This window comes from Paraburkholderia sp. BL21I4N1 (assembly GCF_002973525.1).
GTDB lineage: Bacteria > Pseudomonadota > Gammaproteobacteria > Burkholderiales > Burkholderiaceae > Paraburkholderia.
Map to the genome: position 1 here is coordinate 1 of NZ_PVEN01000022.1, position 56709 is coordinate 56709.

The 56709-nt window shown below is 62.9% G+C and carries 54 protein-coding genes and 2 tRNA genes (1 of these 56 only partly in view); 24 read left to right on the forward strand and 32 right to left on the reverse strand.

All coding sequences use genetic code 11. The annotated features are described in order from the left end of the window. The 3 genes from B0G83_RS33710 to hslU form a co-directional block, all read left to right on the forward strand. Positions 1–264 (forward strand): integrase core domain-containing protein (locus tag B0G83_RS33710; protein WP_146120134.1); only part of this gene is annotated, 264 nt, incomplete at its 5' end. A gap of 249 nt (positions 265–513) precedes the next feature. Next, positions 514–1050 carry an ATP-dependent protease subunit HslV gene (gene hslV, locus B0G83_RS33715; protein ID WP_105511655.1) on the forward strand — a complete coding sequence of 179 codons (537 nt, stop codon included), beginning with the start codon at positions 514–516 and terminating at the stop codon, positions 1048–1050. Between the two features lie 9 nt (positions 1051–1059). Further along, positions 1060–2406, forward strand: a complete 1347-nt coding sequence (gene hslU, locus B0G83_RS33720; RefSeq protein ID WP_105511656.1) for an ATP-dependent protease ATPase subunit HslU — start codon at positions 1060–1062, stop codon at positions 2404–2406. Between the two features lie 168 nt (positions 2407–2574). Here hslU and B0G83_RS33725 read toward each other — a convergent pair whose 3' ends face one another. Further along, the gene (locus B0G83_RS33725) at positions 2575–3117 is read right to left on the reverse strand and encodes a response regulator transcription factor (protein WP_007179684.1); all 543 of its coding nucleotides are present in this window, start codon (positions 3115–3117) and stop codon (positions 2575–2577) included. After that, positions 3114–4424, reverse strand: coding sequence for an ATP-binding protein (locus B0G83_RS33730; protein WP_105511657.1), 1311 nt, complete (start codon positions 4422–4424; stop codon positions 3114–3116). Before B0G83_RS33730 ends, B0G83_RS33725 begins: the two co-directional genes overlap by 4 nt. 128 nt (positions 4425–4552) lie before the next feature. Here B0G83_RS33730 and B0G83_RS33735 point away from each other — a divergent pair, with 128 nt between their 5' ends. Continuing rightward, positions 4553–6190 (forward strand): tetratricopeptide repeat protein, encoded by a 1638-nt coding sequence (locus B0G83_RS33735; protein WP_105511658.1) that lies wholly within the window; start codon positions 4553–4555, stop codon positions 6188–6190. Between the two features lie 17 nt (positions 6191–6207). On the opposite strand, the gene B0G83_RS33740 is transcribed toward B0G83_RS33735, so the two are convergent. After that, positions 6208–6435 carry a cysteine-rich CWC family protein gene (locus B0G83_RS33740; RefSeq protein WP_105511659.1) on the reverse strand — a complete coding sequence of 76 codons (228 nt, stop codon included), beginning with the start codon at positions 6433–6435 and terminating at the stop codon, positions 6208–6210. A 271-nt stretch (positions 6436–6706) separates the two neighbouring features. Here B0G83_RS33740 and argB point away from each other — a divergent pair, with 271 nt between their 5' ends. From argB to B0G83_RS38800, 7 genes are all read left to right on the forward strand, one after another. Beyond that, entirely contained in the window at positions 6707–7606 is a 900-nt protein-coding gene (argB, locus tag B0G83_RS33745) for an acetylglutamate kinase (protein WP_035554096.1), read from the forward strand. Between the two features lie 277 nt (positions 7607–7883). Further along, the gene (locus B0G83_RS33750) at positions 7884–8687 is read left to right on the forward strand and encodes an HAD-IA family hydrolase (protein WP_105511660.1); all 804 of its coding nucleotides are present in this window, start codon (positions 7884–7886) and stop codon (positions 8685–8687) included. Then, on the forward strand, positions 8654–9388 hold the full coding sequence (gene slmA, locus B0G83_RS33755) for a nucleoid occlusion factor SlmA (protein WP_105511661.1): 735 nt from the start codon (positions 8654–8656) through the stop codon (positions 9386–9388). Before B0G83_RS33750 ends, slmA begins: the two co-directional genes overlap by 34 nt. 331 nt (positions 9389–9719) lie before the next feature. Continuing rightward, positions 9720–10865 (forward strand): homoserine O-acetyltransferase, encoded by a 1146-nt coding sequence (locus B0G83_RS33765; protein WP_105511662.1) that lies wholly within the window; start codon positions 9720–9722, stop codon positions 10863–10865. Then, positions 10862–11470, forward strand: a complete 609-nt coding sequence (gene metW / locus B0G83_RS33770) for a methionine biosynthesis protein MetW (RefSeq protein ID WP_105511663.1) — start codon at positions 10862–10864, stop codon at positions 11468–11470. The genes B0G83_RS33765 and metW overlap by 4 nt, the downstream gene beginning before the upstream one ends. 15 nt (positions 11471–11485) lie before the next feature. Further along, entirely contained in the window at positions 11486–12880 is a 1395-nt protein-coding gene (locus B0G83_RS33775) for an AmpG family muropeptide MFS transporter (RefSeq protein WP_105511664.1), read from the forward strand. Further along, positions 12877–14205: a M48 family metallopeptidase gene (locus B0G83_RS38800; protein ID WP_181157155.1), complete on the forward strand. Its 1329-nt coding sequence runs from the start codon at positions 12877–12879 to the stop codon at positions 14203–14205. Before B0G83_RS33775 ends, B0G83_RS38800 begins: the two co-directional genes overlap by 4 nt. 14 nt (positions 14206–14219) lie before the next feature. Here B0G83_RS38800 and B0G83_RS33790 read toward each other — a convergent pair whose 3' ends face one another. The 5 genes from B0G83_RS33790 to gatC all read right to left on the reverse strand — a co-directional run bounded on the left by B0G83_RS33790 (position 14220) and on the right by gatC (position 19387). After that, positions 14220–14999, reverse strand: coding sequence for an exodeoxyribonuclease III (locus B0G83_RS33790; protein ID WP_105511666.1), 780 nt, complete (start codon positions 14997–14999; stop codon positions 14220–14222). A 57-nt stretch (positions 15000–15056) separates the two neighbouring features. Then, the gene (locus B0G83_RS33795) at positions 15057–15896 is read right to left on the reverse strand and encodes a PPK2 family polyphosphate kinase (protein ID WP_105511667.1); all 840 of its coding nucleotides are present in this window, start codon (positions 15894–15896) and stop codon (positions 15057–15059) included. Positions 15897–16044: 148 nt separating this feature from the next. Next, positions 16045–17520, reverse strand: a complete 1476-nt coding sequence (gene gatB / locus B0G83_RS33800) for an Asp-tRNA(Asn)/Glu-tRNA(Gln) amidotransferase subunit GatB (RefSeq protein ID WP_105511668.1) — start codon at positions 17518–17520, stop codon at positions 16045–16047. A 5-nt stretch (positions 17521–17525) separates the two neighbouring features. Continuing rightward, positions 17526–19013: an Asp-tRNA(Asn)/Glu-tRNA(Gln) amidotransferase subunit GatA gene (gene gatA / locus B0G83_RS33805; RefSeq protein WP_105511669.1), complete on the reverse strand. Its 1488-nt coding sequence runs from the start codon at positions 19011–19013 to the stop codon at positions 17526–17528. Between the two features lie 74 nt (positions 19014–19087). Then, positions 19088–19387, reverse strand: coding sequence for an Asp-tRNA(Asn)/Glu-tRNA(Gln) amidotransferase subunit GatC (gene gatC / locus B0G83_RS33810; RefSeq protein ID WP_105511670.1), 300 nt, complete (start codon positions 19385–19387; stop codon positions 19088–19090). Here gatC and B0G83_RS38805 point away from each other — a divergent pair. The 6 genes from B0G83_RS38805 to rodA all read left to right on the forward strand — a co-directional run bounded on the left by B0G83_RS38805 (position 19386) and on the right by rodA (position 26222). Then, positions 19386–19535, forward strand: coding sequence for a hypothetical protein (locus B0G83_RS38805; RefSeq protein WP_167444582.1), 150 nt, complete (start codon positions 19386–19388; stop codon positions 19533–19535). The two genes, gatC and B0G83_RS38805, sit on opposite strands and share 2 nt — an antisense overlap. 242 nt (positions 19536–19777) lie before the next feature. After that, positions 19778–20821, forward strand: coding sequence for a rod shape-determining protein (locus B0G83_RS33815; RefSeq protein WP_004189550.1), 1044 nt, complete (start codon positions 19778–19780; stop codon positions 20819–20821). A 153-nt stretch (positions 20822–20974) separates the two neighbouring features. Next, a complete protein-coding gene (gene mreC, locus B0G83_RS33820; RefSeq protein WP_105511671.1) occupies positions 20975–22087 on the forward strand; it encodes a rod shape-determining protein MreC in 1113 nt (370 codons plus the stop codon). Then, positions 22084–22596, forward strand: coding sequence for a rod shape-determining protein MreD (gene mreD / locus B0G83_RS33825; protein ID WP_035554115.1), 513 nt, complete (start codon positions 22084–22086; stop codon positions 22594–22596). Before mreC ends, mreD begins: the two co-directional genes overlap by 4 nt. 145 nt (positions 22597–22741) lie before the next feature. Beyond that, positions 22742–25063: a penicillin-binding protein 2 gene (gene mrdA / locus B0G83_RS33830; protein WP_105511672.1), complete on the forward strand. Its 2322-nt coding sequence runs from the start codon at positions 22742–22744 to the stop codon at positions 25061–25063. Between the two features lie 10 nt (positions 25064–25073). Further along, positions 25074–26222: a rod shape-determining protein RodA gene (gene rodA, locus B0G83_RS33835; RefSeq protein ID WP_105511673.1), complete on the forward strand. Its 1149-nt coding sequence runs from the start codon at positions 25074–25076 to the stop codon at positions 26220–26222. 69 nt (positions 26223–26291) lie between these two features. Here rodA and B0G83_RS33840 read toward each other — a convergent pair whose 3' ends face one another. From B0G83_RS33840 to def, 14 genes are all read right to left on the reverse strand, one after another. Further along, the gene (locus B0G83_RS33840) at positions 26292–27005 is read right to left on the reverse strand and encodes a tetratricopeptide repeat protein (protein ID WP_105511674.1); all 714 of its coding nucleotides are present in this window, start codon (positions 27003–27005) and stop codon (positions 26292–26294) included. Next, positions 27002–27784: an HpcH/HpaI aldolase/citrate lyase family protein gene (locus B0G83_RS33845; RefSeq protein WP_105511675.1), complete on the reverse strand. Its 783-nt coding sequence runs from the start codon at positions 27782–27784 to the stop codon at positions 27002–27004. The genes B0G83_RS33840 and B0G83_RS33845 overlap by 4 nt, the downstream gene beginning before the upstream one ends. 255 nt (positions 27785–28039) lie before the next feature. Beyond that, on the reverse strand, positions 28040–28483 hold the full coding sequence (gene queD, locus B0G83_RS33850) for a 6-carboxytetrahydropterin synthase QueD (protein WP_105511731.1): 444 nt from the start codon (positions 28481–28483) through the stop codon (positions 28040–28042). 9 nt (positions 28484–28492) lie between these two features. Further along, positions 28493–29125 (reverse strand): 7-carboxy-7-deazaguanine synthase, encoded by a 633-nt coding sequence (gene queE / locus B0G83_RS33855; protein WP_105511676.1) that lies wholly within the window; start codon positions 29123–29125, stop codon positions 28493–28495. 106 nt (positions 29126–29231) lie between these two features. Continuing rightward, on the reverse strand, positions 29232–29966 hold the full coding sequence (queC, locus tag B0G83_RS33860; protein WP_035554124.1) for a 7-cyano-7-deazaguanine synthase QueC: 735 nt from the start codon (positions 29964–29966) through the stop codon (positions 29232–29234). 393 nt (positions 29967–30359) lie between these two features. Further along, positions 30360–30435, reverse strand: a tRNA-Phe gene (locus tag B0G83_RS33865). A gap of 96 nt (positions 30436–30531) precedes the next feature. After that, the gene (gene esaR / locus B0G83_RS33870) at positions 30532–31221 is read right to left on the reverse strand and encodes a response regulator transcription factor EsaR (RefSeq protein WP_105511677.1); all 690 of its coding nucleotides are present in this window, start codon (positions 31219–31221) and stop codon (positions 30532–30534) included. Continuing rightward, on the reverse strand, positions 31222–33636 hold the full coding sequence (locus B0G83_RS33875) for a PAS domain-containing sensor histidine kinase (RefSeq protein WP_105511678.1): 2415 nt from the start codon (positions 33634–33636) through the stop codon (positions 31222–31224). Further along, positions 33626–34225: a DUF4390 domain-containing protein gene (locus B0G83_RS33880; protein ID WP_105511679.1), complete on the reverse strand. Its 600-nt coding sequence runs from the start codon at positions 34223–34225 to the stop codon at positions 33626–33628. The genes B0G83_RS33875 and B0G83_RS33880 overlap by 11 nt, the downstream gene beginning before the upstream one ends. After that, positions 34222–35661 carry a 16S rRNA (cytosine(967)-C(5))-methyltransferase RsmB gene (rsmB, locus tag B0G83_RS33885; protein ID WP_105511680.1) on the reverse strand — a complete coding sequence of 480 codons (1440 nt, stop codon included), beginning with the start codon at positions 35659–35661 and terminating at the stop codon, positions 34222–34224. The genes B0G83_RS33880 and rsmB overlap by 4 nt, the downstream gene beginning before the upstream one ends. Before the next feature lie 176 nt (positions 35662–35837). Beyond that, positions 35838–36695, reverse strand: coding sequence for a zinc metalloprotease HtpX (gene htpX / locus B0G83_RS33890; RefSeq protein WP_105511681.1), 858 nt, complete (start codon positions 36693–36695; stop codon positions 35838–35840). A gap of 103 nt (positions 36696–36798) precedes the next feature. Then, complete coding sequence (locus B0G83_RS33895) at positions 36799–37440, reverse strand: LysE family translocator (RefSeq protein WP_105511682.1); 642 nt, start codon at positions 37438–37440, stop codon at positions 36799–36801. A 113-nt stretch (positions 37441–37553) separates the two neighbouring features. After that, positions 37554–38540: a methionyl-tRNA formyltransferase gene (gene fmt, locus B0G83_RS33900; RefSeq protein ID WP_105511683.1), complete on the reverse strand. Its 987-nt coding sequence runs from the start codon at positions 38538–38540 to the stop codon at positions 37554–37556. A gap of 31 nt (positions 38541–38571) precedes the next feature. Further along, on the reverse strand, positions 38572–39075 hold the full coding sequence (def, locus tag B0G83_RS33905; protein WP_105511684.1) for a peptide deformylase: 504 nt from the start codon (positions 39073–39075) through the stop codon (positions 38572–38574). Positions 39076–39318: 243 nt separating this feature from the next. Here def and dprA point away from each other — a divergent pair, with 243 nt between their 5' ends. The 3 genes from dprA to B0G83_RS33920 all read left to right on the forward strand — a co-directional run bounded on the left by dprA (position 39319) and on the right by B0G83_RS33920 (position 43982). Further along, the gene (gene dprA / locus B0G83_RS33910; RefSeq protein ID WP_105511732.1) at positions 39319–40593 is read left to right on the forward strand and encodes a DNA-processing protein DprA; all 1275 of its coding nucleotides are present in this window, start codon (positions 39319–39321) and stop codon (positions 40591–40593) included. A 67-nt stretch (positions 40594–40660) separates the two neighbouring features. After that, complete coding sequence (locus B0G83_RS33915; RefSeq protein WP_105511685.1) at positions 40661–41038, forward strand: thioredoxin family protein; 378 nt, start codon at positions 40661–40663, stop codon at positions 41036–41038. 256 nt (positions 41039–41294) lie between these two features. Continuing rightward, positions 41295–43982 carry a DNA topoisomerase III gene (locus tag B0G83_RS33920; protein ID WP_105511686.1) on the forward strand — a complete coding sequence of 896 codons (2688 nt, stop codon included), beginning with the start codon at positions 41295–41297 and terminating at the stop codon, positions 43980–43982. 191 nt (positions 43983–44173) lie between these two features. Here B0G83_RS33920 and B0G83_RS33925 read toward each other — a convergent pair whose 3' ends face one another. After that, a complete protein-coding gene (locus B0G83_RS33925) occupies positions 44174–45277 on the reverse strand; it encodes a LysR family transcriptional regulator (RefSeq protein ID WP_105511687.1) in 1104 nt (367 codons plus the stop codon). A gap of 38 nt (positions 45278–45315) precedes the next feature. Between B0G83_RS33925 and B0G83_RS38940 the strand changes: the two genes are divergently transcribed. Continuing rightward, a complete protein-coding gene (locus tag B0G83_RS38940; RefSeq protein WP_219849053.1) occupies positions 45316–45513 on the forward strand; it encodes a hypothetical protein in 198 nt (65 codons plus the stop codon). Positions 45514–45621: 108 nt separating this feature from the next. Here B0G83_RS38940 and B0G83_RS33930 read toward each other — a convergent pair whose 3' ends face one another. Beyond that, a complete protein-coding gene (locus B0G83_RS33930; protein WP_105511688.1) occupies positions 45622–47481 on the reverse strand; it encodes a phosphoenolpyruvate carboxykinase (GTP) in 1860 nt (619 codons plus the stop codon). A gap of 381 nt (positions 47482–47862) precedes the next feature. Here B0G83_RS33930 and B0G83_RS33935 point away from each other — a divergent pair, with 381 nt between their 5' ends. Next, on the forward strand, positions 47863–48876 hold the full coding sequence (locus B0G83_RS33935) for a D-2-hydroxyacid dehydrogenase family protein (RefSeq protein WP_105511733.1): 1014 nt from the start codon (positions 47863–47865) through the stop codon (positions 48874–48876). 52 nt (positions 48877–48928) lie between these two features. Here the strand turns inward: B0G83_RS33935 and B0G83_RS33940 are convergent, their stop codons facing one another. Together B0G83_RS33940 and B0G83_RS33945 are read right to left on the reverse strand one after the other, a co-directional pair. Next, entirely contained in the window at positions 48929–49804 is an 876-nt protein-coding gene (locus tag B0G83_RS33940) for a patatin-like phospholipase family protein (RefSeq protein ID WP_105511689.1), read from the reverse strand. Positions 49805–49853: 49 nt separating this feature from the next. Next, the gene (locus tag B0G83_RS33945; protein ID WP_105511690.1) at positions 49854–50258 is read right to left on the reverse strand and encodes a PaaI family thioesterase; all 405 of its coding nucleotides are present in this window, start codon (positions 50256–50258) and stop codon (positions 49854–49856) included. A gap of 202 nt (positions 50259–50460) precedes the next feature. On the opposite strand from B0G83_RS33945, the gene B0G83_RS33950 reads away from it, so the two are divergent. Beyond that, positions 50461–50536: transfer RNA gene (locus B0G83_RS33950), tRNA-Lys, on the forward strand. Between the two features lie 201 nt (positions 50537–50737). Continuing rightward, entirely contained in the window at positions 50738–51325 is a 588-nt protein-coding gene (locus B0G83_RS33955; RefSeq protein WP_105511691.1) for a LysE family translocator, read from the forward strand. Between the two features lie 9 nt (positions 51326–51334). Here the strand turns inward: B0G83_RS33955 and B0G83_RS33960 are convergent, their stop codons facing one another. The 6 genes from B0G83_RS33960 to cadR all read right to left on the reverse strand — a co-directional run. After that, complete coding sequence (locus tag B0G83_RS33960) at positions 51335–52180, reverse strand: AraC family transcriptional regulator (protein ID WP_105511692.1); 846 nt, start codon at positions 52178–52180, stop codon at positions 51335–51337. 137 nt (positions 52181–52317) lie between these two features. Beyond that, on the reverse strand, positions 52318–53109 hold the full coding sequence (locus B0G83_RS33965; protein ID WP_105511693.1) for an ABC transporter substrate-binding protein: 792 nt from the start codon (positions 53107–53109) through the stop codon (positions 52318–52320). 120 nt (positions 53110–53229) lie between these two features. Beyond that, positions 53230–54384, reverse strand: coding sequence for a pyridoxal phosphate-dependent aminotransferase (locus B0G83_RS33970; protein WP_105511694.1), 1155 nt, complete (start codon positions 54382–54384; stop codon positions 53230–53232). Positions 54385–54747: 363 nt separating this feature from the next. Further along, a complete protein-coding gene (gene dbpA, locus B0G83_RS33975) occupies positions 54748–56151 on the reverse strand; it encodes an ATP-dependent RNA helicase DbpA (protein ID WP_105511695.1) in 1404 nt (467 codons plus the stop codon). A 35-nt stretch (positions 56152–56186) separates the two neighbouring features. Further along, entirely contained in the window at positions 56187–56387 is a 201-nt protein-coding gene (locus B0G83_RS33980; RefSeq protein ID WP_105511696.1) for a hypothetical protein, read from the reverse strand. Between the two features lie 114 nt (positions 56388–56501). Beyond that, positions 56502–56709, reverse strand: partial view of a Cd(II)/Pb(II)-responsive transcriptional regulator gene (gene cadR, locus B0G83_RS33985; RefSeq protein WP_105511697.1) — the 3' portion only. 224 nt of this gene lie beyond the right edge of the window; the window shows 208 of its 432 coding nt (coding positions 225–432); the start codon falls outside the window, past its right edge; the stop codon is at positions 56502–56504.

Sequence of the window (56709 nt, forward strand, 5' to 3'; positions counted from 1 at the left end):
ACCTGCTCAATGACCGACGGCTATGACTGCTACCAGAACGCACTGGCCGAGCGCATCAACGGCATTCTGAAAACGGAACTGTTGCTGCATCGTCCCGCCAATCTGGCCCAGGCTGTGCGCATGGTCAGACAGTCGGTGCAGATCTACAACAGCGAACGACCACATCACTCGCTCAAATACAAAACGCCCGATGAAGTTCATCGGGCGTCGTTAAGGGGGTATCTTTACCAGCCGGATACCCTGGCAAAACCTGTCAACCTATAGCAGGACGGGTCAGTGCGGCGCTGAATGCGCTCGCTGTCAGTCCGGCCTCGCGCCGAAACACCGTTTTTTGTCCTATGCCTTTTGCCGGCTCTTGATATGACTGCGTACGCCCTAAAATAAACTGGACATGCGCTGCACGAGCGCGCGCCAGGCGGGTTGATCCCCGTGCCGCGCGCCGTCCGCTTTCAGGATTCATGCGGTGGTGCATCGTGCTGCCGCGTCCTACCCGTTTTGCAAAGAGGAACGCATATGGAGCAATTTCACGGCACGACGATCGTCTCCGTGCGGCGCGGCGACAAGGTCGCGCTCGGCGGCGACGGCCAGGTGACGCTGGGCAACATCGTCATGAAAGGCGGTGCGAAGAAGGTCCGGCGCATCTACAACGGCAAGGTGCTGGTCGGCTTCGCCGGCGGTACGGCAGACGCCTTCTCGTTACTCGACCGCTTCGAAGCGAAGCTGGAAAAACATCAGGGCAACCTCACGCGCGCGGCCGTCGAACTCGCTAAAGACTGGCGCACCGACCGCATGCTGCGCCGGCTCGAAGCCATGTTGATTACCGCCGACGCCACTACCACGCTCGTCATCACCGGTAACGGCGACGTGCTCGATCCGGAAGGTGGTATCTGCGCCATCGGTTCGGGCGGATCGTACGCTCAGGCCGCCGCGATCGCGCTGGCCCAGAACACCGAGATGTCGCCCCGCGAAATCGTGGAGAAGTCGCTGGAAATTGCCGGCGACATGTGCATCTACACGAACCATAACCGCGTCATCGAGACGATCGAGTAAGGACCCACGATGAGCACCATGACCCCTGCCGAGATCGTCTCGGAACTCGACAAACACATCATCGGCCAAGGCCGCGCGAAAAAAGCCGTGGCCGTGGCGCTGCGCAATCGCTGGCGGCGTCAGCAGGTTGAAGATCCGCTGCGCCAAGAAATTACGCCCAAGAACATTCTGATGATAGGACCGACCGGCGTCGGCAAAACCGAGATCGCGCGGCGTCTGGCGAAACTGGCCGACGCGCCGTTCATCAAGATCGAAGCGACCAAGTTCACCGAAGTCGGCTACGTGGGTCGCGACGTCGACAGCATCGTGCGCGATCTGATCGAAATCTCCGTCAAGCAAACGCGCGAAACGGAAATGCGCAAAGTGCGCACCAAGGCCGAAGATCAGGCCGAAGACCGTATCCTCGACATTCTGTTGCCGAGCGCGCGGCCGGTGGGCTTCGGCGCGAGCTCGAGCGCCACCGACACCGCCGACGAAGGCAGCACCACGCGCCACACCTTCCGCAAGCGTCTGCGCGAAGGCCTGCTCGACGACAAGGAAATCGAGCTCGACGTCGAACAGCCGCAAGGCGCCATGGACATCATGGGGCCGCCTGGCATGGAAGACATGACCGAGCAGATCCGCTCCATGTTCGCGAACATCGGCGGCGGCAAGAAAACGCGTCGCAAGCTGAAGGTAAAGGAAGCGCTGAAGCTGCTCACCGACGAAGAAGCCGGCAAGATGCTGAACGACGAAGAGGTGAAAACCAAAGCGGTGCAGAACGTCGAACAGAACGGCATTGTGTTCCTCGACGAGATCGACAAGATCGCGTCGCGCGCCGAAGCCGGCGGTGGTGAAGTATCCCGGCAGGGCGTGCAGCGCGATCTGCTACCGCTGGTGGAAGGCACCACGATCAACACAAAGTACGGCATGGTGAAGACCGACCACATTCTGTTCATCGCGAGCGGTGCGTTTCATCTGGCCAAGCCGAGCGATCTGATTCCGGAACTGCAAGGGCGTTTCCCAATCCGCGTCGAACTGGACTCGCTGTCGGTGAACGACTTCGAATCGATCCTGGTGTCCACGGACGCGAGCCTCGTCAAGCAATACCAGGCGCTACTCGCCACGGAAGACGTGCACCTCGAATTCGCCGACGACGGCATTCGCCGTCTCGCCGAGATCGCGTACTCGGTGAACGAGAAGACCGAGAACATCGGCGCGCGCCGCTTGTACACGGTGATCGAAAAACTGCTCGAAGAAGTGTCGTTCGCGGCCGGCAACCACTCCGGCAAGACGGTGCAGATCGACGCGGCGTATGTGGATCGCGCGCTGAACGAAGTGGCGGAAGACGAAGATCTGTCGCGTTACGTGCTGTGATACGGATGCCGATATCGCATCGCTGATTCACGTGCTGATTGTTTGATGTGGATCAGGCGTGAATCGCAAAAGAAAACGGGCTGCCTTTAATCAGGCAGCCCGTTTTTTCGCCCCGTCGAAACGCGAGTGAAGCGGTTCCCGCTTACTGCTTACTGCTACTGCTACTGCTTACTGTTTAACCGGCCGCTTGGCCAGCTTGCGCTGCAACGTCCGGCGATGCATGTTCAACGCGCGCGCCGTCGCCGAAATATTGCCGCCGTGCTCGGCCAGCACGCGTTGAATATGCTCCCACTCCAGACGCGCAACCGACAGCGGCGTGGGATGTTCGATCGCCTCTTCCGCCTGCAGCGCGCTCGCCTCGCTTTGCAGCGCCGACAAGATCGTCTCGACGTTGGCGGGCTTCGCCAGGTAATTGTCCGCACCGTCTTTCACCGCCTGCACCGCCGTGGCGATACTGGCGTAGCCGGTCAGCACCAGCATGCGCGCGTCGGGCTGCAGATCGCGCAAAGGCGCGACGAGCGTCAGACCAGAGTCGTTGCCGAGATGCAGGTCGACCGTGATCTGGCTGAACTTCTGCTGATTCGCCAGCTTGATCGCTTCGTCCGCGTTGTGCGCCTCGCTCACCGTGTAACCGCGCCGCGTCAGACCGCGAGCGAGGATGCCGGAGAACACCTCGTCGTCGTCGATCACCAGAAAATTCATTTCGCTCATGCCTGTTTCTCCGTGTTGGATGGCGCGCTGCCCTGACGGCCCACGCCTGATAATTTGCGCCCGGCAAGCGGCAGCTTGAGAAGCGCTCGCGTGCCACGCGGCTTGATCGCGCTAACGTCGGTCAGTTCGATCGACCCTCTCAAACGCGCCGCCGCCGAAAAGGCCAGATAAAGGCCCACGCCGTGTCCGCCTTGCGTGCTCTCCACCGGCATCGCGCCGAGCGAGCCACGCAGTGCGGCGGGAATGCCGGGGCCCGCGTCGCAGACTTCGAAGACGATCTGGTCGCCGCGCGCCGCCAGCGTGCAGGCCAGCGTCACGTGATCGCGGCTCGCACGCGCGGCGTTGTCGAGCAGAATCGTGAGAATCTGACTCACGGCTACCGTATCGTCAAGGCTGACCTCGGGCGGCGCCACACCAATCCGCTCGAATTTCACATGCGGATGACGCAAGCGCCACTGCTCGCCGAACGATTCGAGCCATTCGCCGACCGGCTGCCGACTCGTGGTTGTCGACGCGCGGCTGCGCAATCTGGCGAGCGCCGACGTGCACAGCGACATCTGCTGCTCCAGCAGTTCAATATCGGCACTGTAGGGTGCGAGCCCTTGGTCGGTGCGTGCCGCGTCGCGCAATTCTTCGGACAACATTGCAATTGTAGACAGCGGCGTGCCGATTTCGTGCGCGACGGTGGCCGCCTGCACACCCAACGCGACCGCGCGCTCGTCATGAAGCAAGCGCTGTTGCGCATCTCCGAGCGCTGCGTCACGTAGTCGCAGCGCGCGCGACATACGTGCAACGAACCACGCGATCAGCCCCACGCTGACCATGAAGTTCACCCACATGCCGGCGCGGTAGTAGTCGAACAGGTTGGCGGGATTGTCGAGGTTGAGCGGCACGGAATCGAAACCGAGCACCGCGTAGCAGGCCACGGCGAATGCCGCAAGCCATGCCATCAGATGCCATGGCAGCACCGCCGCGGCAATGGCCAGCGAAGGCAGATAGAGCGAGACAAATGGATTGGTGGTGCCGCCCGAGAGGAACAGCAGCGCGGACAACGCGCCCAGATCGACCCAGATCTGGCCGAACAACTCCATGTTGGATTCGGGCCGCTGTTGTGAGACGCGCCACCACGTGAGTCCATTGAAGATCACTTCGAGCGCGATCACGAGCAGCATGGCGGGCAACGGCAGGTGCACGCCGATAAATATCTGCACGACCGCGATGGTCACCAGCTGTCCGATGATGGCCAGACTACGCAGCCAGAACAGATGACCCAGATTGACGCGACCGGTGTTCGTTATTCGATGCATGACTTGAGTGTACCTGTTCAGACTAGTCCGACTTACTACGCAGCCCCGCGTCGGTACCATGGTTTTTTTGCGATAGCGACGCTCGGACCGAACTTTCGACCTCGGTTCTTCCGGCGCACCACCCTTCCATGCTACCTACCTCTGACTACGAGGCTGATGTCTCATCAGCTTTCCTGACTTTTCTGCGACATGCTGCCGCAGCCCGCCAAAATGCCACGGCCAAAGCGGAATCCCGATGGCTCGACGCCGCGAGCCAGTTGCATCCACTCGACGACGACTCACTTGAAACGCTCAGCGCCGCGTTGCTTGAGCAGGCCCGTCACGGCGAGGCGATCGAACTCGCCGCCATTATTGCCCAACTCGATTCGCATCGCGCGTTGACCCACTTCCGTCTCGGCTACGTTTTGCAAATGGCGAACCGGCATGGCGAGGCCATTGCCGCTTACCGCCGCGCGCTTGCCATCGAGCCGACTTTGCCCCGGCTGCGCAGCAATCTCGCCGGTGCATTGATGATGACCGGCGGCGACCTGAGCGAGCAACTCACGCTGCTGGAAAGCGCGGTGCGCGACGAACCTTGCGAGGGCGACGCGTGGACGAATCTCACGCACGCGTATCGCACCGGCATGAACCTGCCGCGCGCGCTCGAAGCCGGCGCGAGAGCCATGCAATGTTCGCCGCTCAGCCCGCTGGCGCACAACAACTATGCGCTGGCGCTCCGCGAAGCGCAACGCTGGGCGGAGGCCGAACAGGCCACGAAAACCGCCTGCGCGATCGCTCCTTCGAATACGACGATGCGCTCGAATCTCGGCATGCTGCAGTTGATGCGCGGCGACTACACAAACGGCTGGTCATCGCACGAGGCACGCTGGGACGGCTCAGCGGAACTCGGCGGCAACCGGCCCGCGATACCGGCGCCGACGTGGCACGGCGAACCGCTCGCCGGTAAAACGCTGCTGGTCTGGGGCGAACAGGGCATGGGCGACGTGCTGCAGTTCAGCCGCTATGTCCCAATGCTGGCCGACCGCGTGCATCGCGAGGGCGGGCGCGTGATCTGGAATTCGTTTCCGCAGATGGGTGCGCTGCTTACGCGCAGCCTCGGTCAATACGTGGACGGTTACTCGACCGGCGTCGATCTGGAATCGCTGCGGCCGTTCGACTATGAGATTCCACTGCTCAGCCTGCCGTTGATCTTCGGCACACGCGCCAGCACGATTCCGGCTGCCGTCCCTTATCTGCACGCGGACGACACGGCTAGTCAATCATGGCGTCGGCGGCTGGCGGGCGAAACGCGGCTGAAAGTCGGACTGACATGGACCGGCAGCCTCGGCCATCAACGCAATCCGTATCGGCGGGTCGGCTGGGAGCGCTACGCAACTCACCTTGGCAGACTGCAAAACGTGGCGTTCTACTCATTGCAACCGGGCGCTGACGCCGACGTGGCAGCAGCCCGCGCCGCTGGTCTGCCCATGACCGATCACACCGCCGAATTCGCCACTTTCGACAACACCGCCGCTTTCGTGAGCTCGCTCGACCTCGTCATCACGGTATGCACGTCGGCGGCGCATTTGAGTGGCGCGCTCGGCCAGCGCACCTGGGTGCTGCTCGACGTCAATCCGCACTGGGTCTGGCTGCTCGATCGCCGCGACAGCCCCTGGTATCCAAGCGCCACGCTGTATCGGCAGCCGCAGTTCGGTCAGTGGGAAGCGCCGTTGGAGGCTGTTGCCCGTGATCTGAACGCGCTCGCGGCTGAGCACCGCGCGCCATAGGCGCGTTAACAAGCGCGTTACGGCAAACCACCACCAGACGGCCGCCCCTGAGTCGCTCGCGCAATCTCTGCCGCGAGGCACTCCGGACAAAGACACCCACCAGCGGGATCCAGCCGCTCCACCGGCAAGGACGGCATCTCGCGGCACCAGCAGTCGAACGGCTGCGCGTGTCTCGAGCAATCGAACGCATTACCGCAGCGCGGACAGCGCGCGCGGCTTTCGTGGCGGGAGGCGAACGGTTTCATGGCAAGGCCGGATAAACGCACCGAATCAGGCATCGATCCGCAGATGATGCCACTACCAGCGAAGCGCCGTTAGTCGTCCGTTCGGCTAATACACAAACGCCTTCGAACCGCGTTAGGCTTGCTGGTCGGCCGGCATTCGCGGGCCGTCATGGCGCGGTGCGCAAAAAGCCGCGCCGCCCGCCACCGGCGCCGCTGTCGAAAACCCTGTTGCAGCGCGCCAGTCCTGTACAATTCGCCGTGTTTTAACTGTTCCGTGCCTGAGCCTGCCGCCATGTCCGAGCTTCCCGACCTTTCGCAGATCGCGCCCACCCTGAAGGCTGAAATCCTGGCCGAGGCGCTGCCTTACATTCGTCAATATCACGGTAAGACCGTGGTGATCAAATACGGCGGCAACGCCATGACCGAGGAGCGCCTCAAGCAGGGCTTCGCGCGCGACGTGATTCTGCTGAAGCTGGTCGGTATCAATCCGGTTATCGTCCACGGCGGCGGTCCGCAGATCGACACGGCGCTGAAGAAGATCGGCAAACAGGGCACGTTCATCCAGGGCATGCGCGTCACCGACGAAGAGACGATGGAAGTCGTCGAATGGGTGCTCGGCGGCGAAGTGCAGCAGGATATCGTCACGCTGATCAACCATTTCGGCGGCCACGCGGTCGGCCTCACCGGCAAAGACGGCGGCCTGATCCACGCGCGCAAGATGCTGATGCCGGATCGTGACAACCCGGGCCAGTACGTCGACATCGGCCAGGTCGGCGAGGTCGAGGCGATCAACCCGGCGGTGGTGAAAGCGCTGCAAGACGACGCGTTCATTCCTGTCATCTCGCCGATCGGTTTCGGCGAAGACGGCCTGTCGTACAACATCAACGCGGATCTGGTCGCGGGCAAACTGGCGGTCGTGCTGAACGCCGAAAAGCTCGTGATGATGACCAACATTCCGGGCGTGATGGATAAAGAAGGCAACCTGCTGACCGATCTGTCCGCGCGCGAAATCGACGGTCTCTTCGCCGACGGCACGATCTCCGGCGGCATGCTGCCGAAAATCTCTTCGGCGTTGGACGCGGCCAAGAGCGGCGTGCGTTCGGTACACATCATCGACGGTCGTATCGAGCACTCGGTACTGCTGGAAATTCTCACCGAACAGCCGTTCGGCACGATGATCCGCTCGCATTGATTCCTGCCTCAGTCCCGGCACATAGCGCACGTCGTAACGGCGTGCACTATGTGCCGTGCAGTCGTTCCGCGGCCACGCGCTTTGCAGCTGCTACGTCCAGAGCCACCCTCAGCGCCGCACTCAAAACCAAGCTTCACCGCCGCACTTCACGGCGGCCCGCCACGCGCCAGCAAGGCGCACCGGCACACACTCCCCCTCTTATCTCTCCGCCAGCGCCACGAATCGCAAACACTCGTTGCCTGACGCGACACTTCGCGCCTGAACGGCGCCGCACCTCATGCGCACTCCCACTTCGCGGCGCCGTCGTCCGCATATCGCCGGTGGCAAACCGGTCTGGCTGTTCGATCTCGACAACACGCTGCATCACGCCTCGCACGCCATCTTTCCGGCGATCAATCAGGGCATGAATCGCTACATCATCGACACGCTAAACGTGGATGCCGATGAAGCGAACCGCATGCGCCGCGTCTACACGCAACGCTACGGCGCGGCGCTGCTCGGCCTCGCGCGGCACCATCCGCTGGATCCGCACGATTTCCTGAAATTCGTGCACACGTTCCCGGATCTCGGTTCGATGATCCGCTACGAACGCGGCGTGGCGCGCCTCGTCGCGGCGCTGCCGGGCCGCAAGATCGTGCTGACCAACGCGCCCGAAGCCTATGCGCGCGCGGTGCTGGCCGAATTGCGCATCGAGCGTCTGTTCGAGCAGGTGATCGCGATCGAGCATATGGCCGATCGCCGCCGCTGGCGCGCGAAGCCCGACCACGCCATGCTGCGCAAGACCATGCGCGACGCCCACGTTTCCCTGAAAGACGTGATACTCGTCGAAGACACGCGTTCGCATCTGAAGCACTACCGGCGTTTGGGCATCCGCACCGTGTGGATCACCGGTCATCTGCCGCGCAAACCGCATGTGGACGGCGTGCCGACGCGCCTGCCGGGCACCGGTCGGCCGCACTATGTCGATCAGAGCATTCGTTCGTTAAAATCGCTACGACTGGGCACCCGCTCGGTTCGATTGAAGGGACAGCAGACGGGACGACAGCCATGCAGCCGATCGACAAGCCTGACGAAGCCTTAACCGAACACGAACCTGAACACGAGCCCGTGGCGGCGGCCGCGCCGCGCGCGCAGCGCCTGAAGCCGGGCGAGCGTCGCGTGCATATCCTGCAGACGCTCGCCGCAATGCTCGAAGCGCCGAAAAGCGAAAAGATCACCACGGCGGCGCTCGCCGCCCGGCTGGGCGTCTCGGAAGCCGCGCTGTACCGTCATTTCGCCAGCAAGGCGCAAATGTTTGAAGGGCTCATCGAGTTCATCGAGCAGACTATTTTTGGGCTGATCAACCAGATCGTCGGCAAGGAAAGCAACGGCGTGCTGCAAGCCCGAGCGATCGCGTTGATGCTGCTCAATTTTCCCGCGAAGAATCCCGGCATGACGCGCGTCCTCACCTGTGAGGCGCTGGTCGGCGAGCATGAGCGGCTGACCGAGCGCGTCAACCAGATGCTGGAGCGGGTGGAGGCGTCGCTGAAACAATGTCTGCGGCTCGCGCAGAGGGAGGCCACCAGCGACGAGAGCGCAAACGCAGACGAAAACGCAGGCGAAAGCCGCCCGCAAGCGCCGACCCCCACCTCAGCCGCGCTGCCGGCCGGCTACGATCCCGCGATACGCGCGAGCCTGCTGCTGAGCTACATCATCGGACGCTGGCATCGCTACGTGCGTAGCGGTTTTACGCGCCTACCCGCCGAACACGCCGACGCGCAAATCCTGCTGATTCTTCAGTAGTCCACGCGGCCCGCAGCGCGTGGCGGCCCGCGCCGGCGACGCTGCCGCTCCGGATTTTCCGCTATACTTTGCGCCTGACTGCGGCCGCCGGATGCCTACCAGGCGCCTCCCCAGCCGCTTTCCGCAGCACCCTGAACACCCTGAATATCGCTTGAACATCTAATACGCGCCGATTTGCTGACTCGATTGCGGGCGCGCGAACTGCCGGGAATCTCTCCCGGCGTTCACTATAAATGCGGCTAAAGAGGTCGTCAGCCGCGCACACAGCCGTTCTCCTCCGTGCCTCGCCGACGCCATCTAGCCGCCCTGTATTTGTTAAACGGCGGAATGAATGGAATCGATCGGTATCGTCGCTCCCCAAAAAATGCATTTCAGCGAGCCTCTGCAGTTGCAGAACGGCACGTCGCTGGCCGGTTACGACCTGATGGTCGAAACCTACGGCACGCTCAACGCCGCGCGTAGCAATGCGGTGCTGGTGTGTCACGCGCTCAACGCGTCGCACCACGTGGCAGGCGTGTACGAAGGCAATCCGAAAGACGTCGGCTGGTGGGACAACATGGTCGGCCCGGGCAAACCGCTCGACACCGACACGTTCTTCGTGATCGGCGTGAATAACCTCGGGTCGTGCTTCGGCTCGACCGGACCGATGAGTCTCGATCCCGCGACCGGTCATCCCTACGGCGCGGCGTTCCCAGTCGTGACGGTGGAAGACTGGGTCAACGCCCAGGCGCGCGTCGCCGACGAGTTCGGCATTACGCGTTTCGCCGCCGTCATGGGCGGCAGCCTCGGCGGCATGCAGGCGCTGGCGTGGAGCGTGATGTATCCGGAGCGCGTGGCGCACTGCATCGTGGTCGCATCGACGCCGAAGCTGTCGGCACAGAACATCGCGTTCAACGAGGTGGCGCGTTCGGCGATCCTGTCGGACCCCGACTTTCACGGCGGCAACTACTACGCGCACAACGTCAAGCCGAAGCGCGGCTTGCGCGTCGCGCGCATGATCGGCCACATCACCTATCTGTCCGACGACGACATGGCCGAGAAATTCGGCCGCTCGCTGCGCCGCGCGGAAGGCGCGGTGGACGCGTACAACTTCAACTTCGACGTGGAGTTCGAAGTGGAGTCGTACCTGCGCTATCAGGGCGACAAATTCGCCGACTACTTCGACGCGAACACGTATCTGCTGATCACGCGCGCGCTCGATTATTTCGATCCGGCCAAGGCCTTCGACGGCGACCTAACCAAGGCGGTCGCGCACACCACGGCGAAATACCTGATCGCCAGCTTCAAGACCGACTGGCGTTTCGCGCCGGCCCGCTCGCGCGAACTGGTGAAGGCGCTGCTCGACCACAAGCGCACCGTCACCTACGCGGAAATCGACGCGCCGCACGGCCACGACGCCTTCCTGCTCGACGACGCGCGCTATCACAACGTGATGCGCGCCTACTACGAACGTATCGCGAAAGAGGTGAACGCATGAACCAGCGAGCACTAGATTATCTGGCGTTGCGCCCGGACTTCCGCGCGATCGCCCGCTGGGTCGAGCCGCGCGCCACGGTGCTGGATCTCGGCTGCGGCGACGGTTCGCTGCTGTCGCTACTGACCGAGGAACTGGACGTGCAGGGCTACGGCATCGAGATCAACGACGCCGGCGTGCTGGCGTCGACGCAAAACGGCGTCAACGTGATCCAGCAGAATCTGGAAGACGGCCTGCGCCTGTTCGAAGACCGCAGCTTCGATTTCGCGATCCTGTCGCAGACGCTGCAAACCATCCATCAGACCGCGGCGATCCTGCGCGAGACCGTGCGGGTCGGCAAGGAATGCATCGTGTCGTTTCCGAATTTCGGTTATTGGGCGCACCGGTTGTCGGTGTTGAAGGGGCGTATGCCGGTGTCGAAGTCGCTGCCTTATCAGTGGCACAACACGCCGAACGTGCGGGTGCTGACCATCGAGGATTTCGAGGCGCTGGCGCCGGAAGTCGGCATTGAAATTCTGGATCGGGTCGTGCTGCACGACGGCCAGGTGGTGCGGTGGGGGGTGAACTGGCGTGGTAGTCTTGCGGTCTATCGCGTCAAGAAAAGCTAACGCCAAGTTATCCACATGTCGAACCCGCCGCACGAGGCGCCTGCACTTACCGCTCACGAAGAACATCCCGGCTGGCGCGCGTTCCTGAATACGCGCATGCTGATCTGCGTCTTTCTCGGCTTCACGTCGGGATTGCCGCTGTTCACGCTCGTCTATCTGGTGCAAGCGTGGCTACGCTCCGAAGGCGTCAATCTGAAGGAAATCGGCCTGTTCGCGCTGATCCAGTTCCCCTACACCTGGAAATTCGTCTGGGCGCCACTGATGGACCGTTACGTGCCGCGCTTTCCCGGCTGGAGGCCAGGCAGACGGCGCGGCTGGATGCTCGTCACGCAGATTCTGGTCGCCGGCGCGATCGCGTGTTTAGGGTTCGTGTCGCCGCGCGATTCGATCTGGACAGTGGCCGCGCTGACCGCACTGGTCGCGTTTTTCGGCGCGAGCCAGGACATCGTGATCGACGCCTACCGGCGTGAATTGCTGAGCGACACGCAACAAGGTCTCGGCAACGCGGTGCACGTGAACGCGTACAAGATCGCGGCGCTGGTGCCGGGTTCGCTGGCGCTGATCCTGTCAGACCATCTGCCGTGGACGACCGTGTTCATGGTGACTGCGGCGTTCATGCTGCCCGGCATGGTCATGACGCTGGTGGTGCGCGAGCCCGAAGTGCACGGCACGCCGCCCAAAAATTTGCGCGAAGCGATCGTGCAGCCGTTCCGCGAATTTATCCAGCGCGACGGTTGGCGCGGCGCGCTGTTCGTGCTCGGCTTCATTTTTCTGTACAAGCTCGGCGACACGATGGCAACTACGCTGTCCACGTCGTTCTTCCTCGATATCGGTTTTTCGCGCACGCAGATCGGCGTGATCGCGAAGACCACCGCGTTCGGCGCGAGTCTCGCGGGCGGGATTGTGGGCGGCATCTGGCTGATGAAGATCGGCATTGGCCGCGGCTTGTGGATCTTCGGCGTTCTGCAGATGGTGTCGACGCTCGGCTTTGCATGGCTTGCGCATCTCGGGCCGGCTTCGCCGGGGCTTAGCGCGATTTACGATATAGCCGTGTGGGTGAGCCAAGGGACGACGAAACTGCTGGCACTGGCGGGCATCGACTGGGCCGTGCAGCTCGAGCCGCGCTCGGTGGCGCTGGCGCTCGTCTACGGCCTGGAAACCTTCGCGACCGGACTGACAATGGCGGCATTCACCGCCTATATCGCCAGCACCACCGATCCGCGCTACACCGCCACGCAGTTCGCGCTGTTCACGAGTCTCGCTTCGGTGCCGCGCACGCTGGCGTCGGCGGCGAGCGGGTATGTGGTCGCGAAGATCGGCTGGTTCGATTATTTCCTCGTCTGTACCGCACTCGCACTGCCCGGCATGGTGCTGCTGTTGCGTATCGCGCCGTGGAGAACCCGCTCATGACAGCGCGTTTTTCAAGGCGCGGGGGCGGCATCGGTTCGGCTAGCGGCCGCACACCTCGCGCATCTTCGCGAGTGGCCTCCAGCGCAGTGTTGCGCGCGTCGTTGACGCTCATCTGTGCAAGCCTGGCGACAACGGCCATGCCGCTGACTGCCTACGCGACAGCCATGCCGCCGGTCGCCAATAGTGCGCCCAGCGCAACGGCAACGCAGTCGACGCCGACACCGGCCGCCGCGCCGACGGCCAGGTCCGCCGCGGGTGCGACCAGTCCTGAAAACGCGACGTCCGCAGCGGCGGGCGGCAATAGCACCAATAGCGCGACCAGTCCGACCAACCCCAGCAGCGCAGCCGCTGCCGCCACGCCGAACTCGTCGACGCAGTCATCGCCCCAGTCCCCGCCGCCAGTCACGGCGCGTACGCCCGCAGGTACGTCGGCGCCAACACCAGCCGCGGCCGCCGCGAAAGCGCCCGCCGCCAACACCATGTCCGTCCCCAACGCCGCCGGCTCGTACAGTTCGAGCCCGCAGTTGCGTTACGGCGGCTACATGGTGTTCCGCAACCTGATCCCGTCACCGGTACTCGAGGCGCAGGCGGCCGAAGAATTCAGCCAGATCGCCTACGGCGCGGAGCACGCGAACCGTCTGTACGGCGACACCGACGCGCACGTCACGCGCGTACGCGCGATCGTCGACAAGCTGATTCCCTACTCGCTCAAATGGAACGAACGGGCGAAGAACTGGAAGTGGGACGTGGCGGTGGTGCGTTCGCCCGATATCCGCATGTACTGTCTGCCGGGCGGCAAGATTGTGGTGTACGGTGGCTTGCTTGACCGCGCTCGCCTGAACGACAACGAACTCGGCATGCTGATCGGCCACGAGATCGCGCATGCGTTGCGCGAACATGCCCGCGAACGTCTCGGCCAATTGCAGGCCAGCCAGCTCGATTCGTCGGGCACGATTCCGCAGCTATTCGGCCTCGCCGATCTCGGCGCCGCGCCGCTCGGCATCGGCTCGCGCCTGCTGGAAATGAAGTACGCCAACACCGACGAAACCGAAGCCGATGTGATCGGCAGCGATATCGCCTCGCGCGCCGGTTACGATCCGCGCGCGGCGGTCACGCTGTGGGACAAGCTGGCAGCGGCGACGCAAAGCAATCGCAATCAGGGCTTCATCTACGTGCATCCGTACACGCCGGCGCGCCGCCAGGACATCGTCAAGCGCTTGCCGGACATGCTGCCGCTGTATGCGAAAGCAATCGGCAAGTCCGTCGATGCGCTGCCGGACTACGCCGGCATGGGCCGTCCGCGGCGAAAAGTGCCGCGCGACTGAGTTGGCCCGTTGCGTTACTTCTTGACCTTGTGGTCGTAGTCGACGGTCAGCGGCGCGTGGTCGCTGAATTTGATATCGCGGAACACGTCGGTGCGCTTCGCCTTGCTCGCAATGCCCGGCGTCGCGATCTGATAATCGATCCGCCACCCGACGTTCTTCGCGTACGCCTGACCGCGATTGCTCCACCACGTGTACTGCTCGGGCCGCTGATCGAGCGTGCGGAACACGTCGACGTAACCCACTTCGTCGAATAGCGTGTCGAGCCAGGCGCGCTCTTCCGGCAGGCAACCGGAGTTCTTCTGGTTGCTCTTCCAGTTCTTGATGTCGATTTCCTTGTGGACGATGTTCACGTCGCCGCACACGATCACCTCGCGCTCCTTCGCCAGTTCCGCGAGATGCGGCATGAACTCGGCCATGAAGCGGAACTTGGCCTGCTGGCGGTCTTCACCGCTCGAACCCGACGGCACATACACCGAAATCACCGAGAGCTTGCCGAAACGCAATTCGACATAACGCCCTTCCGGATCGAATTCCTCGCTGCCGAAACCGATAATCACTTCGTCCGGTTCCTGCCGCGTGTACACGCCCGCGCCGCTGTAGCCCTTCTTCACCGCATGCTGAAAATAGCCGGTGAAATTGTGCGGCGCCATGAATTCCGGCGTCATGTCGTCTTGCGAGCATTTGATTTCCTGCACGCACAGCACGTCGGCTTTCTGTTCGCCGAACCAGTCGAAAAAGCCCTTCTTCGCCGCTGAGCGGATGCCGTTCAGGTTGGCGGTAATCACACGCAACATGTCGTTCCTTTTTGTGTTCGATTCGTTTGAGATGCCGTCAGGCGCCAACGCGCAAGGTCACTCGACCTTGACGCCCTTCAGCGATTCCTTGGCCGGCGGATAGTCGAGCTGCAACGTTTCGAAGGTACGCAACAGCAGCTCCGCGACCATCACATTGCGATGCGTCTTCGAGTCGGCCGGAATCACGTACCAAGGCGCGTACTCCGTCGAGGTCGCCGCCAAGGCGTCGCGATACGCGGACTGATACGCGTCCCACTGCTTGCGTGCTTCGAGATCGGAGACGTCGAATTTCCAGTGCTTGCTCGGATCGTCGATACGCGCCTGCAGACGCGTGCGCTGCTCGTCTTTCGAAATGTGCAGCATGCACTTGATGATCGTCGTGCCGCTATCCGCCAGCAACGCCTCGAACTGGCGAATGTGGCAGCAGCGCGCGTCGAACGCTTTCGCGTCGAGCGTGCCGAGCACGGTCGGCACCAGCAGATCTTCGTAGTGACTGCGGTTGAAAATGGTCAACTCGCCGGCGGCTGGCGCTTGCGAATGCACGCGCCAGAGAAAGTCGTGCGCGAGTTCGACGGGCGTCGGCGCCTTGAACGGCACGATGCGCAACCCGAGCGGATCGACTTCGTGAAACACCGCGCGGATCGTGCCGTCCTTGCCGCTCGTGTCCATGCCTTGCAGCACCAGCAATACGCGACGCTTCTGCTGCGAGTGCAGGCGCTCCTGCTGCTGGTCGAGCTTCTCGCCAATCTCCGACAAACGGGCCTTGTCGGAATCTTTCGATCCGGTCGAAAACGGCTTGGATGCCGGGTCGAAAGCGTCGAGCGAGAACTTGCTGTTTTTCTTGCCGTCGTCGAAAAACGGCACGCGGAAATCGTCGAACTCGGGTTGCTTCGCCATCCACACACTCCGTGATTTGCGTTCAACGGGCCTGCAAAAACGGAGCCCGCAAAATGAAACGGGCCGTTGCCCCACTTTCGTTTCCGGCAACAGCCCGCGGCGGCTCAAGTGCGAAACCTGAGCCGGTTCCAGTCAACTGACATTTAACTCAGGACAGCTTCTTCTTCAGCAGTTCATTCACCTGCGCCGGATTGGCCTTGCCCTTGGTCGCTTTCATTGCCTGGCCGATCAGTGCGTTGAAGGCCTTTTCCTTGCCGGCGCGGAATTCTTCGACCGACTTCGGATTCGCGGCGAGCACCTCGTCGAGAATCGCTTCCAGCGCGCCGGTGTCCGAAATCTGCTTCAGACCTTTCGACTCGATGAGGCGGTCGGCGGCGGCTTCGTCGGTTGCCTTCTCTTCCCAGATCGCGACGAAAATTTCCTTGGCGATCTTGTTCGAGATCGTGCCGTCGGCAATGCGTTGCAGCAGCAGCGCGAGTTGCGCGGCCGACACCGGGCTCGACGCGATCTCCAGCCCTTCGCGATTCAGTTGCGACGACACCTCGCCCATCAGCCAGTTCGCCGCGACCTTCGCGTGCGCCGGGCCGACCTTGACGACCACCGCCTCGTAATACGCGGCCATCGCCTTGCTCGACGTCAGCACGTTCGCGTCGTACGGCGTCAACCCGTATTGCGACACGAAGCGCTGTTGAATCGCTTCCGGCAACTCGGTCATCTCGCTCTTCACGCGCTCGATCCATGCGGCGTCGATCACGAGCGGCATCAGATCCGGATCGGGAAAATAGCGGTAATCGTGCGCGTCTTCCTTGCTGCGCATGGAGCGCGTTTCGCGCTTGTCCGGATCGTACAGACGCGTTTCCTGCACCACCGTGCCGCCGTCTTCGATCAGTTCGATCTGACGGCGCACTTCGTACTGAATGGCTTCTTCGAGGAAGCGGAACGAGTTCAGGTTCTTGATCTCGGCACGCGTGCCGAATTCCGCCTGACCGACCGGGCGCACGGACACGTTCGCGTCGCAACGGAACGAGCCTTCCTGCATGTTGCCGTCGCAGATACCGAGCCACGTGACGAGCGTGTGCAGCGTCTTGGCGTACGCAACCGCTTCGGCCGCGCTGCGCATTTCCGGTTCGGTGACGATTTCGAGCAGCGGCGTGCCGGCGCGATTCAGGTCAATGCCGGTCATGCCCGCGAAGTCTTCGTGCAGCGACTTGCCCGCGTCTTCCTCGAGGTGAGCGCGCGTCAGGTTGACGACCTTCTCGTAGGCTTCCTTGCCGGTCTTTTCATTGGCCGGGACCTGAATCGTCACCTGGCCGCCCTGCACGACGGGGATTTCGTACTGGCTGATCTGATAGCCCTTCGGCAGATCGGGGTAGAAATAATTCTTACGCGCGAAGATGCTGCGCGGCGCGACCGTCGCGCCGATCGCGAGGCCGAATTGAATCGCGCGCTCTACCGCGCCGCGGTTCATTACCGGCAACGTGCCCGGCAACGCCAGATCGACGGGGCTGGCTTGCGTGTTCGGCTCGGCGCCGAACTGCGTGGGTGAGCCCGAAAAAATCTTCGATTGCGTCGACAGTTGCGTGTGGGTCTCCAGACCGATCACGACTTCCCATTGCTTGGTCATGGTGCTCACACTCCTGCCGGTGCTTGACGATGCCAGTCGGTCGCGCGTTGGAACGCGTCGGCCACCTGCAGCATCCGGGCTTCATTGAAATAGTTGCCGATGATCTGCAAACCCACCGGACGCTGGGCGTTCGCGCCCGCGCCGAAACCGCACGGCACGCTCATGCCCGGCAAACCGGCGAGGCTCACCGACAGCGTGTAGATGTCGGCCAGATACATCTGCACCGGATCGTCGCCCTTCGCGCCGAGGTCCCATGCCACCGACGGCGCGACCGGTCCCATGATCACGTCGCACTGCTTGAAGGCTTCCTGGAAGTCTTGCGCGATGATGCGGCGAATCTTTTGCGCCTGCAGGTAGTACGCGTCGTAGTAACCGTGCGACAGCACGTACGCGCCGACCAGAATGCGGCGCTTCACTTCCGGGCCGAAACCTTCGGCACGCGACTTCTTGTACATGTCGAGCAGATCGCGATACTCCGCGGCGCGATGGCCGAAGCGCACGCCGTCGAAACGCGACAGGTTCGACGAGGCTTCCGCCGGCGCGATCACGTAATAGACCGGGATCGACAGCTCGGTTTTCGGCAGCGAGACTTCCACCAGCGTGGCGCCGAGCGCTTCGTATTGCTTCAACGCGGCGTCGATCGAGGCGCGCACGTCGTCGGCCAGACCGGCGCCGAAATATTCCTTCGGCAGGCCGATGCGCAAACCGGCGAGCGGCCTGGCGGCGCTATCCTGTTGCCACGGCTGGCCGAGGTAGCGCGTGTAGTCTTCGTCGTCGCGCACGAGGCTGGTCGAATCGCACTCGTCGAAGCCCGCCATGGCGTTGAGCAGCGTCGCGCAATCTGCGGCGCTACGCGCCATCGGGCCGCCCTGATCCAGCGACGACGCGAACGCGATCATGCCGTAACGCGACACGCGGCCGTACGTCGGCTTGATGCCGGTAATGCCGGAGAACGACGCCGGCTGACGAATCGAGCCGCCCGTGTCCGTGCCGGTTGCGGCGGGCGCGAGACGCGCAGCGACAGCCGCCGCCGACCCGCCCGACGAACCGCCGGGCACGGCCTTAACATCCCACGGATTCTGCACGGGACCAAAGTACGAATTCTCGTTGGACGAGCCCATCGCGAACTCGTCCATATTGGTCTTGCCCACGCACACCATGCCGGCGTTCTGCAAACGCGCGACCACGGTCGCGTCGAACGGGCTTTCGTAGTTCGACAACATCTTCGAGCCGGCCGTGGAGCGCCAGCCCCGGGTCACGAACACGTCTTTATGGGCGATCGGCACACCGACCAACGGGCCGGCGTGGCCGGTGTGCAGCAACGCGTCGGCGGCTTTTGCCTGCGCGAGCGTCAGATCGGGATCGACCTGGATGAACGCGTTCAGGCTATTGGCCGCGTCGATCCGCTTCAGATACAACTGCGCCAGTTCGACTGCGGAGCATTCCTTGGCCGCCAGGGCGGCACGCAGTTCGGTCAGACTTTTTTCATGCATTGCGTTTTATCCTGAAGAGCGCGGCAGCGCAGGTCACGCTGCCGTGGAGGCATTCGAGCCCGCTTGAGCGAGTCTTACTCGATTACCTTCGGCACGAGGTACAAGCCGTCTTGCACCGCCGGCGCGGGGCGCTGGAAAGCTTCGCGTTCGACCGTTTCGGTCACCGCGTCGTTACGCAGACGCAGCGCGACGTCTTCGATCTGTTCGATCGGATGGGCAAGCGGCGCGATGCCGGTGGTATCGACCGCCTGCATCTGCTCGACGAGGCCGAAAAAATCATTGAGCTGGACGAGCGTGTGCTCAGCGTCGGCATCAGCCAGTTCGAGCCGCGCGAGGTGCGCGATGCGTTTAACATCGGTCAGGGTCAGAGCCATGCAGTCACCGGAAAATGTGGTGGAACGCCGCCGCAAGGAAAAAACAATGCTGCGACAGCGGGTTACGACGCTGGAGGAAGACCTCGAAAAAGGGGTCAGCGGCGGCAAAAAGTGCCGTCCGTTTCCTTCAAAACATCCAAAATTATAAGGTATCATTACGCGTTCGACCCAAACCCGGACCGACTTACCAAGGCCTTTCGAACAATTCCCACAAGATCGTTCGGATTTCCAACCTGGCTTTGCAACGGCCTCCGGTAGACTCCCTCGCAGCTTCAAGTTCCTGTGGCGCCGCTTGTTGCACCGCTTCCGCCCGGTTGAAGCTGTTATTTTTTCCGCTGCCGCCCTACGCATACGTTGCGAGGCCCGGCCCCAAGCGAGACAGGATTTTGAATGTTCGGTTTTCTGCGCAGCTACTTCTCCAACGATCTGGCGATTGACCTTGGCACTGCCAACACGCTCATCTACATGCGTGGCAAGGGTATCGTTCTCGACGAACCGTCGGTGGTTTCAATCCGCCAGGAAGGCGGTCCTAACGGTAAGAAAACTATTCAGGCAGTCGGCAAGGAAGCCAAGCAGATGCTTGGCAAGGTGCCGGGCAACATCGAGGCGATCCGCCCCATGAAAGACGGCGTGATCGCCGATTTCACGGTCACCGAGCAGATGATCAAGCAGTTCATCAAGACCGCTCACGAATCGCGTATGTTCTCGCCGTCGCCGCGCATCATCATCTGCGTGCCGTGCGGTTCGACCCAGGTCGAGCGTCGCGCGATTAAAGAAGCGGCGCACGGCGCCGGCGCTTCGCAGGTCTATCTGATCGAAGAACCCATGGCCGCCGCGATCGGCGCCGGCCTGCCGGTGTCGGAAGCGACCGGTTCGATGGTCGTCGACATTGGCGGCGGCACGACCGAAGTCGGCGTGATCTCGCTGGGCGGCATCGTGTACAAAGGCTCGGTGCGCGTCGGTGGCGACAAGTTCGACGAAGCCATCGTCAACTACATCCGCCGCAACTACGGCATGCTGATCGGCGAGCAAACCGCTGAAGCGATCAAGAAGGAAATCGGCTCCGCCTTCCCGGGTTCCGAAGTCAAGGAAATGGAAGTGAAGGGCCGCAATCTGTCGGAAGGCATTCCGCGCAGCTTCACCATCTCCAGCAACGAAATTCTCGAAGCCCTCACCGATCCGCTGAACCAGATCGTGTCGTCGGTGAAGATCGCACTGGAACAAACCCCGCCGGAACTCGGCGCGGACATCGCCGAACGCGGCATGATGCTCACGGGCGGTGGCGCACTGCTGCGCGACCTGGACCGCCTGCTCGCCGAAGAAACCGGCCTGCCGGTGCTCGTCGCCGAAGACCCGCTGACCTGCGTTGTACGCGGCTCGGGCATGGCGCTCGAACGCATGGACAAGCTGGGCAGCATCTTCTCGTACGAGTAAGCGAGCTCGTCTCCATGTCAGTAGCGCGGATCTGGCACACGGCCCCTTGCGGGCCGGTTTGCCATTGGCTGGGCCACCCAGCCTCCGCGCGCTGAACGCGCGTTCCTCGCGCGCCGCCGTCTCACCCAACCGCTCACGCCCCCGGCGCCGACCATGGAATACAGTCCGCCGCCCCTGTTCAAGCAAGGCCCGTCCGCCCTCGCCCGACTGGTGTTTTTCGTCGTGCTGGCGCTGGCCCTGCTGATCTCCGACGCACGCTTCAAAACGCTCGAAATCGTTCGCGGCGTGCTCGGCGCGGGTCTTTATCCGTTGCAACGCGCAGCGCTCGTGCCGCGTGACGTCTTTATGGGCGCAGCCGACCTGGCCGTGACCAGCGCCACGTTGCGCAGCGAGAACGACAAGCTCCGCACCAAAGATCTGCAACTCTCCCAGCAAGCCAATACCGCCGCCGGACTGGCTGCCGAAAACGCTCATTTGCGCGCGCTGTTGCAACTGTCGCAACGCTCGGCCACCGAATCGCTGCCCGCTGAAATCCAGTACGACACGCGCGACCCGTTCACGCAGAAAGTGGTGATCGGCCGTGGCGCGCAGCAAGGCATTCAGAACGGTTCGCCGGTCGTCAATGAAGACGGCGTGATCGGTCAGGTCACGCGCGTGTTCCCGTTGCAAGCCGAAGTGACGCTGCTTACCGACAAGGATCAGGCCGTGCCGGTGCAGATCGTGCGCACGGGTTTGCGTAGCGTGATCTACGGCACGCCGAAGGGCGACACGCTCGACCTGCGCTTCGTGCCGATCAGCGCCGACGTGCAAACCGGCGACGAACTCGTCACCAGCGGACTCGACGGCACGTATCCGCCGGGGCTGCCGGTTGCCAAGGTGGTACGCGTCGACAAGCAGGCCGATACGGCGTTCGCACGCGTGATCTGCCTGCCGATCGCGCCGGTGCGTGGCGCGCGGCAACTGCTGGTGCTGCACTACCTGAACAACGTGCCGCCGCGTCCGGCTGAAGAACCTGATGCGGCCACCATCGCCAAAGACGCGAAGGCCAGGAAAGGCAGCAAGCCGGCGGACGGCAAGGCCGCAGCGGACAAGAACGCGCCGGCCAAACCAGGTGACAAAGCTACGGCGGACAAACCCACCGCTGCCAAATCGCCAGAGAAAGCGCCGGCCAAACCCACCACCACGGAGAAAAAATCCTCGGCGGAGAAAAAGCCGGCCGCTGACAAAAACGCGAAGCCGCAAGCCACGCCGGGGGCGCAGCCATGAACCGTCCGCAATACATTCTGCAGCCGGTCAATCCGTACTTCATCTCCTTCAGCCTCGCCGCGGCGTTTCTGCTGAACCTGATGCCGTGGGGACGCCTCATCGGCGTGCCGGATTTCGTCGCGCTCGTACTGCTGTTCTGGAACGTGCACCAGCCGCGCAAAGTCGGCATGGGCATCGCGTTTTTCCTCGGTTTGCTGATGGACGTGCATAACGCCAGCCTGCTCGGCGAGCACGCGCTGGCGTATACGTTGTTGTCGTACGGCGCGATTACGATCCACCGCCGGGTGCTGTGGATGTCGCTCGGCGTGCAGACCTTCGCGGTCATGCCGCTGCTGGTGGTCGCGCAACTGGTGCCGTTCGTGATCCGTCTGCTGACGGGCGCGGCGTTTCCGGGCTGGGGCTATCTGATCGACGGTTTTGTCGAAGCCGCGCTGTGGCCGATCGCCAGCATGCTGCTGCTGATGCCGCAGCGCCGCCCGGCCGATCCGGACGATACCCGGCCGATTTGACCATACTTCGAGCCTGCCGGCGGTTCCACTGGAATGGAGTCCCGCCGCCGGCCCGCTCGACGCGCATCGCTGTTCATGCCTCCCGGTTCCGGCCGGATTAGGCGCACACTCATGATGGCCGTCACCCGGCCTTTTGCAGAATCGCATGACCGAATTCAAGGACACCCAGCAACAGCTCTCGAAGTTCCGCCTGCGCGTCGCGGCGGCGGGCCTGTTCGTGTTCGTCTGCTTCGGGCTGATCGGCTTCCGCTTCCTGTTCCTGCAGGTCTGGCACTACAGCAAATACTCACTGCAGGCCGATGAAAACCGCATTTCCGTCGCGCCGATCGTGCCGAACCGCGGCATCATCACCGATCGGAACGGCGTGGTGCTGGCCAAGAACTACTCGGCCTACACGCTCGAACTGACGCCGTCGAAGCTCAACGACTCGATCGAAAACGTGATCGACAACCTGGCCACGGTCGTCTCGATCGACGCCCGCGACCGCCGCCGCTTCAAGAAGCTTCAGGAAGATTCGAAGAACTTCGAAAGCCTGCCGATCCGCACCCGCCTGACCGACGACGAAGTCGCGCGCTTCACCGCACAGCGATTCCGCTTCCCTGGCGTGGAAGTGCGCGCGCGGCTGTTCCGCCAATATCCGCTCGGGCCGACCGCGGCGCACGTGATCGGCTACATCGGGCGGATTTCGCAGCGCGACCAGGATCGGATCGACGACGCCAGCGACCAGAACGACAGCGATCCGGACCACTACGATCCGCGTCTGGACGCGAACAACTACAAGGGTACCGACTACATCGGCAAGATCGGCGTCGAGCAGAGCTATGAGACCGAGTTGCACGGCCAGACCGGGTTCGAAGAAGTGGAAGTAACCGCCGGCGGCCGGCCGGTGCGCACCTTGTCGCGCACGCAGGCCACGCCCGGCAACAACCTCGAACTGTCGCTGGATATCGGCTTGCAGCAGGTTGCCGAGCAGGCGTTCGCGGGTCGCCGCGGCGCGCTGGTCGCGATCGAACCAGCCACCGGCGACGTGCTCGCGTTCGTGTCGGCGCCGAGCTTCGATCCGAATTCCTTCGTCGACGGTATCGACCAGCAGACCTGGGACGACCTGAACAACTCGCCGGATCACCCGCTGCTGAACCGTCCGCTGCACGGCACCTATCCGCCGGGTTCGACCTATAAACCGTTCATGGCGCTCGCCGCGCTGACGCTGCATAAGCGCACGACGGGCTGGGGCTTCCAGGATCCGGGTTCGTACACGTTCGGCGGCCACACATTCCGCAACGACGTGCGCTCGGGCCAGGGCTGGGTCGACATGAACCGGGCGATCGTCGTATCCAACGACACGTATTTCTACATGCTCGCGCACGACCTCGGCGTCAACAACATCGCCAACTTCATGAAGCCGTGGGGCTTCGGCCAGATCACCGGCATCGATATTTCCGGCGAAGCGCGCGGCATCCTGCCTTCCACGGACTGGAAGCGCAAGGCGTACCGCAAGCCCGAGCAGCAACGCTGGTATGAAGGCGAAACGATCAGTCTCGGCATCGGTCAGGGCTACAACTCGTTCACCATTCTGCAACTCGCGCATGCCACGGCGACGCTCGCGAACAACGGCGTCGTGATGAAGCCGCACCTCGTGCGCGACATCGAAAATCCGATCACTAAAGAGACCCGTCCGGTGGTGCGCGATCCGAGCGACAAGATCGCCGTCAAGCAGGCGGACATCGACTTCATCAAGCATGCGATGGCCGAAGTGGTCACCAACGGTACGGCATCGAAACTGTTTATCGGCGCGCAGTATCAGGCGGCCGGCAAGACCGGCACGGCCCAGGTCTACTCGCTGCAAGGCGCGAACTACAAGGGTCATGCGATCGCCGAGCATCTGCGCGATCACGCGCTGTTCATCGCTTTCGCGCCGGTCGACAACCCCAAGATCGCGCTCGCGCTGATCGTCGAAAACGGTGGCTGGGGCGCGGAATCGGCAGGTCCGATCGCGCGCAAGGTGCTCGATTACTACCTCGTCGGCAAGAACAAGCCGGGCGCTCAGGCGGCGGCAATTGCCGCGGCGGCGTCGGCGACGCAGGATGCGTCCGCGCCGGTAGTGGGCGGCGCACCGGCTTCCGAGGAAACTGCCGTGCAGCCGGTCAAGATCGCTGCGGGCTTTACGGCGTTGCCGATTCCCGGTGCGGCTTCGGCGGCCGCTGCGGCTTCGGCGGCTCAGGCGGCGTCCGCTGCGGCAGCGGCGTCAGCGCCTACTGTCGGTGCTTCGGGCGCGGCTGCGGCCGCCAAGGGGGCTTCAGCCGCTACGTTCGCCACCACAAAAAATCCGGCGCCGCGTAAGCCTGGCGCCCCGCATAAGCCCCGCCCCGCCAGCGAGCCGGCGCCGACCGCCGCCGCGCCATCGCGGGATGACGGCATTGAAGCCACGTCGCCACGCCAGCCGGTTGCCGGCGGCATCGACGAGTAAGGAGAAAGGCATGCAATTCGACAAGCGCGCCTGGCTCGACCGCATCAAGCAGATGTTCGCGGGCTTCGACCGCCCGCTCGCGTTGATCGTGTTCCTGCTGTTGTGCGTCGGCATCGTGACGCTGTACAGCGCGAGCCTGGACGTCCCCGGCCGCGTGGAAGACCAGTTGCGCAACATCCTGCTGACGTTCGTGCTGATGTGGGCGCTCGCCAATGTGCCGCCCACCACGCTGCTGCGCTTCGCGGTTCCGCTCTACACGTTCGGGATCGCGTTACTGGTCGCGGTCGCGATGTTCGGTCTCACGCGCAAGGGCGCGAAGCGCTGGATCAACGTCGGCGTGGTGATCCAGCCGTCGGAAATTCTCAAGATCGCGACGCCGCTGATGCTCGCGTGGTACTACCAGCGCCGCGAAGGCGTGATGCGCTGGTACGACTACCTGGTCGGCTTCGTGATCCTGCTGGTGCCAGTCGGTCTGATCGCCAAGCAGCCCGACCTCGGCACCGCCGTGCTGGTGTTCGCGGCCGGTTTCTTCGTGATTTATTTCGCGGGCCTGAGTTTCAAGCTGATCGTGCCGGTGCTGGTAGCGGGCGTGATCGCGGTCGCCGCGATTGCGACGTTCCAGGACAAGATCTGTCAGCCCGAGGTGCAATGGCCGCTGATGCACGATTATCAGAAGCACCGTATCTGTACGCTGCTCGACCCGACGTCCGATCCGCTCGGCAAGGGCTTCCACACGATCCAGGCCGTGATTGCGATCGGCTCCGGCGGTCCGCTCGGCAAAGGCTGGCTGAAGGGCACACAGGCGCATCTGGAGTTCATTCCCGAGAAGCACACCGACTTTATCTTCGCGGTGTTTTCGGAGGAGTTCGGTCTGGCGGGCGGCGTCGTGCTGCTCACGCTTTATATGTTGCTGATCGCGCGCGGGCTGTATATCGCGGCCAATGGCGCGACGCTGTTCGGGCGATTGCTGGCGGGCTCGCTGACCATGGCGTTCTTTACCTACGCGTTCGTCAACATTGGTATGGTGAGCGGCATCTTGCCGGTGGTTGGCGTGCCGCTGCCGTTCATGAGTTACGGCGGCACTGCGCTGACTACACTGGGGGTCGCGATCGGACTCATCATGAGCATCGCGCGGCAAAAACGCTTGATGCAGAGTTAGCGACGCGGATTGATAAAGCAGAAGGGGCGCACCGTCGGTGCGCCCCTTCTGCTTTTACCGCCGCAGTTTTTACTGCGGCTTCACTTCTTTCTGATCCCGCAACTGCGCGCTGAGCTGCTGATACTTGAGCCGCGCCGCCGGATCGCCCTGCGCCGCCGCCGCCGCGTAATACGCGCGCGCCACGTTCAGATTCTTCTCCACGCCGTCGCCGCCGCGCTCGTAGAACGAACCGGCCACGTATTGCGCGGTCATGTCGCCGCCTTGCGCCGCCTTCTTGTACCAGACGAACGCCTGCTTGTTATCGCGCTCGGTGCCGCGTCCGTCGAGGAACTGGTTAGCCAGCGCCAACTCCGCCTGCACGTGTCCCTGCTGCGCCGCTTTCAGGAACCAGCGATGCGCTTCGACCGGATCGCGTCCGACGAACTCGCCATCGTCGTACATCTTGCCGTACACGTATTGCGCGTGCGACATGTTGGCGTCGGCGGCTTTGCGCAGCCATTTCTTGCCTTCATCGACATTGGCCGTGGTGCCTTCGCCGTTGAGCAGCATCATCGCGTAGTTGAACTCGGCGAGCCGGCTGCCGCGCTCCGCGGCCTTGCGGAATTCGGTCAGCGCCGCGCCGAAATTGCCCGCGTTGTAATCGGCGACTGCGGTCTGCGTCGCCGGATCACTCGACTTCACGGCGCCGTCCGCCGCATGGGCGGTCACGCTTAGCGCGCCACTCATGATCAACGCCGCGCTCACTGCCCATTTCACGACGACGCCTTGCACCTTCCCCTTCATGACCTCACCTCCTGCAGCGCCTGGCGAGTCGCGCGCAACATCCAGATGACGTCGGCGGCCAGAGCGATAAATCGAAAACCCGCATCGCGATGCTGCTTCGCACTCGCGACGTCCATGGAGAAAATACCGGTCGCAATGCCGGCTTTGTCGGCGGCGCTGACGATACGCGCCATCGCCGCCTGCACGTCGGCATGCTTCGAATCGCCGAGATGACCGAGGCTCGCGGCCAGATCCGCCGGTCCGACGAACAGACAATCGACGCCCGGCGTCGCCGCGATCTTTTCCACTTCCGCCAGGCCGCGCGCCGATTCGATCTGCACGATGGTCGCGATCTGCGCGTTGGCCGTCTGCACGTAATCGCGACGCATGCCGTAGCCCGCCGCGCGCACCACACCGGCGACGCCGCGTTGACCGTCGAGCGCGTCGGCGGTCGGATATTGCGTGAGACGCACGGCGTGCGCGGCCTCTTCGGCGGATTCGATATTCGGGAACATCAACGTGCGCGCGCCGGCATCCAGCACGCGCTTGACGAGCCACGCCTCGCTGGCGGGCACCCGCACAACCGGTTCGCTCGGCAGATGCGCCGCGGCGATCGCGCGCAATTGCGACGCGACGTCGCCGCTATCGTTCGGCGAATGTTCCATGTCGATCAGCAGCCAGTCGTAACCGGCGTGCGCGAGCGCTTCGGCCGCGGCGTCGCTACCGAGCGACAGCCATAAGCCGAACAGCGGATCGGTTTCCTTCAGACGTTGCTTGAGGGGATTGGTGAAGGTGCTCATCGCCGTGCTCCGTGGCGCTGACGGTGATCGGGCACCTCGCCGGAAACGCGGGACGGCATCCTGGCCGTGTGGGCCAGAGAAAGACCAGGGCTTGCGTTCAGGCGCGGATGGCCTGCAAGCCTGTTGCGACGCAATGCGGTGACCGGCATGTCTCGCTCCGTGTGGTTATCGGAGCGATCATACCGTGACAATAACGGGAGGGTTAGGACGTGTCTCTGGCAGCCAAGCTTCGGTGCCGCACGCGCCCTGGCGCGATCAGTCGCGGACCACGTCGGCCCAGCAATTCGGCGTCTCGTACAGACGCAGCTTGTGCAGGCGCAGGTTCACGCCGTAGTGCGCGTCGTAGACGTTCGCAAGGATGTTAAACGCGACGGCGGCGAGATTTTCGACCGTGGGAATACGGTCGAGCACCACGGTCTTATGACCGGCCATGGTTTCCAGAAAGCCGCGCACTTGCGTGTCGCCTTCGAACACCAGGAACGCGTGGTCCCACTTGTCGACGAGATGCTCGTTGGCGAGCGACTTCACGTCGGCGAAGTCCATCACCATGCCGCGATCGGGCGCGCCTTCGGTGTCGACCAGATCGCCTTGCAGCGTGATTTCGAGCACATAACGATGGCCGTGCAGATTGCGGCACTGGCTGCGGTGATCGGGGATGCGGTGACCCGCGTCGAATTCGAGTTTTCGTGTAATCGTCAGCACGGCAAATCAGGGAATGTTCAGATACTTGTGGGTCTGCATCGACAGGCGCCATTGCGGATGGCGTTTGCACCAGTCGATCGCGAGCTTCGTGTTGAGATCGCGCGACGGACCGTCCATCGGCTGGACGAGGAAATACTCGAAATCGAGCTTCGCGTACTCGGACAAACGCTGGTTGTCCTGCGGAATCACGACCTTCAGTTCGTTACCCTTGGTCACGACGAGCGGCGCGTCGGCCTTCGGGCTCACACAGATCCAGTCGATCGTTTCGAGCACCGGCAGCGAACCGTTGGTTTCAATGGCAATTTCGAAGCCGGCGGCATGCAGCGCGTCGACCAGCGGCGGATCGATCTGCAGCATCGGTTCGCCGCCCGTGCACACCACGAAACGCTCGCCTTCGCCTTCCGGCCATTGCGACGCGATCATCCGCACCAGTTCCTCGGGCGTGCGGTACTTGCCGCCGTTCTCGCCGTCGGTGCCGACGAAATCGGTATCGCAGAAGCGGCACACCGCGTCAGCACGATCTTCCTCGCGACCCGACCACAGATTGCAGCCGGCGAAGCGGCAGAACACGGCCGGACGCCCGGCATTCGCGCCCTCGCCTTGCAATGTGTAGAAGATTTCCTTGACCGCGTACGTCATGCTGCTTCTGCCTTTCTGTTCCTGAAAATAGTTGCCTGAATTGCGGTGTTGCGCTGGCGCGCCGTGATGCCGACGCGCCGATCATCAAACTATCAGCATAAACGGTTCAAACCGGCGGCTCCGTAACCTTCTCGCCGGACAGGTACGCTTCATACCCGCGCTTGCGCAGACGGCACGCCGGACACTCGCCGCAGCCGAAACCCCACGCATGCAATTCAGAACGTTCGCCGACGTAGCAGGTATGCGTTTCGACGCGCACCAGTTCAACCAGTTCGTCGCCGCCCAGCTCATGCGCGAGGCGCCACGTGTCGGCCTTATCGAGCCACATCAACGGCGTTTCGAGCAGGAAGCGCGTGTCCATGCCGAGGTTCAACGCGACCTGCAACGCCTTCATCGTGTCGTCGCGGCAATCGGGATAGCCCGAGAAATCCGTCTCGCACATGCCGCCCACCAGCACCTGCAAACCGCGCCGATACGCAATGGCGGCCGCGATCGTCATGAACATCAGATTGCGGCCCGGCACGAACGTGTTCGGCAAACCGTTGGCCGTGGCTTCGATCTCGATCTCGCGCGTCATGGCGGTATCGCTAATCGAACCGAGCACCGACAGGTCGATCATGTGATCGTCGCCGAGGCGGTCGGCCCATGCCGGAAATGCGCGCATGACAGCGTCGCGAAATCCTTCCCGGCATTCGAGCTCGACGCGATGCCGCTGGCCGTAATCGAAGCCGAGCGTCTCGACCGTGTCGTAGCGTTCGAGTGCCCAGGCAAGGCACGTGGCGGAATCCTGGCCGCCGGAAAACAGCACCAGAGCGCTACGTTTAGCGTCTTTGCGGATCACCGTGAAACTCCGTGAATGATGAGTGCCACGTCGCGCTGCGCGAGGTGCGCCATGCAAGCAACGCGGCGCGACGCGTGCCGGCACTGCTGCCGGCCCAAAGCAGTATAGGCGGCGCCTTCCGCATGCAGAGTCGCTGGGCGCTTATACCGTTAATCGTCGGGCGAAGGATTCGGCGGGTGTCGGCCTTGCGCTGGCGGCTCGACCGCGCGGCAATCAGGCCGCGATCCACGCGACACACTGATCGTGCAAGTCCTTGAACTGGCGCGATTTTATCACGCGATGCCAAACCTCGCCGCGCACCTGCCCTTGGATCGGGGCGGCAAGCCGAAGCAACGAGTGCCCGTCAGAAAAGGAAAAGCCCCAGGAATCTTGCGATTTCCTGGGGCTGAATCCTGGTGGCCTGGGACGGAATCGAACCATCGACACGCGGATTTTCAATCCGCTGCTCTACCAACTGAGCTACCGGGCCAACGAAGAACGAAATAATATCAAAGGGTCAGCAGCAGGGCAAGCCCCTTCTCGAAAAAATCTACACGGATCACGTTCATCGCGCCGCGCACGGGATTCATTCGCCTTTGTTCTTGCCGAGATCGACGCCAAGCTGCTTGAGCTTGCGATACAGGTGCGTACGTTCGAGCCCGGTCTTCTCCGCGACGCGCGTCATGCTGCCGTTCTCGCGCGCGAGGTGATACTCGAAGTACGCGCGTTCGAACGCATCGCGTGCGTCGCGCAGCGGAATGTCGAACGAGATCGAGGCGGTTTGCGCAGCCAGCGCGCCGCTGCCCATGCCGTCGGTGGAGAGCATCGGCAATGCGGCCGCCGATGCCACCGCCGACGCACTGACCGGCAGCACTGGTTTGGCCGCCGCGCCGCCCGGCGCACCCGCCGCGTTGCCGCGCGCGAGGCCCTGCTCGACCGCCTTCAGCAGCTTCTGCAACGCGATCGGCTTCTCGAGAAAATTGAGTGCGCCGATCTTGGTCGCTTCGACCGCGGTATCGATCGTGGCGTGGCCGGACATCATGATTACCGGCATGGTCAACTGACCTTGCGCGGCCCATTCCTTGAGCAAGGTCACGCCGTCGGTGTCGGGCATCCAGATGTCGAGCAGCACCAGATCCGGCGCCTGACGCAAACGGAATTCGCGCGCTTCCTGCGCGTTTTCCGCCGCCTCCACGACATGCCCTTCGTCGCTCAGGATCTCCGAGAGCAATTCCCGGATGCCCATTTCATCATCTACCACCAGGATGGTTGCCATTTACGCTGCCCTTGTCTGCACTGTTGCTTTTGTCTTTCCCTGCGACGCACCACCGTGCGCCGGACGCGGCCCCGCTCCGGGCGCCGCGGCATCGTCTGCCAACTGAAGGAAGAGGATCGATATCTGCGCGCCTTCGATCACGTCGCCCGCTTTCATGCGATTGCGAATGTCGATGCGCGCGCCGTGTTCGTCGACGATCTTCTTGACCATCGCAAGACCCAGACCCGTACCTTTGGCCTTGGTCGTCACGTAAGGTTCGAATGCACGCGTGAGGATACGCGCGGAGAAGCCCGGTCCGTTATCCGACACGGTCAACCGCACCGCGACGCGGACTTTGCCTTCCGCGTCGGGGTCTCCGTATTCTACTGTCCTCGTTTCGAGCAGGACACGCGGATGCTCGAGCTCGGCTACCGCATCCTGCGCGTTCTGCAGCAGGTTGTGAATCACCTGGCGCAATTGCGTCGCGTCGCCGCGGATTGCCGGCAACGCGGCGAGCTCCACCTGGATCGCGCCCTTGCCTTCTTCGATACCGTACAGCGTCAGCACTTCGCTGACCAGTTCGTTCAGTTGCAAATGCGCGAGTACCGCCGGCGGCGTACGCGCGTAGTCGCGGAAATTGTCGACCATCTGCTTCATCGCGGCGACCTGATTGACGATCGTGGTCGCGCCGCGCTTCAACACATCCGCATCCGACGGCGACAACTTGTCGGCCAGTTTCATTTGCAGACGCTCGGCGGAGAGCTGGATCGGCGTGAGCGGATTCTTGATCTCGTGCGCGAGGCGCCGCGCGACCTCACCCCATGCGATCGAACGCTGCGCGGAGATCACGTCGGAGATATCGTCGAACACGACCACGTAGCCGGAGGTCTGCATGTCTTCGGCGTCGCGGTCGGTGGCGGAAACGAGCCGCGCGCCGCGCACCAGCAAGGTCAACGGCTCGGTTTCGCCCGGCACCTGAATCGAAAACTGCTGCTGCCAATGGCCGCGATCGTCGTGACCGTCGCCGCTAGCGGCTTCGCGATCGGCGAACGCCTTGCGCACCATGCCGCCGAATTCGCTTAACACACCGATCTGATCGAGCGCGGAACCCATGGTCGCCTGGAACGGCTGACGGAAAATCCGCTCGGCGCCGCGATTCGCGGTGGTGAGCCTGAACTGCCGGTCGAACACGAACACGCCGGCGGTCAGGTTCGCGAGAATGCTTTCCAGATACGCCTTGGAATGTTCGAGCGCGATACGATTGTTCTCGACCGCCGCGCGTGCTTCCGACAACTGCCGCGTCATCGCGTTGAACGACTGCGTGAGGAAGCCCAGTTCGTCGCGCGACTTGATTTCGCGCTTCGGCGTGTAGTCGCCCTCGGTCACTTCCTTGGTGCCCTGCGCGAGCAGGAACAACGGCCGCGCCAACTGATTGCCGAGCGCCAGCGCCAGCATCATCGCGATGAACGTGGCAAGGAACAGCGCGAGCGTCAGCGTGCCGATATACATCTTGCGCAGACCGGTGCGGCCGAGCGCCTTCTCCTGATACTCGCGATAAGCGCGCTGCACCGCATCCGCATTGCGCGCGAGCGTGGGCGACACCGGCTGCGTGAGTTGCAAGAAACGTTCGGTGGGCTGCAGCAGCGCGGCACTCGAATCGGGAATGCGCTGCACGATGCGCAGCCGCAAAGCGCCCTTGCTGCCATGTGCGTTGGGGTCGCCGTCGACTTCGCCTTCGATCGCCGCATAACCGCGACCACGCGCCTGGTCGATCATCAACGGCGTGGGCAGATCGTTCGGCACCAGCGTCGCGTAATTGCTCGAAGCCTGTGCGACGACGTGCATGTCCGGCGTCGCACCCGACATGCTGCGCGTCGGTTCGACGATCGTCGCGTCCTGCACGCCGAACTGATCGCGCAGACGCAGCAGCGTGAGCGTGGTGCCGGCGGCGTCCGCGCTGGCGATCTGCTCGGACATCAGGCGGCCCTTGGTCTGCAGATCGGACAGCGACGCGTCGAGCATGCCGCGCCCGAGATTCAGGCCCGACGTTAGCGCCGTTTCGACGTTCACGTCGAACCACGATTCGATACTGCGCGACACGAACTGATACGAGACGACGTAAATGATCCCGCCCGGCACCACGCCGACCAACGCCATGAAGAACGCGAGTTTGGCCAATAGCCGGGTGCCGAACTTACCCTTTCTGAGCCGCGCGATGATGATGATGACGAGCGTCGCCACCACCAGCAGAAAGATCATCGCGACCACGAGGTTGGCCGCGTACAGCCACTGGTAATAGCGGTCGAAGAATTCGGTGTTCGCGCTCGCGGCGGCGAGCAGCACGAGCAGCAGTACGGCCGTGACCGCGACCGTCGACACCAGCACGCGCACGACGATGCTGCTGACACTGGTGGTTTGGCGCACTTTATTTAGCACGTTCGGTCACCGTGAAGGTAAAACGCTTCCACTCGGATGACAGGCTCCAGTCGCGGTTGTTCACCGCGTCGATCTGGAACGGCTTGGGCATCAACGCGATGTCGAGTTGCATGCGCACCGACGCGTTGTAGGTCTCGCCGGCATGCACGTCGTTGCGGTCGATCACATGCCACGACGTGATGTGCTTGATCACCGCGAGCGCATCTTTCAACGTCTGGAAGCCCAGCTGCAAGCCGCCCGACGACACGCTCGACACCCGGTATTCGCGCGTGAGCGGCTGGAACGACAGGCGAATGCTTTGCGATACGCTGACTGGCTGTTCGTCGAACCAGTACCAGCGCGGCCGGCTCAATTCGAAGTCGGTCGTGAAGTAAAGCGGAATGCCTTTATTGACTGCGTCTTCGAGATTGCTGTTCAGGTCGAAGTCGAAACGCGCGTCGAGATTCCAGCCGGTGTTGTCGGATTGCAGCGAAGCGCGCTGCACCGCGATCGGGTCGGCGTGCACCGCGCCCGGTGCGGCAAGCCAGACGGCCAGCGCGATCCAGAACACGGCAGCGAGCCGAAGCGGGAAGAAGCGTTTGATGGTCACCGTTTCTGAAAGCGCGCGTAGAAAAATCCGTCGTGGTCTGAGTTCGCGCCGGCGCGCTCTTCAACGAGTTGTCCGGCAAGGGAACCGGCCGAGGTGTCGGCGGGCGCGCGGGCGACTGAAGGGAGAAGCTGCCCCGGCGCGTCCAATCGTACCGCATCCTGGTACTTGTCTCCAAACCACTGCGCCTGCAACTCGCCTTCTTCGGGGAAGATCGAACACGTAACGTAAAGCAACTCGCCGCCAGCTTTCACGAGCGGCCAGAGCGCGTCGAGAATGCGGCGTTGTTCCGCGACCAGTGCGGGAATATCCGACGCGCGACGCAGCCAGCGAATGTCCGGATGACGCCGCACGATGCCCGAGGCCGAGCAAGGCACGTCGGCGAGAATGCGGTCGAACGGCTGGTCGAGATCGTCGTGCCACTGCGCGGGCGTGCCGGCGTCGCCGATACGCACTTCCGCTTCGAGCTTGAGCCGCTGCAAGTTTTCGCCGATACGTCGCGCGCGCGACGCATCGCTTTCGAGCGCGACGAGCTGGAGATTAGCAAGTTCGAGCAGATGGCCGGTCTTGCCGCCGGGCGCCGCGCAGGCGTCGAGTACGCGCATGCCGTCGCGCACGTTGAGCAATGGCGCGGCGAGTTGTGCGCCGGCGTCCTGCACCGAGACGACGCCCTCGCTGAAACCGGGAATGCGGTCCACCGGCATCGGCGTGGCGAGCTTGACAGCGTAGTCGCCGGCTTGGCTCGCCGGAATGTGATGGTTCTGCAGCACTTGCAGATAGGCGTCGACCGTGGAGCGACGGGCGTTCACGCGCAGTGTCAGCGGGCCTTGCGTATTGCCGGCGGCGAGCACCGCCTCCCAGCCGTCGGGCCAGGCGCGTTTCACCGCGTCGATCCACCACGACGGGTAATTCCAGCGGGCCACTTCGTCGGCTTGCGCGGCGGCGAGCAAGGTCTCGCGCTCACGCAGGAAACCGCGCAGCACCGCGTTGACGAGCCCCTTGGCGAACGCGAATTCACGCCGCGCGCTAATGGCGCCGACCGCCTGATCGACCACCGTGAACGGCGTGTACGCGGCGCTCGCTTCGTCGTCCACGAGCAGCGCGAACGCGCAGGCCAGCACGTGGCCGACATGCGGCGGCGGCGCTTTCTTCACCAGCTTCGCGATCAGCCATTCGGCGGTCGCGAGACGCCGCATCGTGCGATACGCGATGTCCTGCACCGCGCCGCGAGCGGCGGCGGCACTACCTTCAGGCGCGGAGACGAAGACGGCTTGCAGTGCGGCCGGCAAAGCCGCGCCGTGACGCACCGCGCCGACCGCCTGGCCCGCGCAGTCGAGCGCGAACGCGAGCGATTCGGGCGCGAGGTGCAGCATCGACAAACGGGATTCGCGCGGTCGCGTCGATGGGGAAGCAGAACGCGAAGAAGGCTTTGGGGTCATGAAGAAGGCAAAGACAGGCCGCACGGTACGCGCGACGCAAACAGCACACATTGTAGCGTGGCGAGGCGTGGCGCCCCGGTGCTCGCGCCGCTCGCAGGCATTTGGCCGCGGCCTCGAATAAAAAAGGCGAGCCCGAGGACTCGCCTTCTATCGCAGCGCATAGGCGCCGCGAAGTGTTATTCGAAGCGCCCGGTACGCGCCATTTCCATCAACCGCGCCACGCGTTCTTCGGTAGCCGGGTGTGTCGAGAACAGCTTTCCAATGCCGCCACCCGACAGCGGATTCATGATCATCATCTGCGCGGTGGCCGGATGCTGCTCGGCGACCGGAAACGGAATACCGCTTGCGTAGCGATGAATCTTGTCGAGCGCCGAAGCGAGCGCTTGCGGGTCGCCCGAAATCTGCGCGCCGCCACGGTCCGCTTCGAATTCACGCGCACGCGAAATCGCCATCTGAATCAGCGCGCCGGCGATCGGCGCCAGCAGCGCCACCGCGATGCCCGCGATCGGATTCGTGGAACGACCGTTTTCGTCGCGGCCACCGAAGAACATCGCGAAGTTCGCCAGCGCGGAAATCGCGCCCGCCATGGTGGCTGACACCGTCGAGATCAGAATGTCGCGGTGCTTCACGTGCGCCAGTTCGTGCGCCATCACGCCACGCATTTCGCGCTCGGACAGCACCCGCAGAATGCCGGTGGTCGCGGCAACCGCCGCGTGCTCCGGGTTGCGGCCCGTGGCGAACGCGTTCGGCGCGTCTTCGTTGATCAGGTAGACGCGCGGCATCGGCAAATTAGCGCGCGTGGCGAGCTCGCGGACCATGCGGTAGAACTGCGGTGCGCTGGTTTCGTCGACTTCCTGCGCGTTGTACATGCGCAGCACCATCTTGTCCGAGAACCAGTACGAAAAGAAATTCATTCCCAGCGCGATCACGAGCGCGATCGTCATGCCGCGCGACCCACCGATCATGCCGCCGATCACGATGAAAAGGGCCGTGATCGCGGCCATCAACATCGCGGTTTTGACCCAATTGAACATGTTTGCTACTCCTTGCCCTAACGCGGGGTTCATATCTGCGCCGCATCATGCGACGCCTGATTGTAAGCAAATTGTTAGATATGGGCGCGCGCGGAAAATTCAATCATCTTGATGCAGTGGCCAGCTTGATGCCCAAGCCGACAAAGGCGCTGCCGACCCCGCGATCCAGCCATTTCTTCAGCGACTGCTTGCCGGAGAAACGCCGCGTCACGCTTCCGGCGATCCAGGCGACGAAACTGTTCCAGAGCATGCTCATCACCACGAACACAGCGCCGAGCGTGAGGAACGCAAACGCTTTGTGGTCGCTGCCAGCCGTCACGAATTGCGGGAAGAACGACACGAAGAACAGCACCACCTTGGGGTTCAGCACATTGGTCCAGAAGCCTTGCAGGAACAACTGGCGCAACGACTTGGCGCCGCCGGCCGCACGGGCTTCGCCCGCGGCCTGATCCGCGGCCGGTTTGGCTAGAAGCAGCCGCACGCCGAGATACATCAGGTAAAGCGCGCCGACAAACTTGATGACCGTGAACGCGGTGGCCGAGGCAGCCAGCAGCGCGGTCAGGCCGAACGCGCAGGCGAGCGAATGAACGCAGCAGCCCGCCGAGATGCCGAGCGCGGACATCAATCCCGCACCGCGACCCTGTGCGACGCTGCGGCCGACGATATAAGCGGTATCCGGTCCGGGCGTCACGTTCAACAGAAAGACCGCGACGATGAAAAATTCGAAATGGGTGATGCCGAACATGAAAATCCTCGAAACGTGGGGGACTGCATGAAGGATTCTAACGCGCGGCAGGGTCGCGGCGGAGGCCTCGGGCATCGGCCGAACGGACGATGTTCAAGGCCTCCGCGAACCTGTTATTTTGCTTCGGGGAGTTGAAAACGCTGTCCGGCAGCCAGCGTCGAGCCGGCCAGGAATTCCCGCACCGGCAGGCGCTTGCCGCCGGGTTTCTGCAACTGCGTGAGACGCAGCGCGCCTTTGCCACAGGCCACCAGCACGCCCTCAGCCGACACCTCGGTGATCGTGCCGGGTGCGCTGTCGCCCCGTGCGCTCACGGGAACCGCCGCCCAGATTTTGATCGAGGTACCGTCTTCCAGCGTGCCGAGACCGCCGGGGAACGGGTCGAACGCAAGCACCTGGCGCGCGAGGACCGTGGCGGGGCGGCGCCAGTCGAGCGCGGCTTCCTGCTTGCCGATCTTTTCGGCATAGGTCACGCCGTCCGCCGGTTGCGGCGTGGCGGCCAGCTTGCCGCTGCGCTCAAGCTCGATCAGCGCCTCGACGATCAGCTTCGCGCCGTCTTGCGCCAGACGGTCGTGCAGCGTGGCCGTGGTGTCGTCGCCGGCAATGGCGGTGCGCGCCTCGGAAATCATCGCACCGGTGTCGAGGCCGACGTCCATCTGCATCAGTGTGATGCCGGTTTCAGCGTCGCCTGCTTCGATCGCGCGGTGAATCGGCGCGGCGCCCCGCCAGCGCGGCAGCAACGAAGCATGAATGTTGATGCAGCCCAGTCGCGGAATATCGAGCACTTCCTGCGGCAGGATCAGACCGTAAGCGGCCACGACCATCACGTCGTGCGGCGTGGCGCGTAGTTGCTCGATCGCGGCGGCGGCCTCTTCGGGATATTTGCCGGCGCGGCGCAGCGAAGGCGGCTGCGCGACAGCCAGCCCGTGCTCTTCGGCGTAGCGCTTGACCGGGCTCGCCTGCAATTTCATGCCCCGCCCCGCCGGCCGGTCCGGCTGGGTCAGCACGAGCGGCAACGGAAAGCCGGCGCTGTGGATCGCGGCCAATGCGGCCGCAGCGAACTCCGGTGTACCGGCAAAGATAACGCGCAACGAATGACTCATGGACGGGGACGGGTGGCGAGGTGAACGCGCATTACATGGCGTGGGCGAGCTTTTTCATCTTGCTCTTGATGCGCGTCTGCTTCAGCGACGACAGGTACTCGACGAACACGCGGCCCATCAGGTGATCCATTTCGTGCTGGATGCACACCGCGAGCAGGCCTTCGCAATCCAGTTCGAAGCTTTCGCCCTTCTCGTTCAACGCCCGCACGCGCACTTGCTCGGCGCGCTCGACATTGTCGTAAATCCCCGGCACCGACAAACAACCCTCTTCCGACAGCTTTCTTTCGTCGCTCGACCAGATGATTTCCGGGTTGATGAACGCGAGGAGTTCGTTGTGATCGTCCGATACGTCGATCACGATCACGCGCTCGTGCACGTCGACCTGGGTCGCCGCAAGACCGACGCCGGGCGCGGCATACATGGTTTCAGCCATGTCTTTGACGAGACGGCGAATGCGGTCGTTGACCGCTTCGACCGGCTTCGCGATCTTGTGCAGCCGTTTGTCCGGGTAATTGAGGATGTTCAGTAAAGCCATGATCTTGAATGTGTTTTTAGGCGCCGCCGACCGTTGCGAGGCCCGCGTTAGCCATTCGGCCAGGTTGTGGGCGCGCCGCGTTACGCACAGGATAGATGGTGTCGAACCGGTTCGATTCAACGCGCCAGGTGCGCTATACGACGGGCCCGCGCGGGTGGGCGCGGCGCTGCAGTTATTTCGGATGATGAAAATTTTAGCATGGCGCCCGCCTGCCCGCTGGCCCTGCAGGAGGATCGACTCGCAATGCACAGCTTGCCTGCAACCGATTTTGAAATCGCCGCCTGGCTGCGGCTTTCGCTCGCGCCCGGCCTGAAACCGGCGGCGCTGCGCCTGTTGTTGACCGCTTTTGGACTGCCGGAAGCGATTTTCGACCAACCGTCGGCCGCACTGGCTACGGTCGCCGGCGAGACCGCAGCGCGCGCAGCGCTGGCGCCGACCGGTCCCGAATTCGACGCCCAACTCGACGCCGTGCTCGCATGGCGCGAATTGCCCGGCAACCAGGTCGTCATGCTCGACGACCCCGCTTACCCGCCCGCGCTGCTGACCATGCCCGATCCGCCGCCGCTGCTATATATAAAGGGCCGGCTGGATCTGCTGCATACGCGGGCGGTGGCGCTGGTGGGCAGCCGCAGTGCGACGCCGCAAGGCGTCGAGGACGCGGAGCGGTTCGCGCGGGCGTTGTCGGCGGCCGGCGTGACCGTCGTGTCGGGACTAGCACTCGGCATCGACGGGGCCGCGCATCGGGGCGCCCTCGAGGGAATCGGTGGGACCGTCGCTGTGATCGGCACCGGTGCGGACCTGGTGTACCCGTCGGCGCACCACGCGCTGGCGCGGCAGATCGCGGCGCAAGGCGTCATTCTCTCGGAATGGCCGCTCGGCACACCCGCGCGCGCCGCCAACTTCCCGCAGCGCAATCGGCTGATCGCCGGTTTGGTCAGCGGCGTGGTGATCGTCGAGGCGGCGATGCGCTCCGGCTCGCTGATTACCGCGCGGCTGGCCAACGAAATGGGGCGCGACATCTTTGCGTTGCCGGGATCGATTCACGCGCCGCTGTCGCGCGGGTGTCATCGGATCATCAAGCAGGGGGCCAAACTGGTGGAGACGCCGGACGAAATATTGGAAGAGCTCGGCTTCACGCAACGGCCCGTCGCCCGGGCCGGTTCGGCGGCGGCACTACACGCGCTTTTTGGCGAGGGGGCGGAACAACCCCGCGCGCGTCCTCAGGCCGGGGCAACCTCAGTGGCGGAACACGCGGCAACTCACGAAAACGCCACCCACGCCGTCACACGAGCAACAGCGACATCTGCGTCGCCACCAAGCGCCGAGGCTCAGCAACTCCTCGCTGCGCTCGGTCATTCACCCACCACGCTTGAAATTCTTGCCACCCGCACCGAGATGGAGGACACCGCGTTACAAACCACCTTGCTGCAACTCGAACTCGCCGGTCAGGTGACGATGCTGCCCGGCGGCCGCTTCATGCGGGCAAGTCACGAGCGACCTCGCGTTGACCAGGGTTGACCACCCTCGCGGATCGACCATGCTACATTCGCGCCAAAGCACTCGACAAAGTACGTAAGGAACTACCATGCCCGCGCTGAACCTCGACACCGACCAAGACCGGATCGCCGAGCGCGTCAACGAGCCCGACACGCTGTTCGTCGCCTGCCTGTGCGCGGAGTGGTGCGGAACCTGTCGCGATTATCGAGACGCCTTCAACAAACTGGCCGATCGTCACCCTGATATCTGTTTCGCATGGATCGACATCGAAACCCATGCGGACCGTTTCGACGATCTGGACGTCGAGAATTTTCCGACCATCCTGATCGAAGACTCGGTCACGACACGATTCTTCGGCACGGTATTGCCACAGGCGGCGATTGTGGAACGGATGTTGTCGGATCTGACGGCCGTACCCGGCGTCAGCGGCGCGCCTAAATTGCGGCCGGCGCTTCAGGTTGCCTGATGAGGCGGCCTGAAACTGCAATCCCCAAGCCTTGCGGCGCGGGCGTTGCGAGCAGGTCACGGCGCGTTTTCCATAACTTGCCGGACCGCGGAACGCGCAATTATGATGGCGCGCTTTTATGGCACTTGACACGTCGCCTTAGCGGCGTGTGCTATAAAGCGGTCGTTAATGGGTCGCAAAGGTCGCAAACGAGGGTCGCGCGAATAACCGCGCACTCAAGGCCATCAACCCGGATCTACCAACCTCACATCGAGTCATGTCCAAAGCACTGATCATCGCCGAAAAGCCTTCCGTCGCGAACGACATCGCGAAGGCTTTGGGCGGCTTTACCAAGCATGACGAGTACTACGAAAGCGACGACTACGTCCTTTCCTCGGCAGTCGGCCACCTGCTGGAAATCGCCGCACCCGAAGACTATGAAGTCAAACGCGGCAAGTGGAGTTTCGCCAATCTGCCCGTCATTCCGCCGCATTTCGACCTCAATCCGATCGCCAAGAGCGAGTCGCGCCTGAAGGTGCTGACGAAGCTGCTCAAGCGCAAAGACGTCGACCGCCTGATTAACGCATGTGACGCGGGGCGCGAGGGCGAGCTGATTTTCCGCCTGATCGCGCAGCACGCGAAAGCCAGGCAGCCGGTGCAGCGCCTGTGGCTGCAGTCCATGACGGCCGGCTCGATCCGCGACGGCTTCGCCCGTCTGCGCAGCGACGAAGAAATGCAGCCGCTGGCCGACGCCGCGCGTTGCCGCTCGGAAGCCGACTGGCTGGTCGGTATCAACGGCACGCGGGCCATGACCGCGTTCAATAGCAAGGGCGGTGGCTTCTTCCTGACCACGGTCGGGCGGGTGCAGACGCCGACACTGTCGATCGTGGTCGAGCGCGAAGAAAAGATTCGCCGCTTCGTGCCGCGCGACTATTGGGAAGTGAAGGCGGAGTTCGTCTGCGCGGCCGGTTTCTACGAAGGCCGCTGGTTCGATCCGAAATTCAAACGCGACGAGTTCGATCCGGAAAAACGCGACTCGCGTCTGTGGGCGCTGCCCGCGGCCGAAACGATCGTTGCGGCCTGCCGTGGCCAGATCGGCAAGGTTAGTGAAGAATCGAAGCCGTCCACGCAACTCTCGCCGGCGCTGTTCGATTTGACCAGTCTGCAGCGTGAGGCTAACGGCCGCTTCGGCTTCTCCGCAAAAAACACGCTGGGCCTCGCCCAGGCGCTGTACGAAAAGCACAAGGTCCTGACCTATCCCCGTACCGACGCGCGCGCGCTGCCGGAAGACTATATGGATACGGTCAAAGACACGCTCGGCATGCTCAAGGAGAGCAACAACTATCTGCCGTTCGCCAAGCAGGTGTTGGACAAGGGCTGGGTGAAGCCGAACAAGCGCATCTTCGACAACTCGAAGATCAGCGATCACTTCGCAATCATCCCGACGGCGCAGGCGCCGAAGAACCTGTCCGAGCCGGAACAGAAGCTTTACGACCTCGTCGTGAAGCGGTTCCTGTCGGTGTTCTTCCCGGCCGCCGAATACCGTGTGACCACGCGGATCACGGAAGTGGTCGGCCATCACTTCAAGACGGAAGGCAAGGTGCTGGTCGAGCCGGGCTGGTTGCAGGTCTACGGCCGCGAAATCGGCGGCGAAGACGCGAACCTCGTGCCGGTGCAGAAGGACGAGAAGGTCAAGACCGACAAGATCGCTGCCCATCAACTGGTAACGAAGCCGCCCGCACGCTACAACGAAGCGACCTTGCTGTCGGCCATGGAAGGCGCGGGCAAGCTCGTCGAAGACGACGAACTGCGCGAAGCGATGGCGGCCAAGGGGCTCGGCACGCCGGCCACGCGCGCCGCGATCATCGAAGGCCTGCTCGGCGAAAAGTATCTGATCCGCGAAGGCCGCGATCTGATTCCGACCGCCAAGGCGTTCCAGTTGATGACGCTATTGCGCGGCCTCGGCGTGAAGGAACTGACCGCACCGGAATTGACCGGCGAGTGGGAATACAAGCTCTCGCAAATGGAACGCGGCAACCTGCCGCGCGACGCGTTCATGCAGGAAATCGCCCGCATGACGCAAACGATCGTCAAGCGCGCGAAGGAATACGATTCCGACACGATCCCCGGTGATTACGCGACGTTAGAGACGCCGTGTCCGAACTGCGGCGGTCAGGTGAAGGAAAACTACCGGCGTTTCGCCTGCTCGAAATGCGAGTTCTCGATTTCGAAGATTCCGGGCGGACGCCAGTTTGAAATTCCGGAAGTCGAAGAGCTGATGCAGAACAAGACGATCGGGCCGCTGTCGGGTTTCCGCAGCAAGATGGGCCGTCCCTTCTCGGCGATCCTGAAGCTGTCGCTCGACGACGAAATCAAGAATTACAAGCTGGAGTTCGACTTCGGCCAGGATTCCGGCGGCGAAGATGGCGAACCGCCTGATTTCTCCGAACAGCAGTCGGTCGGCGCGTGTCCGAAATGCAAGGGCCGCGTGTTCGAACATGGCATGAGCTACGTCTGCGAGAACTCGGTCGCGAATCCGAAGACCTGCGACTTCCGTTCAGGTAAGGTGATCCTGCAGCAGGAAATCGCGCGTGAACAGATGGCGAAGCTGCTCGAAGAGGGCCGTACGGACCTGCTGACGAACTTCAAGTCGTCGCGCACCGGCCGTAACTTCAAGGCGTTCCTGGTCAAACAGAACGACGGCAAGATCGGCTTCGAGTTCGAAAAGAAGGAACCGTCCGCCAAGACCGCGGCGAAAACCGCGGCGGCGAAGTCGGCTGCCAAGGCGGCGCCGGATTCGGAGTCGGACGACGACGAAGGGTCCGTCGCGGTGAAAGCCGTCCCGGCTGCCAAGAAGGTCGCGGCGAAGAAAGCGCCGGCAGCCAGGAAGGCGGCCACCAAAACGGCTGCTGCGGCCAAGAAAGCGCCGGCGAAGAAAACCGTCGCGCGCAAAACCGGCTCCTGATCCGGGGCACTTAGGCTGGAGGCGGCGTTTGCTTCCAGCCGGCTTGCTTAAGCGGTTCGGATTCACCCGGTTTCCGACATGCCACAAAAAAATGCGCAGTCACTTAGGTGACTGCGCATTTTTCTTTGTCCACCGGAACGCGACTACCGCGCGTCGCCCCCAGCCTCAGAGCCTGATCGATCCACCGACACTTAAAGCGGCGACAAAACCGTCGGCCGCGTACGAGTGGTCGTTTTGGCTAAGGTCGTCGTTGGAATCGGCGACAACTCGCTGTCCAGCAGGCGAGACAGTGGCTCGGCGCCGTCGAACGCTTCCGGCGGCATGTGATCCGACGAATCCAACGCCGACGACGTGTCGGGCCGTCCAAGGCCGTCCTTGATCCACTGTTCGCCGAGCAGGCTGTTCGGCGTCTGGCTGAAATGCTCGACCAGATGATCGATAAACGTGCGGACCTTCGCCGGCAAGTGACGGCGGCTCGGATACGCAATGTTGATTTCGACCTGCGGCAAACGGTAATCGCCGAGCAAACGCACCAGTCGGCCACGCGTCATGTCACGGCCGATCAGATAGCTCGGCAGAATGGCAATGCCCATGCCGAGCAACGCGAACTGCCGCAGCATTTCCGTGTTGTTCGCCACGATCACGTTCGACGGCCGCACCCGCACCTCGCCTTCCGGGCCGGTGAACACGCGCTCGTCGCCCCAATACTCGGACGGCAAGCTCAGGCACGGATGCTCCAGCAAATGCTCGGGACGCGTCGGCACGCCGTGCTTCTCGAGATAAGCCGGCGTGGCGCACACCGTCATGCACCCGGTGGTGAGACGTCGCGTAACGATGCTCGCGCTGCGCATTTGACGCGCGATCACCACGCCCACGTCGAAACCTTCTTCGACCAGATCGACCTGGCGATCGACCAGCGTGACGTCAGGAATGACTTTCGGGTAACGCTCTGCGTACGTCTGAAGTACGGGCGCGAGGTTGTGCAGCCCGAACACCACCGGCGCGACGATTCTCAGCGTACCGACGGGTTCGTGATTGCGCGCCACCACCATCTGCTCGACGTCTTCCAGTTCGTCGAGAATCTGGCGCGCGCGCTCGAGATAAACCTGACCGGATTCGGTCAGAGACAAGCTGCGGGTTGTGCGATTGAGCAGCCGCGTACCAAGACGGCCTTCGAGATCGGCAACGTGGCGGGTGGCAACTGCGTTGGAAATATCCATCGCGCTCGCAGCGCGGGCAAAACTGCCGAGATCCGCCACTCTGACGAAAACTCGCATCGACTGCAAATGATCCATAAGACAACTCCTGCCGTGTTACAGCTTCCTGACAATCGGTGAAAACCAGTGAAGCGAACTTGGAATTCTCCTACGACTCGCGAAATCGTGCAGAAGTTGCCCGCGAAAGCGGAAATATTGTCGATTTCTGTGCGACTGTGCTCACCAATGTAGGGCGTGAACACTCATTATTCCGAGAAAAGAAACAATCTGCTGCGCTGCAGCTTGCACTGTCTTTTTTGTTCGAACAGACGTAATGATCGTCCCGGCGTTGCGGGATCGGGAAAAATCGCAGTGTGAGCGGGTGTTAGGCAAAGAAAAACCGCCCGAAGGCGGCTTTCTGCGCGAAGTGAATACTCACGTGGTCAGGCAATGAGCTTTTGCTCAAGCGAGCGTTTAGCTTGAGTCAGGGCGGCCGGCAGGCCTTGCTGCAGCGTGTCAAAGAGCTCGGCGTGCAGCGCGAGTTCATCGCGCCATGCTGCGTCGTCCACGGAAATCACCTGCTCGAACTGCGCGCGGCTGAAGTTCAGCCCGCTCCAGTCGATGTCGTCATAGTGCGGCGAGACGCCGAACGCGTGTTCTTCGCCCTCAGCAGCGGTGCCTTCGATGCGGCCGACCATCCACCCCAGCACGCGCATATTCTCGCCGAACCCCGGCCAGACGAATTTGCCGTCCGCGCCCTTGCGGAACCAGTTGACGCAGAAAATTTTCGGCAACTTCGCGTTCAGTTGCGCGAGGCGCTCGCCGGTTTTTAGCCAGTGACTAAAGTAGTCGCTCATGTTGTAGCCGCAGAACGGCAGCATCGCGAACGGGTCGCGGCGCACCACGCCCTGCTGGCCGGCGGCTGCAGCGGTCGTTTCGGAACCCATGGTCGCGGCCATGTAGACGCCCTCGACCCAGTTGCGCGCTTCGGTGACGAGCGGCACGGTCGTGGAACGGCGGCCGCCGAAAATAAACGCGTCGAGTGCGACGCCCGCCGGGTTTTCCCAGTCGGCGTCGATCGACGGGCATTGCGCGGCCGGCGCCGTGAAACGCGCGTTCGGATGCGCCGCCTTGCGGCCGTTCTCCCTTGCGGAGGCCGGCGTCCAGTCCTTGCCCTGCCAGTCGATCAGGTGTGCGGGCGCTTCGTCCGTCATCCCTTCCCACCAGACGTCGCCGTCGTCGGTCAGCGCCACGTTCGTAAAGATCACGTTCTCTTTCAACGTGGCCATGGCGTTGAAGTTGGTTTTTTCGCTCGTGCCCGGCGCGACGCCGAAGTAGCCGGCTTCCGGATTGATCGCGTAGAGGCGGCCGTCCTTGCCCGGCTTGATCCACGCGATGTCGTCGCCGATCGTGGAGATTTTCCAGCCGTTCAGGCCTTCGGGCGGGATCAGCATCGCGAAGTTGGTCTTGCCGCACGCTGACGGAAACGCCGCCGCCACGTGATGCTTGCGTCCTTGCGGCGACGTGACGCCGAGAATCAGCATGTGTTCGGCGAGCCAGCCTTCGGCGCGGCCCATGGTCGACGCGATGCGCAGCGCGAAGCACTTCTTGCCGAGCAGTGCGTTACCGCCGTAGCCCGAGCCGTAGCTCCAGATTTCGCGCGACTCGGGAAAATGGACGATGTATTTGGTGTCGTTACACGGCCACGGCACATCTTTCGCACCGGCCGCCAACGGCGCGCCGACCGAATGCACGCACGGCACGAACTCGCCGTCTTCGCCGAGCACGTCGTACACCTGGCGGCCCATGCGCGTCATGATCCGCATGTTCGTCACCACGTACGGGCTGTCGCTCAGCTCAACGCCGATGTGCGCGATCGGCGAACCTAGCGGGCCCATCGAGAACGGCACCACGTACATCGTGCGGCCGCGCATCGCGCCGTCGAACAGACCGTCGAGCGTGGAGCGCATTTGCGCCGGGGCGATCCAGTTATTGGTCGGCCCTGCGTCTTCGCGACGGGGCGAGCAGATAAAGGTGCGATCTTCGACACGCGCCACATCGGACGGATCGGACCAGGCGAGGTAGGAATTGGGACGTTTCGCGGGATTGAGTTTTCTCAGGGTGCCCGCTTCGACCATTTGCGCGCACAGGCGGTCGTATTCCTCCTGCGAGCCGTCGCACCAGACGATCCGGTCAGGCTTGGTCAGCGCGGCGACGCGCTGGACCCAGTCGAGCAGCTTTCGGTGTTTGACCCACGCGGGCGCCTCGATTACGGGCTGTCCTTCGAATGAGGGATGGTTCATCGACTTGTCTCCGTTTTGAAATCGAATAGAAAAACGGTACAAGCCCAAGGGGACGCTGCATGCGAGAGGCGTTCAATTCCTTGCGCCGGGAGACTGCTATCAGCCGACGCGCAATTGTGCAGGTCATCATGGGCCACACAGCCTGCTGAGCAGAGACGTCCGCCGGCGGTCGTCTGCAACCGTCTGTAAAGCGGCTTGCCTCAACACGCAACAAACTGTTAAAAACGATGTCAATCGACCTTTCCGTGGCGCAGCCGTTCTATGCGGCAGCTTCTACGGTAAGGCATCCAGCCAGTCCGGCATGTGACCTAGGTCACATGGTGGGACAGTCAGCATAACACTCCGTTCCGCACCGTCATGGTGCGCCGCAAGACACATACCATGAAGATTGCCATCCTCGACGATTACCAGGACGCCGTTCGTAAGCTCGACTGCTTTCAATTGCTGGCCGACCATGAGGTCAAAGTTTTTAACAATACCGTCCGCGGTCTCGGCCAGCTGGCAAGCCGTCTTTCCGAAGTCGACGCACTGGTCCTGATTCGCGAACGTACTCGCATCAACTCGCAACTCCTCGACAAACTGCCGCGTTTGCGCATGATCAGCCAGACCGGCAAGGTCTCCAGCCACATCGATCTGGCCGCCTGTACCGAGCGCGGCATTGCCGTGCTCGAAGGCAGCGGTTCGCCGATCGCGCCGGCCGAGCTGACGTGGGCTCTCATCATGGCGGCCCAGCGGCGCATTCCGCAATACGTGGCAAACCTTAAGCAAGGGGCCTGGCAGCAGTCGGGATTGAAGACGTCCGCGCTGCCGCCGAACTTCGGTTTGGGGCAGGTTCTGCGTGGTCAGACGCTGGGGATTTGGGGCTACGGCAAGATTGGGCGGTTACTCGCCGGGTACGGCAAGGCGTTCGGCATGAACGTGCTGATCTGGGGCCGCGAGCATTCGCGCGAAGCCGCGCGCGCCGACGGCTACGGCGTTGCCGAAAGCCGCGAAGCGTTGTTCGAGCAAAGCGATGTGCTGTCCTTACACCTGCGTTTGCACGACGACACGCGCGGCATCGTCAAGCAGGAAGACCTGATGCGGATGAAGCCGACCGCCTTGCTCGTGAATACGAGTCGCGCCGAATTGCTGGATGAAAACGCGCTGGTGAACGCGCTGTCGCATAACCGTCCGGGCATGGTCGCGATCGATGTGTATGAAAGCGAGCCGATCCTGCAGGGCTACAGCCTGCTGCGCATGGAGAACGTGATCTGCACGCCGCACATTGGCTACGTGGAGCGCGAGAGCTACGAGCTTTATTTCACCGCGGCGTTCCAGAACATTCTGGCGTTCGATGCCGGCGATACCGCCAGCGTCGCGAATCCGGAAGCGTTGCAGGGCGGGCGTCGGCGGTAAGTCGAGCGCGGGCGCAGGGCCGCGCCGCTAAGCCGGGTCCGCACGCAACCTTTCAGCGCGCTGCGTGCGTGCCGGTCTCCAGCAAGGCGGGCATGCGTTCGAGGAACGTCTCGCCGTCGCCACGGCCGAGGTTGTACGCGTGCACCATCTGCGAAGGGCTCGTGTAATCCCAACTCGAAATCGGCACCTTGCGTGACGGCTGCACATAGATCCGTTGCTGCACGCCATGCGGCACCACGAACATCTGCGGACGCGGGTAAAGACGCGTGACCATGACCAGCACGTTGCCGGGTGCATCGGCGTCGAGCGCGCCGACCGGCACGTTGTCGACCATGCCGCCATCCAGCACCGGACGCCCGTTGCGCCGCAAAACCGGCGTGAACGGCGGCGTACTCGACGACTGCAGGATCAGATCCGCGAGATCCTCGACGCTCGCGCAGTCTTGCGCGCGCACGAATTCCGGATGAAACCCGAGCGTCTGACCCAGCGTGGGATGCAGCGTTTTGCGGACGTATTTCTCGATGTTGTACGCGATCAGTCCCGCGGCGACCGCACTGCGCGCGCCGAGCCAGCGCGGCAGATGTGACACGCCGATGCGAATTTCCGGCGCCCCGGCGAGCGTCGAGAATTTCTCGCCGTAAATGTCCAGCAGCGCCTGCCGGTAAATGCGGTAGTGCGGGAACACCGACTCCCCGCGCAGCAGATTGCCCCAGTAGGCGTTGCGCGTGTTGTGGCGGAGCGCGTCTTCGTAGTAGCGCATCACCCAGTCGGAATCGCGCGTGTAGAGCATGCACGCGGTGGCGGCGCCGGCCGAAATGCCGGCAATGACGCGCGGCCGGATCTGCAGTTCTGGCTGCACTACGTCCCAGAAGCCCGCCTGCCACCAGCAGCGGTTGCCGCCGCCCGCGAATACGACCTGATCGAACATCCTGCGTTTTCCTTTTTGTTTTGATTCTGGTGCGGCCCGCGCCGCCGTGCTAGTCGAGCAGCGCGTAGGTGGTGGTGGCGTGGACCGCCATGTTGCCGGACTCGTCGAACAATTCGACTTCGCCGAACACCAGATTGCGGCCCATGCGCAGCACGCGCGCGGTGATCAGCACGTCGCCCTTGCGAACCGCGCGCATGAAATTGATGTTGAGCGAGACGGTGCTCATCGGCTTGAAGCCGCCGAGCGCGGCGGAAATGGCGACGATCATCGCCGTGTCGGCCGCCGCCATGAAGACCTGGCCGCAAATCACGCCGCCCGAATGACGCAGGCCGCCGGAAAACGGCAGACGCAGCGTCGCGCTTTCGTCGTCGACTTTGACGGGCGTCAGCGTGAGCGCACGGACCCAAGGAGCGAGGATGCGGTCGAGCAGCTCGATAATCTCTTTGTCATCCATGGCAATCCTCGGTGGAAAGCCGCGCGACGCGTCGTGCGGCAAGGGTTCGCGACATAATACCGGGACGGGAAAGGCCGCGTGTTTTTGATGGCCGCGCGGCGAGCGAGGGATGCCTCGAACCCGCCGAGGTGGATATTTTTAAGAAATCTGCTAAAGAGGGTTGGCAAGTTCGCGAAATTACTGCATAATTTCGCTTCTGTTGGGGGCGTTAGCTCAGCTGGTAGAGCAGCGGACTCTTAATCCGTAGGTCGACAGTTCGAATCTGTCACGCCCCACCAAAGATTCAAAGCAAAAAGCCCGGTCCTTGTGATCGGGCTTTTTGCTTTGCGGTGTGCGGTTTCAGCAGGCAGTTGCCCCAAGCCGGAGCCTAACGAAATCTCTCGCATTTCCGCACAGCAATTTCCTTCAATACACCCCACCCCACCGCCCGCTACCGTTGAGCGTCGCCAATCCGGCGCACTCCTGTTTTGAGGCATCAGATGACCGCATTACTTTCCATGGCCGCATTCGCGCTGGCCAGTTCGATCTCTCCCGGTCCGGTGAATGTCGTCGCGCTTAGCGCCGGCGCGCAGCACGGACTGGCGGCGAGCATGCGGCATGTCACCGGCGCAACCGTGGGCTTCACCGTGCTGCTTCTGCTCATTGGTTTGGGGCTGCACGAGTTGCTCACTCATTTCCCGAATCTGATCGTGGTTGTCAAATGGGCGGGCGTCGGCTTTCTGCTCTACATGGCGTACAAACTCGCCGTCGACAACGGCCGACTCGGCGCGGATCAATCCACCCAAGGCCCCTCTTACGCACATGGCGCGGCGATGCAATGGCTCAACCCGAAAGCGTGGCTCGCGTCGCTGGCCGGCATGGGCGTCTATGCAGCCGATGGCGGCGGCCAGCTCGTCTGGCAATTCACCATCGTTTATTTCGTGATCTGCTATCTGTCGATTGCGAGTTGGGCGTACGCCGGCACGTTCCTGCGCAAGTACTTGCAGGAACCGCAGCGTGTGAGGGTATTCAATCGCGTGATGGCCGCGTTGCTCGCGGCGAGTGCGCTGTATCTGCTGGTTGACTGACGCGCCGGTTCAGCTGCGATACTGCCCCGGCGTCGCCGCGACCAGTCGCTTGAACGTGCGCTGCAGATGCGCCTGATCGGCGAAGCCGGCGTCGAGCGCGACGTCCGCAATCAAACGGCCGCGTCGTAATTGCGCGCGGCTGTACTGAATACGTCGATTGATCAGATACGCGTGCGGCGTCATGCCATAACGCTGTTTGAACGCGCGAATCAGATGCGACGGCGACAGGCCGGCCGCCTTGCAGACGTCATCGAGTCTCAATGCGCGGGTGCAGTTTTCCGCGATGAATTCCGCCGCGCGCGAGAGTTGCCGGCTGGCGTCGTGATCCGGCAAAGAGGCCGGGTTCAGCTTTTGTTGTACTTCGGCGAAGAACGCAACCATCGCGCTCTCTTTGTGGAGAAACTCGGTATCGCTGTCCGCGAGAATCGCATGCAGACGGTTCAAATCATCGAACAGTTTCCGGTCCGTCGTAATGGTCTGCGAGAACGCGCGAAACGCGTGGTTCTCGCTGAATCCCAGTTCGTGCTGCAGATTCGTGAGCCACGTCACGTCCACGTGCAGCATGCAATACGACCAGGGTTCGTCGGCGACGGGATTGCAGGCATGCACGTCGTCCGGATTCATCATGACGACCGCCCCTGCGCCGATCCATTCGCTCGCATGGCGATTCACGTAGACGCTGCGTCCGCCGGTTACGGCGCCGATAGAAAACGTCTCATGCGAATGTTTGGCGTAGCAGACCTCGCGGCCATCTTCGATGGAACGCGCCTCGATGAACGGCAACGCGTCGCTGCGCCAGAACTTCGGTGCACAAGCGTGTTTCGCGTGAATGGCCGCTTCCGTCGTCTCGCTCATCTGCCGGCTCTCCGATGGGTATGCAAGCCTCGCACACCTGCAAGGTCTACGTATCGTAGCGGCCAAATGCATCGTCAACAAGACAGCTCATCGAACGAAAGCGCGGGGCGTTTCAGCGCGCCTGGCACACAACGGTATTACTTCGCGGAGACGTCGATGTTGCCGAGATACTTCGCCGCCAGCGTCTTCACCGTGCCATCGGCCTGCACCTTCGCGATCGCCGCGTTCAACTGCTCACGCAGTGCCGTATCGCCTTTGCGAATGCCGTACGCAATACCGCTGCCGAGAATCTTGTCGTCGCGCACCGGTTGCCCGACGAACGCATAGTCCTTGCCGTTCGGTTTCGACAGAAAACCCGTCTGACCGGCGGGCGCCAGCACGAGCGTCGCGTCGAGACGACCCGCGACGAGATCGGCATAGACCTGGTTCTGGTCCTGATACGGCACCACCGTCACGCCGGCCGTTTCCCAGTGCGTCTTCGCGAAAGTTTCCTGAATCGACGCCTGCAATACGCCGACGCGTTTGCCCTTCAGCGACGCGGGCGTCGGCAGCAAGCCGCTGTCACGTTTCGCGATCAATTGTGTCGGCACGCGATACACGACCGTGGTGAAATCGATCGCCTGGCGGCGTTGTTCGGTGGCGTTCATTGCCGAGTTGATCGCGTCGAATTTGCGGCCCTGCAGTGCGGGAATCAGGCCGTCGAACGAGGTCTCGACCCATTTGCACGTCATATGCGCAGCGACGCAAACTGCATTGCCAACATCGACGTCGAGCCCTTGCAACTCACCATTCGGACCCTTCGACTCGAACGGCGGATACTGTGCTTCGAGTCCGAATCGCAGTGTCGTTTCAGCCGCACTGGCCGCTGAAAAAGCCGCGATCGATGTGAATGCGCAGGCCAATGCCAATAATGGCTTGAGCAATGTCATAACAGGTTCCTTCCCTTCGATTCGGTGTCGACGCCTTCATGCAACACGCTGAGGCATGACGGCGCCACGATCATACTGCGGTCAAAAATCTGGCCGTTGCGCGCGCAATCAAACGCCGCTTCAGATTTCGCACAAACGCCGTGCGCCTTCGATCAACGTCGCATCGTCCTTCGAGAAGCTCAGGCGAATCAGGCCGGAATCCGTGCCGTCGGTGTAGAACGCCGACAGCGGAATCGTCGCGACCCGCGCATCGCGAATCAGGCGCAGCACGAAGTCGCTATCGCTTTCGTCGGAGAAACCGCGAAACCGCGCGAGCATGAAAAAGCTGCCTTCGCTCGGCAGCAATTCGAAGCGCGAATCGCGCAACGCATGCGCGAGCAGATCGCGCTTCTTCTGATAGAACGCGGACAGGCCGAGGTAGCTTTCGCGATTCGCCAATGCATCGACGAACGCGTACTGCATCGGCGTATCGGCGGAAAACACCATGAATTGATGGACTTTGCGAATCTCGTCCATCAGCGCGGCAGGCGCGAGGCAATAGCCGACGCGCCAGCCAGTCACGTGGTACGACTTGCCGAACGACGAGACGATCACGCTGCGTTCCGCGAGTTCGGCATCGCACGCCATGCTCTGATGTTGGGCGCCGTCGAACACCACGTGCTCGTAGACTTCGTCGGCGAGAAGCACGATATCGGTGTTGCGCGTGACGGCCTTCAGGCGCGCGAGGTCGTCCTCGCTGAACACGGTCGCGGTCGGATTGTGCGGTGTGTTGATGATGATCATGCGGGTCTTCGGCGTGATCGCGGCGGCAACTTCGTCCCAATCCACGCGGAAGCCGTTCAACGAGAGCTTGATCGGCACCGGCGTGGCGCCTTGCAGCCGGACGATCGGACCGTAGCTGTCGAACGAAGGCTCGAAGTAGATCACTTCGTCGCCCGGATGCACGAGTGCGCTGATCGTCGAATACAGGCCTTCGCTGGCACTGGCGATCACGGTCACTTCACTTACCGGGTCGTAGCGCACGCCATACAGCGTTTCGACTTTGTCGGCGAGTGCTTCGCGCAGCGCCGCGATGCCGGCCATCGGCGCGTACTGGTTGTGGCCGGCGCGCATGGCTTGCGCGACACCGTCGATCAGCTTCGCGTCCGGCGCGAAATTCGGCGCGCCTTGCGACAGGTTCAGCGCATCGTGTTGCGCGGCCAACTGACCGATCACGGTAAAAATCGTCGTGCCCACGTCAGGTAATTTCGAGCGGGCGTGCATGGCGCTCTGCATAAGGCTTCTCCCTTTCTTCATCCGGCAATGGATTCGCGGACGGCCAACGGCGTGGCGGTCCCATCCGGTTCGGTGATTAGGCATCAGCCAAAGAAGCGTCACAATCGAAACTTTGTCATGCGCGGCATGCGTTTACGTCATGGCGTGGACGAGCGCGCGCCAGCACCGGCGAAGCCTGTGAGGTCGGGAATGACGGGGAACAGGCGGCACCGCGCGAAGAACGCGGGAAGCGCCAAGGGTATGAAGGAATGTGATGCGGTGGGCGCCGCTGCGATCAAGGCGATCGCGGCGTGACGTGCCCCGGAAAAACGCGGAATGGCCGGCGAGGCAAGCATGACCGCTCGCCTCGCCGGCCAACGCCGATCAGGCGTCGTCCATCATGCGGACTTTGACCTTCTTGCCCTTCACCTTGCCGGCGCTGAGCTTGCGCAGCGCGTCGCGCGCAATGCTGCGCTCCACGGCCACGTAGGTCGACATTTCCGTCACGTTGATCTTGCCAATCTGCGAGCCGGAGAAGCCGGCTTCGCCGGTCAGCGCGCCGAGCACGTCGCCGGGACGGATCTTTTCCTTGCGGCCACCGAGAATCTGCAGCGTCTCCATGGGCGGCAACAGCCGCTCATTGCTTGCCGCTGTGAGCTCGGACAGCTTGTGCCATTCCACCTCGCGCTTTTGCGCCTGTTCGAGACTGCCGACGCGGCCCATCTCGTTCATGCTCGCGAGACTCAGCGCCCAGCCTTCCTGATCGGCCCGGCCCGTGCGGCCGATACGGTGTACGTGGACTTCCGGGTCCGGCGTCACGTCGACGTTGATCACCGCTTCCAGTTGCGCGATGTCGAGGCCGCGCGCGGCGACGTCGGTCGCGACCAGCACGGAGCAGCTACGGTTGGCGAACTGGATCAGCACCTGATCGCGTTCACGCTGATCGAGCTCGCCATGCAATGCGAGCGCATGAAAACCTTGCGCGCGCAACACGTCGAGCAGATCGCGGCATTGCTGCTTGGTATTGCAGAACGCCAGCGTGCTAACCGGGCGATAGTGGTTCAACAGCAGACCCACGGCATGCAGACGCCCGTCTTCGGCAACTTCATAGAACCGCTGACGGATCTTGCTGTTGTCGTGCCGCTCGGCCAGCTTCACTTCCTTCGGGTTGCGCAGGAATTGCTGGCTCAGCTTGACGATGCCTTCAGGGTACGTCGCCGAAAACAGCAGCGTTTGCCGCTCTTTCGGACATTGCTTGACGACGGTGGCGATGTCGTCGAAGAAACCCATGTCGAGCATGCGGTCGGCTTCGTCGAGCACCAGCGTGTTGAGCGACTGCAGCGGCAGGCTGCCGCGCTCGAGGTGATCCATGATGCGGCCCGGCGTGCCGACCACGATGTGCGCACCGTGTTCAAGGCTGGCCGTTTGCGGCCGCATCGGCGTGCCGCCGCACAGCGTGAGCACCTTGATGTTTTCTTCGGCGCGCGCGAGGCGGCGGATTTCCTGCGTGACCTGATCGGCGAGTTCGCGCGTGGGGCACAGCACCATGGCCTGCACGGCGAAGTTGCGGACATCGAGGCGGGCCAGCAGCGCCAGCGAAAACGCGGCGGTCTTGCCGCTGCCGGTTTTCGCCTGGGCGATCAGGTCGTGGCCGGCGAGCGCGATCGGCAGGCTCGCGGCCTGAATCGGCGTCATCTCGACGTAGCCGAGCTGCGTCAGATTCGCGAGCGCGGCGGGCGGTAGCGGCAACTGGCTAAACGGCGCGCCGGCGGGAGTGGGACTGTTCATAGGGTGAGCTCGCTGTCGGCTGGAAACAAAAGGACTTAGTCGGCCATCGGGCCGGTAGCGGGACGGCCTTCGATCTGCTCGTAGAGCACCGAACCGTCTTCACCGTCGAAGCGCTCGACATAATTGCGCGCGCCGCACATCGGGCAGCGGAACAGCAGCCCTTGCCCTTCGTTCTTGATGACGACGTCCGATTGTTCCCACTGCGCGTCGCAGGACTGGTTTCTACAGGTAAACACGTTGATTCTCCAACTGGATTCGATGATTGTTTGTTTGGACCGGCCACCGGTGAGGCTAGACCTTTGCCATAAAGCCGCGTGCCGTCGCCGCGCGGTATTCGTTCTAATGGCGCTTTAACCCAGATGCGTATGCCGCGCTCGCGGCGCGCTCACGTCCATATCGGTCAGACCCTGCACGATGCCGCAGTCTTCGACGGCCTGTTCGCCGTGGCATTGCTCGCGCAACGTGGTGAGTTGCACTTTCAGCTGCTTCAGCTCGTCGATACGCGTATCGACATGGGCGATGTGCTCGTCGATCAGGGCATTGATGCCGCCGCAGCCG

Bases quoted from the DNA above. Each gene is read 5' to 3' on its own strand.
- B0G83_RS33945 (WP_105511690.1), bottom strand. From the start codon at position 50,258: ATGGATGACAAAGAGATTATCGAGCTGCTCGACCGCATCCTCGCTCCT.
- B0G83_RS33845 (WP_105511675.1), bottom strand. From the start codon at position 27,784: ATGAGCACCTTCACCAATCCCCTCAAGCAACGTCTGAAGGAAACCGAT.
- B0G83_RS33840 (WP_105511674.1), bottom strand. From the start codon at position 27,005: ATGAAGGGGAAGGTGCAAGGCGTCGTCGTGAAATGGGCAGTGAGCGCG.
- slmA (WP_105511661.1), top strand. From the start codon at position 8,654: ATGCAGCCGATCGACAAGCCTGACGAAGCCTTAACCGAACACGAACCT.
- def (WP_105511684.1), bottom strand. From the start codon at position 39,075: ATGGCTTTACTGAACATCCTCAATTACCCGGACAAACGGCTGCACAAG.
- rodA (WP_105511673.1), top strand. From the start codon at position 25,074: ATGCAATTCGACAAGCGCGCCTGGCTCGACCGCATCAAGCAGATGTTC.
- B0G83_RS33750 (WP_105511660.1), top strand. From the start codon at position 7,884: ATGCGCACTCCCACTTCGCGGCGCCGTCGTCCGCATATCGCCGGTGGC.
- B0G83_RS33730 (WP_105511657.1), bottom strand. From the start codon at position 4,424: ATGCATCGAATAACGAACACCGGTCGCGTCAATCTGGGTCATCTGTTC.
- htpX (WP_105511681.1), bottom strand. From the start codon at position 36,695: ATGTTCAATTGGGTCAAAACCGCGATGTTGATGGCCGCGATCACGGCC.
- B0G83_RS33775 (WP_105511664.1), top strand. From the start codon at position 11,486: ATGTCGAACCCGCCGCACGAGGCGCCTGCACTTACCGCTCACGAAGAA.
- B0G83_RS33795 (WP_105511667.1), bottom strand. From the start codon at position 15,896: ATGGCGAAGCAACCCGAGTTCGACGATTTCCGCGTGCCGTTTTTCGAC.
- gatC (WP_105511670.1), bottom strand. From the start codon at position 19,387: ATGGCTCTGACCCTGACCGATGTTAAACGCATCGCGCACCTCGCGCGG.
- B0G83_RS33960 (WP_105511692.1), bottom strand. From the start codon at position 52,180: ATGAGCGAGACGACGGAAGCGGCCATTCACGCGAAACACGCTTGTGCA.
- B0G83_RS33725 (WP_007179684.1), bottom strand. From the start codon at position 3,117: ATGAGCGAAATGAATTTTCTGGTGATCGACGACGACGAGGTGTTCTCC.
- B0G83_RS38805 (WP_167444582.1), top strand. From the start codon at position 19,386: ATGCAGTCACCGGAAAATGTGGTGGAACGCCGCCGCAAGGAAAAAACA.
- mreD (WP_035554115.1), top strand. From the start codon at position 22,084: ATGAACCGTCCGCAATACATTCTGCAGCCGGTCAATCCGTACTTCATC.
- B0G83_RS33935 (WP_105511733.1), top strand. From the start codon at position 47,863: ATGAAGATTGCCATCCTCGACGATTACCAGGACGCCGTTCGTAAGCTC.
- queE (WP_105511676.1), bottom strand. From the start codon at position 29,125: ATGACGTACGCGGTCAAGGAAATCTTCTACACATTGCAAGGCGAGGGC.
- hslV (WP_105511655.1), top strand. From the start codon at position 514: ATGGAGCAATTTCACGGCACGACGATCGTCTCCGTGCGGCGCGGCGAC.
- B0G83_RS33920 (WP_105511686.1), top strand. From the start codon at position 41,295: ATGTCCAAAGCACTGATCATCGCCGAAAAGCCTTCCGTCGCGAACGAC.
- B0G83_RS33970 (WP_105511694.1), bottom strand. From the start codon at position 54,384: ATGCAGAGCGCCATGCACGCCCGCTCGAAATTACCTGACGTGGGCACG.
- rsmB (WP_105511680.1), bottom strand. From the start codon at position 35,661: ATGACCCCAAAGCCTTCTTCGCGTTCTGCTTCCCCATCGACGCGACCG.
- metW (WP_105511663.1), top strand. From the start codon at position 10,862: ATGAACCAGCGAGCACTAGATTATCTGGCGTTGCGCCCGGACTTCCGC.
- B0G83_RS33925 (WP_105511687.1), bottom strand. From the start codon at position 45,277: ATGGATCATTTGCAGTCGATGCGAGTTTTCGTCAGAGTGGCGGATCTC.
- dbpA (WP_105511695.1), bottom strand. From the start codon at position 56,151: ATGAACAGTCCCACTCCCGCCGGCGCGCCGTTTAGCCAGTTGCCGCTA.
- B0G83_RS38800 (WP_181157155.1), top strand. From the start codon at position 12,877: ATGACAGCGCGTTTTTCAAGGCGCGGGGGCGGCATCGGTTCGGCTAGC.
- argB (WP_035554096.1), top strand. From the start codon at position 6,707: ATGTCCGAGCTTCCCGACCTTTCGCAGATCGCGCCCACCCTGAAGGCT.
- mreC (WP_105511671.1), top strand. From the start codon at position 20,975: ATGGAATACAGTCCGCCGCCCCTGTTCAAGCAAGGCCCGTCCGCCCTC.
- B0G83_RS33815 (WP_004189550.1), top strand. From the start codon at position 19,778: ATGTTCGGTTTTCTGCGCAGCTACTTCTCCAACGATCTGGCGATTGAC.
- B0G83_RS33955 (WP_105511691.1), top strand. From the start codon at position 50,738: ATGACCGCATTACTTTCCATGGCCGCATTCGCGCTGGCCAGTTCGATC.
- B0G83_RS33940 (WP_105511689.1), bottom strand. From the start codon at position 49,804: ATGTTCGATCAGGTCGTATTCGCGGGCGGCGGCAACCGCTGCTGGTGG.
- esaR (WP_105511677.1), bottom strand. From the start codon at position 31,221: ATGGCAACCATCCTGGTGGTAGATGATGAAATGGGCATCCGGGAATTG.
- gatA (WP_105511669.1), bottom strand. From the start codon at position 19,013: ATGCATGAAAAAAGTCTGACCGAACTGCGTGCCGCCCTGGCGGCCAAG.
- B0G83_RS33740 (WP_105511659.1), bottom strand. From the start codon at position 6,435: ATGAAACCGTTCGCCTCCCGCCACGAAAGCCGCGCGCGCTGTCCGCGC.
- B0G83_RS33735 (WP_105511658.1), top strand. From the start codon at position 4,553: ATGCTACCTACCTCTGACTACGAGGCTGATGTCTCATCAGCTTTCCTG.
- mrdA (WP_105511672.1), top strand. From the start codon at position 22,742: ATGACCGAATTCAAGGACACCCAGCAACAGCTCTCGAAGTTCCGCCTG.
- B0G83_RS33895 (WP_105511682.1), bottom strand. From the start codon at position 37,440: ATGTTCGGCATCACCCATTTCGAATTTTTCATCGTCGCGGTCTTTCTG.
- B0G83_RS33915 (WP_105511685.1), top strand. From the start codon at position 40,661: ATGCCCGCGCTGAACCTCGACACCGACCAAGACCGGATCGCCGAGCGC.
- B0G83_RS33965 (WP_105511693.1), bottom strand. From the start codon at position 53,109: ATGACATTGCTCAAGCCATTATTGGCATTGGCCTGCGCATTCACATCG.
- fmt (WP_105511683.1), bottom strand. From the start codon at position 38,540: ATGAGTCATTCGTTGCGCGTTATCTTTGCCGGTACACCGGAGTTCGCT.
- dprA (WP_105511732.1), top strand. From the start codon at position 39,319: ATGCACAGCTTGCCTGCAACCGATTTTGAAATCGCCGCCTGGCTGCGG.
- hslU (WP_105511656.1), top strand. From the start codon at position 1,060: ATGAGCACCATGACCCCTGCCGAGATCGTCTCGGAACTCGACAAACAC.
- gatB (WP_105511668.1), bottom strand. From the start codon at position 17,520: ATGACCAAGCAATGGGAAGTCGTGATCGGTCTGGAGACCCACACGCAA.
- B0G83_RS33790 (WP_105511666.1), bottom strand. From the start codon at position 14,999: ATGTTGCGTGTGATTACCGCCAACCTGAACGGCATCCGCTCAGCGGCG.
- B0G83_RS33765 (WP_105511662.1), top strand. From the start codon at position 9,720: ATGGAATCGATCGGTATCGTCGCTCCCCAAAAAATGCATTTCAGCGAG.
- B0G83_RS33930 (WP_105511688.1), bottom strand. From the start codon at position 47,481: ATGAACCATCCCTCATTCGAAGGACAGCCCGTAATCGAGGCGCCCGCG.